Annotated in this window: 45 protein-coding genes, 3 pseudogenes and 1 riboswitch (1 of these 49 running past the window's edge); of the genes and pseudogenes, 45 read left to right on the top strand and 3 right to left on the bottom strand. The window is 37.0% G+C overall.

From position 1 onward, the window contains the following. The 3 genes from AB3M96_RS19910 to AB3M96_RS19900 form a co-directional block, all read left to right on the top strand. Window positions 1-138: the 3' portion of a glycosyltransferase family protein gene (locus AB3M96_RS19910; RefSeq protein ID WP_412969352.1), read on the top strand. 1,140 nt of this gene lie to the left of the window's left edge; the window shows 138 of its 1,278 coding nt (coding positions 1,141-1,278); the start codon falls outside the window, past its left edge; its stop codon occupies window positions 136-138. A gap of 26 nt (window positions 139-164) precedes the next feature. Beyond that, on the top strand, window positions 165-1,265 hold the full coding sequence (locus AB3M96_RS19905) for a glycosyltransferase family 4 protein (RefSeq protein ID WP_412969351.1): 1,101 nt from the start codon (window positions 165-167) through the stop codon (window positions 1,263-1,265). A gap of 362 nt (window positions 1,266-1,627) precedes the next feature. Then, window positions 1,628-2,686 (top strand): glycosyltransferase family 4 protein, encoded by a 1,059-nt coding sequence (locus tag AB3M96_RS19900; protein WP_412969350.1) that lies wholly within the window; start codon window positions 1,628-1,630, stop codon window positions 2,684-2,686. A gap of 400 nt (window positions 2,687-3,086) precedes the next feature. Here the strand turns inward: AB3M96_RS19900 and AB3M96_RS19895 are convergent, their stop codons facing one another. Together AB3M96_RS19895 and AB3M96_RS19890 are read right to left on the bottom strand one after the other, a co-directional pair. Next, window positions 3,087-4,133, bottom strand: coding sequence for an LCP family protein (locus tag AB3M96_RS19895; protein ID WP_412969349.1), 1,047 nt, complete (start codon window positions 4,131-4,133; stop codon window positions 3,087-3,089). 29 nt (window positions 4,134-4,162) lie between these two features. After that, complete coding sequence (locus tag AB3M96_RS19890) at window positions 4,163-4,795, bottom strand: YigZ family protein (protein ID WP_412969348.1); 633 nt, start codon at window positions 4,793-4,795, stop codon at window positions 4,163-4,165. 258 nt (window positions 4,796-5,053) lie between these two features. Here AB3M96_RS19890 and AB3M96_RS19885 point away from each other — a divergent pair, with 258 nt between their 5' ends. The 4 genes from AB3M96_RS19885 (at window position 5,054) to AB3M96_RS19870 (ending at window position 10,028) form a co-directional block, all read left to right on the top strand. Beyond that, on the top strand, window positions 5,054-6,193 hold the full coding sequence (locus AB3M96_RS19885) for a sensor histidine kinase (RefSeq protein ID WP_412969347.1): 1,140 nt from the start codon (window positions 5,054-5,056) through the stop codon (window positions 6,191-6,193). A gap of 287 nt (window positions 6,194-6,480) precedes the next feature. After that, a complete protein-coding gene (locus AB3M96_RS19880) occupies window positions 6,481-7,170 on the top strand; it encodes a response regulator (RefSeq protein ID WP_412969346.1) in 690 nt (229 codons plus the stop codon). Window positions 7,171-7,323: 153 nt separating this feature from the next. Next, window positions 7,324-9,051 (top strand): methyl-accepting chemotaxis protein, encoded by a 1,728-nt coding sequence (locus tag AB3M96_RS19875; protein WP_412969345.1) that lies wholly within the window; start codon window positions 7,324-7,326, stop codon window positions 9,049-9,051. Window positions 9,052-9,185: 134 nt separating this feature from the next. Continuing rightward, window positions 9,186-10,028 (top strand): DegV family protein, encoded by an 843-nt coding sequence (locus AB3M96_RS19870; protein WP_412969344.1) that lies wholly within the window; start codon window positions 9,186-9,188, stop codon window positions 10,026-10,028. A gap of 96 nt (window positions 10,029-10,124) precedes the next feature. Here the strand turns inward: AB3M96_RS19870 and AB3M96_RS19865 are convergent, their stop codons facing one another. Next, window positions 10,125-10,352: a hypothetical protein gene (locus AB3M96_RS19865; protein WP_412969343.1), complete on the bottom strand. Its 228-nt coding sequence runs from the start codon at window positions 10,350-10,352 to the stop codon at window positions 10,125-10,127. Between the two features lie 91 nt (window positions 10,353-10,443). On the opposite strand from AB3M96_RS19865, the gene AB3M96_RS19860 reads away from it, so the two are divergent. The 38 genes and pseudogenes from AB3M96_RS19860 to ganR all read left to right on the top strand — a co-directional run bounded on the left by AB3M96_RS19860 (window position 10,444) and on the right by ganR (window position 57,555). Then, complete coding sequence (locus AB3M96_RS19860; RefSeq protein WP_412969342.1) at window positions 10,444-11,943, top strand: ATP-dependent helicase ComFA; 1,500 nt, start codon at window positions 10,444-10,446, stop codon at window positions 11,941-11,943. An 81-nt stretch (window positions 11,944-12,024) separates the two neighbouring features. Continuing rightward, the gene (locus tag AB3M96_RS19855) at window positions 12,025-12,600 is read left to right on the top strand and encodes a class D sortase (RefSeq protein WP_412969364.1); all 576 of its coding nucleotides are present in this window, start codon (window positions 12,025-12,027) and stop codon (window positions 12,598-12,600) included. A 115-nt stretch (window positions 12,601-12,715) separates the two neighbouring features. Continuing rightward, on the top strand, window positions 12,716-13,015 hold the full coding sequence (locus AB3M96_RS19850) for a late competence development ComFB family protein (RefSeq protein ID WP_412969341.1): 300 nt from the start codon (window positions 12,716-12,718) through the stop codon (window positions 13,013-13,015). Next, on the top strand, window positions 13,008-13,718 hold the full coding sequence (locus AB3M96_RS19845) for a ComFC family protein (protein WP_412969340.1): 711 nt from the start codon (window positions 13,008-13,010) through the stop codon (window positions 13,716-13,718). Before AB3M96_RS19850 ends, AB3M96_RS19845 begins: the two co-directional genes overlap by 8 nt. 57 nt (window positions 13,719-13,775) lie before the next feature. Then, window positions 13,776-14,186 carry a TIGR03826 family flagellar region protein gene (locus AB3M96_RS19840; RefSeq protein WP_412969339.1) on the top strand — a complete coding sequence of 137 codons (411 nt, stop codon included), beginning with the start codon at window positions 13,776-13,778 and terminating at the stop codon, window positions 14,184-14,186. A gap of 75 nt (window positions 14,187-14,261) precedes the next feature. Then, window positions 14,262-14,522 (top strand): flagellar biosynthesis anti-sigma factor FlgM, encoded by a 261-nt coding sequence (gene flgM / locus AB3M96_RS19835; protein WP_412969338.1) that lies wholly within the window; start codon window positions 14,262-14,264, stop codon window positions 14,520-14,522. A gap of 21 nt (window positions 14,523-14,543) precedes the next feature. Continuing rightward, window positions 14,544-15,026 (top strand): flagellar protein FlgN, encoded by a 483-nt coding sequence (locus tag AB3M96_RS19830; protein ID WP_412969337.1) that lies wholly within the window; start codon window positions 14,544-14,546, stop codon window positions 15,024-15,026. 15 nt (window positions 15,027-15,041) lie between these two features. Beyond that, on the top strand, window positions 15,042-16,598 hold the full coding sequence (gene flgK / locus AB3M96_RS19825) for a flagellar hook-associated protein FlgK (protein WP_412969336.1): 1,557 nt from the start codon (window positions 15,042-15,044) through the stop codon (window positions 16,596-16,598). Window positions 16,599-16,608: 10 nt separating this feature from the next. Then, window positions 16,609-17,484 (top strand): flagellar hook-associated protein FlgL, encoded by an 876-nt coding sequence (gene flgL / locus AB3M96_RS19820; protein WP_412969335.1) that lies wholly within the window; start codon window positions 16,609-16,611, stop codon window positions 17,482-17,484. 41 nt (window positions 17,485-17,525) lie between these two features. Then, window positions 17,526-18,116, top strand: coding sequence for a DUF6470 family protein (locus tag AB3M96_RS19815; RefSeq protein WP_412969334.1), 591 nt, complete (start codon window positions 17,526-17,528; stop codon window positions 18,114-18,116). A gap of 18 nt (window positions 18,117-18,134) precedes the next feature. Further along, complete coding sequence (gene fliW, locus AB3M96_RS19810) at window positions 18,135-18,578, top strand: flagellar assembly protein FliW (protein WP_412969333.1); 444 nt, start codon at window positions 18,135-18,137, stop codon at window positions 18,576-18,578. Between the two features lie 11 nt (window positions 18,579-18,589). After that, window positions 18,590-18,823: a carbon storage regulator CsrA gene (gene csrA, locus AB3M96_RS19805; RefSeq protein ID WP_412969332.1), complete on the top strand. Its 234-nt coding sequence runs from the start codon at window positions 18,590-18,592 to the stop codon at window positions 18,821-18,823. Window positions 18,824-19,022: 199 nt separating this feature from the next. Further along, window positions 19,023-19,229 (top strand): annotated as a pseudogene (locus AB3M96_RS19800) (flagellin N-terminal helical domain-containing protein); the annotation flags it as partial. Window positions 19,230-19,507: 278 nt separating this feature from the next. Further along, window positions 19,508-20,044: pseudogene (locus AB3M96_RS19795) on the top strand (flagellin N-terminal helical domain-containing protein); the annotation flags it as partial. 345 nt (window positions 20,045-20,389) lie between these two features. Continuing rightward, window positions 20,390-20,503, top strand: a pseudogene (locus AB3M96_RS19790) (flagellin); the annotation flags it as partial. Between the two features lie 106 nt (window positions 20,504-20,609). After that, a complete protein-coding gene (locus AB3M96_RS19785) occupies window positions 20,610-23,801 on the top strand; it encodes a polysaccharide pyruvyl transferase family protein (RefSeq protein WP_412969331.1) in 3,192 nt (1,063 codons plus the stop codon). A 928-nt stretch (window positions 23,802-24,729) separates the two neighbouring features. After that, entirely contained in the window at window positions 24,730-25,086 is a 357-nt protein-coding gene (gene flaG, locus AB3M96_RS19780; protein WP_412969330.1) for a flagellar protein FlaG, read from the top strand. A gap of 15 nt (window positions 25,087-25,101) precedes the next feature. Continuing rightward, window positions 25,102-26,613, top strand: a complete 1,512-nt coding sequence (locus AB3M96_RS19775; protein ID WP_412969329.1) for a flagellar hook-associated protein 2 — start codon at window positions 25,102-25,104, stop codon at window positions 26,611-26,613. A gap of 18 nt (window positions 26,614-26,631) precedes the next feature. Next, window positions 26,632-27,039 carry a flagellar export chaperone FliS gene (fliS, locus tag AB3M96_RS19770; protein ID WP_412969328.1) on the top strand — a complete coding sequence of 136 codons (408 nt, stop codon included), beginning with the start codon at window positions 26,632-26,634 and terminating at the stop codon, window positions 27,037-27,039. Next, entirely contained in the window at window positions 27,039-27,389 is a 351-nt protein-coding gene (fliT, locus tag AB3M96_RS19765; protein WP_412969327.1) for a flagellar protein FliT, read from the top strand. Before fliS ends, fliT begins: the two co-directional genes overlap by 1 nt. A gap of 133 nt (window positions 27,390-27,522) precedes the next feature. Beyond that, window positions 27,523-27,618, top strand: a riboswitch (cyclic di-GMP riboswitch). A gap of 81 nt (window positions 27,619-27,699) precedes the next feature. Next, window positions 27,700-33,042 carry an OmpL47-type beta-barrel domain-containing protein gene (locus AB3M96_RS19760; protein ID WP_412969326.1) on the top strand — a complete coding sequence of 1,781 codons (5,343 nt, stop codon included), beginning with the start codon at window positions 27,700-27,702 and terminating at the stop codon, window positions 33,040-33,042. Window positions 33,043-33,660: 618 nt separating this feature from the next. After that, window positions 33,661-34,221 (top strand): ribosome hibernation-promoting factor, HPF/YfiA family, encoded by a 561-nt coding sequence (gene hpf, locus AB3M96_RS19755; protein ID WP_412969325.1) that lies wholly within the window; start codon window positions 33,661-33,663, stop codon window positions 34,219-34,221. A gap of 285 nt (window positions 34,222-34,506) precedes the next feature. Then, window positions 34,507-35,073 carry a DoxX family protein gene (locus AB3M96_RS19750; protein ID WP_412969324.1) on the top strand — a complete coding sequence of 189 codons (567 nt, stop codon included), beginning with the start codon at window positions 34,507-34,509 and terminating at the stop codon, window positions 35,071-35,073. A 203-nt stretch (window positions 35,074-35,276) separates the two neighbouring features. Continuing rightward, window positions 35,277-37,787 (top strand): preprotein translocase subunit SecA, encoded by a 2,511-nt coding sequence (secA, locus tag AB3M96_RS19745; RefSeq protein ID WP_412969323.1) that lies wholly within the window; start codon window positions 35,277-35,279, stop codon window positions 37,785-37,787. Window positions 37,788-37,897: 110 nt separating this feature from the next. Further along, a protein-coding gene (gene prfB, locus AB3M96_RS19740; protein ID WP_412969322.1) for a peptide chain release factor 2 occupies window positions 37,898-38,999 on the top strand; the annotation gives its coding sequence in 2 pieces (ribosomal slippage) (window positions 37,898-37,969 and window positions 37,971-38,999; 1,101 coding nt in all). Window positions 39,000-39,426: 427 nt separating this feature from the next. Beyond that, on the top strand, window positions 39,427-40,923 hold the full coding sequence (locus AB3M96_RS19735) for a methyl-accepting chemotaxis protein (RefSeq protein WP_412969321.1): 1,497 nt from the start codon (window positions 39,427-39,429) through the stop codon (window positions 40,921-40,923). Window positions 40,924-41,130: 207 nt separating this feature from the next. Further along, window positions 41,131-42,627: a methyl-accepting chemotaxis protein gene (locus AB3M96_RS19730; RefSeq protein ID WP_412969320.1), complete on the top strand. Its 1,497-nt coding sequence runs from the start codon at window positions 41,131-41,133 to the stop codon at window positions 42,625-42,627. Between the two features lie 88 nt (window positions 42,628-42,715). Continuing rightward, the gene (gene mgrA, locus AB3M96_RS19725; protein ID WP_412969319.1) at window positions 42,716-43,708 is read left to right on the top strand and encodes an L-glyceraldehyde 3-phosphate reductase; all 993 of its coding nucleotides are present in this window, start codon (window positions 42,716-42,718) and stop codon (window positions 43,706-43,708) included. A 219-nt stretch (window positions 43,709-43,927) separates the two neighbouring features. Beyond that, a complete protein-coding gene (locus AB3M96_RS19720) occupies window positions 43,928-45,091 on the top strand; it encodes a galactokinase (RefSeq protein ID WP_412969318.1) in 1,164 nt (387 codons plus the stop codon). An 81-nt stretch (window positions 45,092-45,172) separates the two neighbouring features. Continuing rightward, window positions 45,173-46,162 (top strand): UDP-glucose 4-epimerase GalE, encoded by a 990-nt coding sequence (gene galE / locus AB3M96_RS19715; RefSeq protein WP_412969317.1) that lies wholly within the window; start codon window positions 45,173-45,175, stop codon window positions 46,160-46,162. A gap of 9 nt (window positions 46,163-46,171) precedes the next feature. Beyond that, a complete protein-coding gene (gene galT / locus AB3M96_RS19710) occupies window positions 46,172-47,662 on the top strand; it encodes a UDP-glucose--hexose-1-phosphate uridylyltransferase (protein ID WP_412969316.1) in 1,491 nt (496 codons plus the stop codon). 49 nt (window positions 47,663-47,711) lie between these two features. After that, window positions 47,712-48,758: an aldose epimerase family protein gene (locus AB3M96_RS19705; protein ID WP_412969315.1), complete on the top strand. Its 1,047-nt coding sequence runs from the start codon at window positions 47,712-47,714 to the stop codon at window positions 48,756-48,758. 17 nt (window positions 48,759-48,775) lie between these two features. After that, a complete protein-coding gene (locus tag AB3M96_RS19700) occupies window positions 48,776-49,762 on the top strand; it encodes a LacI family DNA-binding transcriptional regulator (protein WP_412969314.1) in 987 nt (328 codons plus the stop codon). A 710-nt stretch (window positions 49,763-50,472) separates the two neighbouring features. Then, window positions 50,473-51,750 carry a galactooligosaccharide ABC transporter substrate-binding protein GanS gene (ganS, locus tag AB3M96_RS19695; protein ID WP_412969313.1) on the top strand — a complete coding sequence of 426 codons (1,278 nt, stop codon included), beginning with the start codon at window positions 50,473-50,475 and terminating at the stop codon, window positions 51,748-51,750. 96 nt (window positions 51,751-51,846) lie between these two features. Next, window positions 51,847-53,103, top strand: coding sequence for a sugar ABC transporter permease (locus AB3M96_RS19690; RefSeq protein WP_412969312.1), 1,257 nt, complete (start codon window positions 51,847-51,849; stop codon window positions 53,101-53,103). 6 nt (window positions 53,104-53,109) lie between these two features. Then, window positions 53,110-53,955 carry a galactooligosaccharide ABC transporter permease GanQ gene (gene ganQ / locus AB3M96_RS19685; RefSeq protein ID WP_412969311.1) on the top strand — a complete coding sequence of 282 codons (846 nt, stop codon included), beginning with the start codon at window positions 53,110-53,112 and terminating at the stop codon, window positions 53,953-53,955. Window positions 53,956-54,180: 225 nt separating this feature from the next. Next, a complete protein-coding gene (ganA, locus tag AB3M96_RS19680) occupies window positions 54,181-56,244 on the top strand; it encodes a beta-galactosidase GanA (protein WP_412969310.1) in 2,064 nt (687 codons plus the stop codon). Window positions 56,245-56,562: 318 nt separating this feature from the next. After that, complete coding sequence (gene ganR / locus AB3M96_RS19675) at window positions 56,563-57,555, top strand: galactan degradation operon transcriptional regulator GanR (protein ID WP_412969309.1); 993 nt, start codon at window positions 56,563-56,565, stop codon at window positions 57,553-57,555. Window positions 57,556-57,671: the final 116 nt, after the last annotated feature.

Genomic DNA, 57,671 nt, shown 5'->3' with positions numbered 1-57,671 from the left:
GCGATATCTACATTGTATATCAGCATTTTAAATTCAGAGATTCGGTATGAGGAACTAAAGGATTTTCTTCATAATTCAACCTGGGAAAAGCGCTTTGAAAGAATGCACGAAATAATTAATAAAAATTCCAAGGAATAAATTCTACAGTTTTATAGGGGGATACAATGAAGGTACTTCACTTAAATGCCGGTGCGGAAACTGGTGGGGGAATGATTCACATTCTTTCATTACTAAATGCACTGAATCGGGAAGAATTTATCTTAGGTGTTTTTGAAGAGGGAGAGATGGCGAATAGAGCAAAGCAGCTCGGCATTAAAGTCGAACTCTTTACACAATCATCTCGCTATGATTTATCAATCCTAAAAAGAATAAGGGACTTTATTAATAAAAATGAAATAGATATTGTTCATACTCATGGACCAAGAGCTAATCTATATGCATTTCTTTTAAAAGGTTCCACGAATTGCAAATGGGTTACAACGATCCACAGCGATCCACGTGATGATTTTTTAGAAGGCGGACTAAAGGGCAAGGTATTTACGAAACTGCATTTTCTTTCGTTAAAAAAAATGGATCATTTCTTTGCAATCTCAAACAATTTCACAAATATGCTAGTTGATTTTGGTTTTAATCGGAACAAAATTACTACCATTTATAATGGAATTGACTTTGATATACCGGAATACACACCTATAACAAGAGATGAATTAGGTGTGAAGAATGATGATTTTGTTATTATGATGATTGCTAGATTACATCCCGTTAAGGGGCATGTAATTGCGTTTGAGGCAATTTCTGAGGTTAGTAAGGTGTACCCGCAGGTTCAACTGTTACTAGTTGGTGACGGACCAATTTCACAGGAACTCCAGGGGAGAGCTAAACAATTAGGAATTGAGGACCACGTTACTTTCTTAGGTCATCAGGAAAACATACATGGTTTATTATTAGTCGCAGATGCAAACATATTAACCTCTTATAGTGAGAGTTTTCCGCTTGTTATCCTGGAAGCGGCCAGGGCTGATGTCCCAGTTATCTCAACGGATGTAGGAGGAGTTAAAGAATTGATTTCTGACAATTCTCTAGGTAGAGTCATACCTTCCAAAAATGTACAGGCCTTGGTGCATGAAATTAAAGAGTATATCGCACTGAAGGACCAGGACCGATTAGGCGAAATAGGAAAAAATCTTCATGAGAAGGCAGAATCCATCTATTCACTCTCTAATTTTAGTAACAGTGTTTATACAGCATACCGAAGTATTTTATAGAGAGCCCTATTAAAATAGTGTAGTTGTTCAAACGACTACTCAACACTTAATGTAGAAATAATAGGGCTTTATCCTTTTATTAGGATGCTAAAATTAACTCCTGTTACAGAAATTTTACTGTATTGTGAAACTTTTTCGTTTTTATTACGTCAAATAACTCGGAATCTATGATTATACTTTGCTCAAAAATTTCCTGTTATACAAAATAAATAGACTATGGTATAATCCACTTTAGTGTTTGCCATAGGCATAGTTATAATTATAGGACAGTCTAAAAAAACGTAAATGAAACGAATCATACTAAGAGATATAGATATTAAAAATCGCTGAAATGGTTACAGTAAGGATGAGGGGGATTCTTCATGTTATATATTGTATCGTTGGTCTGCTTTATAGCAGCTATTCTTTTAACCCCATTGGTCATTAAATTGGCAATAAAAATTGGGGCAACTGACCAACCTAACCACCGAAAAGTACATCAAAAAATCATGCCTCGTTTAGGAGGATTAGCTATATTTGCAAGTTTTATCATTGGTTTTCTTATTCTACAACCAGAAAGCCCATATAAATGGCCAATTTTGATTGGTAGTATTATCATTGTTATAACTGGAATTCTTGATGATCTATTTGAACTTTCAGCAAAGTGGAAGTTAGTTGGCCAACTGGCAGCGGCATTTGTTGTAATATTTAATGGCGTTGACGTTGAGATGATAAACCTTCCATTTGGTATTGGTGAACTTCAATTGGGTTATTTAACAATCCCGTTAACAGTTATCTGGATTGTGGGGATTACAAATGCTATCAATTTAATTGATGGACTTGACGGACTTGCTGCTGGTGTTTCATCCATTGCTTTAATCACCATTTCGGGAATGGCAATTATTATGGGTGATGGATTCGTTCTTAGTATCGGATTATTAGTCTTATTTAGTACATTAGGATTTTTATTTTATAATTTCCACCCAGCAAAAATTTTCATGGGTGATACAGGGGCCTTATTCTTAGGATATATGATTGCGGTATTATCACTATTAGGATTTAAAAACGTAACATTAATTTCTTTCATTGTTCCTGTCATTATTCTCGGGGTTCCAATATCTGATACATTCTTTGCAATTATTAGACGTATTGTAAACAAGCAGCCACTTTCTGCACCGGACAAATCACATTTACACCACTGTCTACTTAAATTGGGATACAGTCACCGTAAGACAGTGCTTATGATTTACGGGATGAGTGCCATTTTTGGATTATCTGCCGTTGTGTTCTCACAAGCAACAGTTTGGGGATCACTAGTAGTAGTTGTAGTATTGTTAATTGCAATTGAATTAATCGTCGAGAAAATTGGCTTAGTTGGAAAAGAATATCGTCCGTTGTTAAATATGTTTAGTGTCATTAAAGTTCCACAAAAAATGAAATAATCTTATATAAACACACGAGCGCGTTTTACGTTCGTGTGTTTTTTTATGTTATGGGGGCAATTTAAGGACTCAATGACTACAACAGTGCTTGGTTGAACGTGAATTTCTACAATCAAGGGAGTTCCAGGTCCCAAACTTTGAGTATGATGTACCTATGGAGTTATATGACACGTGTATCACCTTGTTATACACCAGCTTTAAGGATCAAATGTTTTACAACCAATACCGGAATTTATTGTAGTGTTAACTCTTGAAATAACCACGCATAAATCCACTCCAATCCTTTCCCCAAAAATTTTGTTACAAATAATTAGTAAATGTAACTTCTATGAAACATGACTGAAGTCCCTTTTAGTAAATAAAAAAGCTATCAGCATAATGCCGATAGCTTTTGCTCGTATTAGTTTGTATCAACAGAAGTAAAGTCTTCAACACTCTCTTCAGAAGAACTATCGCGTTGTCCTGTTGAAGTAATACCAAGGTGATCCTTAAGTGTTTGAGAAAGGATTTCAAGCTTATCTTTACTTACCTGGTAATAATATCCTCGATCAGTCCAGTCATCAACACCCTCTAGCACATGGTTTTGAATTTGGAGTTTTTGTCCAGATGCTGCGTAATCGTAAAGCGAAAGCATCTCACCGAAAGCAAGGTTCGTCGTAATGTTATCTCCAAGTGCATCAATAACTCCACCATACTTAGTAATCGAACCTACCGAAATCGCTTTGTCGATAATTGCTTTTACAACCAGCTGCTGTCTTTTACCACGTTCAATATCACTGTCAATCTTTCTCGTTCTAACAAGGGCAAGGGCTTCTTCACCATCAAGTTCTTGAATTCCCTTTCTAAGACTAATTGCATCTGGTCGGTCTTTACTGTCTTGCTCTGTAAATGAAACTGGTACATCTACTGTGATACCATCAAGTGCTTCTACAACATCGATAAAAGCTTCAAAATTCATTTTTACATAATAATCCACTGGAATATCAAATAATTCCTCTACTGTTGCAATTGTTCCATCAACACCATTGTAGACATGGGCATGGTTAATTTTATCTTTCTTCTTACGGATTGGGTCATACACATAAGAATCACGTGGAATGCTGACCATTTCAATTGATTTCTTTGATTCGTTTAATGTAGCTAAAATTAGGGCGTCAGAACGAACTGCATCACCATATTCAGCTGATCTTGTTGCACTGTCATCTACTCCGACAAAAAGAATTGAAATATTATCATGCTTAGGATCAACAGGTTCAACACGCTTTACTGATTTTTCCCCACGATTAAGCTCGGTTTTTGAATCTGCAGCGACATTTGATGCTTTATTAAAAAGGTAGGCACCATATACACCAGCACCAATTAGTAATGTGAAAAGTGGGATTAGGAATAACCAAATTATTTTTTTTCTGCGCTTCTTCTTTTTCAGCAGATATCTATTATTATTCATTACTTATATTCTCCTCAGTTGCGAATTTTTTATATCTCATTTTCTAAATATGTCACAAGACCTTCAGAAATATTGGCTTTTCCATTAGTAAGTTCTGTCATCCAATCTGTAAACTGCTGCTTTTGCTCTTCTTCTACATACGCTTCAATTTCTACATCAGAAAGATAATGTATGTCTTTTAAAAGAAAAACCGATGACCGCAGTTCGTTTTCAACCTTTCCAAGCCAGGTATAATCAATACTTGAATGCATGACTCTCATTAGTTTTCGTTCAACTATTCCTGTTGACTGCAGGCCTTCTGAAGTAGCTTTTCCGTATGCACGGATAAGTCCACCCGCACCTAATTTTATGCCGCCGAAGTAGCGCGTAATTACTACAACAGTGTCTTTAAGCTTCTTTTTTTTAAGAACCTCAAGGATAGGAACACCTGCTGTACCACTAGGCTCACCATCATCGTTTGCTTTTTGAATCTGGTCATTTTCACCAATAAGATACGCCGAGCAGTTGTGGGTTGCGTCCCAATGCTTCTTTTTTATTTCCTGAATAAAGTGTTGAGCCTCTTCCTCTGTTGTGGCACGGTTTATATATGCAATGAATCGGGACTTTTGTATATTAATTTCATGTTCTCCGTAGCCTTTTGCTGTATAATAGTGACTGAGCATCTCCTTATAGACCTCCTTTGTGGTCATAAGAAAGTAATGATACCTTCTATATACTAGGCACGGTAGCCTAGTTTCATTAGGGTCATGGAGCAAATTGTAAATAAGGAATTTTGCCCATTCTTCTATTATAAAACGACATATTTCTTACATCAATGATAAGTTTATGGATAGGTAGGAAATGTAATATAAATGTAATGAATAAAGTAGTCTCATATAAACATATTTTGATACTTACATGTAGGAAAGCGGGGGCGAGATATGGCTACTAAGAAGCTTGATATGAAGGTATTAGATACAATCTTAGAAAAAATGGTAAAAACTGTTGATCACAGCAAAGATGAAATTTTCAGGATTGGTGAGCAGTCTCGTCATGAGTTCGAGTCTATAACTGACGAGTTAAGAGCAATAAAAGAGCAAGTACATCGTGTCATTGAAGAAGGGGATAGACTGGAGACGCATTCCCTCTTTGCAAGAAAAAGGCTCTCTGAGGTAAGCAGCCATTTTAAAAAATATTCAGAGGATGAAATTAGACAAGCGTATGAAAAAGCTCATGAATTGCAGATGCAATTAACAGTTATTCGTCAGAACGAAAAGCAATTACGAGATCGACGTGATGAGTTGGAAAGGCGTTTATTAGGTTTAAATGAGACAATTGAACGTGCCGATCATCTTGTGGGACAGATATCAGTTGTTCTTAATTATCTAAACAGTGATTTCCGCCAAGTAGGAGAAATACTTGAAGACGCAAAGCAAAAACAAGAATTTGGTTTAAAAATTATTGAAGCACAGGAGGAAGAACGTCGCAAGCTTTCCCGCGAGATACATGACGGGCCGGCACAAATGCTTGCGAATGTAATGCTTCGATCACAAATAATTGATAAGGTCTTTCGCCAGGATCCTGAGGAAGGGTATAATGAAATTAAAGATTTACGGAAAATGGTGCGCTCGGCGCTTTATGAGGTTCGAAGAATCATTTACGATTTGAGACCAATGGCACTGGATGATCTTGGATTAATTCCAACCCTCAAAAAATATCTATGCACAATCGAAGAATATAACAGTGACACTAAAATTAAATTTGTGTATATAGGATCAGAGAGAAGAATTACTTCGAAATTTGAAGTGGCGATCTTCCGAATGGTTCAGGAAGCTGTACAAAATGCGTTAAAGCATGCGGAAGCTAGTGAAATTACAGTAAAGCTGGAGTTAGCCAAGCATCATGTAACTGTGATTGTGAAGGACAATGGCAAAGGTTTTGATATTCGTGAGAAAAAACATGACTCCTTTGGTTTAATTGGTATGCGTGAGAGAGTCGATTTACTCGATGGGAATATTACGATTGATTCAAGTATTGGAGCGGGAACAATCATCATGATTCAGGTTCCAATTGAAGTATAGGTAAAATAGATAGGTCAATTCTGAGTGACCTATCTTTAAAAATGTTTGCACTGTCGAAAAAACAAGAATCAGGTTATATTTTTTGCCGAGAAAAGTTGAATGATATTCCAGCAAATATACTGTTGATACGTTACAAGAAATGGTTTATAACTAATAATTAGACATTCAATCACCAATAAATGGTATAACGTAATGAAAAATAATGGATATTTCGTTATGAATTACTGCAAAAGGTGTATTGACCGAAAATGCCTCAATTGTCAGAATGAAAGGGGGAGGCGTTGTACATGAAAACAAGCATAGTAATTATTGATGATCACCAATTATTTCGAGAAGGTGTAAAAAGGATATTAGATTATGAAGCAACCTTTCAAGTGGTAGCAGAAGGTGATGACGGAGTACAAGCAGTGGCGCTTGTAGAACAATACAAGCCTGATGTTGTTATTATGGACATTAATATGCCGAACTTGAACGGAGTTGAAGCAACCAAGCAGCTGATTGAAACATATCCTGAGACGAAAGTAATTATCCTATCGATCCATGATGATGAAAGCTATGTAACGCATGCCCTTAAGACTGGTGCGAATGGATATTTATTAAAGGAAATGGATGCTGATTCATTAGTCGAAGCTGTTAAAGTAGTTGCAGATGGTGGATCATATTTACATCCTAGGGTTACGCATAATCTTGTTAGAGAATACCGTCGACTTGCAGTTGCAAGCGGGCAAACTATGTCTTCACACCCTCATATTGAAATGGAGATTCGTCGTCCATTACATATATTAACCAGGAGGGAATGTGAGGTTCTTCAGTTACTTGCAGATGGAAAGAGTAATCGTGGAATTGGCGATGACCTGTTTATTAGTGAAAAAACAGTTAAAAACCATGTGAGTAATATACTACAAAAAATGAACGTTAATGACAGAACCCAAGCAGTTGTAGTGGCTATTAAAAATGGTTGGGTTGAAGTGAAATAATATAGTAAAACGTCAAGTATCTATGTGATGCTTGGCGTTTTTTGTTATTTTGAAATATTTATTTTCATTATTTCGAATAAGAAGTGTTTAAATTTTAAGTATATTGATATATAGTTTTTTAAGATGAAAAATACTTCTTGGGGGAATTACAGAATGAAAAAGAAACGGGGATTTACTTTTAAACGTAGTAATAAGGCCAACTTTATGCTGGGCACAAAAATTAACGTAATTGTTGTAAGTATTGTTGTACTTTTATCAGCTATTATTGGTGTAATTGGCCTGCAGCAAGTTAGTAAAGGAATTGAGAAGTTTGCTGTTGAAAAGGCAAGGGGAGACTTGGAATTTGCATATGATTATCTTGAGCGTAAATACCCTGGTAGCTGGTCAATTGAAGGAGAGAAACTATATAAAGGTGCATTATCATTAAATGAGAAATATGATTTTGTCGATTATATTGGAGAATTAACAGGAGATACAGTAACTATTTTCTTACTTGATACTAGAATATCAACAAATGTCATGATTGACGGAGAAAGAGCCATTGGAACAAAAGTATCAGAAAAAGTAGCAAACATCGTCTTAAAGGAAGGCAAAAATTATTATGGTGAAGCGGTGGTTGCTGGCGATACATATCAAGCAGCATATATGCCGCTTCGGGATGGCAATGATGAAATTGTCGGAATGTTTTATGTTGGTGCTTCTCAGGAAGTTATTAATGAAATTTATTCATCTTTTCTACTGATATTTATCCCAGTGTTAGTTGTGGTCTTACTTTTAGCTATCTTTGTGGTGTTTCTATTTACTAGAAGGTTACGTAAAAGATTAGTTACCCTTTCAATAGCTTTAGAGAAAGCGGGGGATGGAGACTTCACAGTTGAGGTTGTTGATAATAGTGGAGATGAATTAACGGCATTATCAAACAGTTATAATGCAATGAGGAGTAATCTAAGAGTAATGATAGATGAGGTTCTTCAAACTTCAGAACAAGTGGCCTCTTCCTCTGAACAGTTAACTGCCGGAGCTGATCAAACTAGTAAAGCTACGGAAGAAATTACTAATGCTATTCAACATGTAGCTAGTGGAGCTGAAACAACCACAGAAAATCTTGAGGATAGCTCAAAATCCTTAGAAGAGGTTACAATTGGGATACAAAATATCGCTGATCATTCGTCAAGTGTAGCTGAAGCAGGTGGTAGAGCAACTGAACATGCTAAAATTGGTGGGGAATTTGTGAGGAAAACCGTTTCGCAAATTCATTCGATTGATCGTTCGGTTAAGGTAAGTGGAGATGTTTTCAAGGTGTTAGAAAACCGTTCTGTTGAAATTGGAGAAATTACAAAAGTGATTACGGAGATTTCTAACCAAACAAATCTACTAGCGCTAAATGCGGCGATTGAGGCTGCTAGAGCTGGTGAACATGGAAAAGGATTTGCGGTAGTTGCTAATGAAGTCCGCAAGCTTGCAGAGCAATCACAGAAGTCTGCTACTCAAATTTCTGAGCTTATTCAGGATATTCAACTGGAAATGGGAAAATCAAATCATTCTATTTCACAAGTAAAAGAAGATGTCCAATTAGGTATTGAAATAGCAGGTAAAACAGAGCAAAGCTTTTCTGAAATTCTTTCGTCAATGGAGGATATGGGTGAACGAATTGTGGAGATGGCGGCAACCTCAGAGCAAATTGCAGCAGGTGCGCAGGAAGTTTCTGCAACGATTACTAACATCACAACTGTAATCAGGGACACCTCGATGCATTCGCAAAGTGTAGCTGCTTCTACTGAGGAGCAATTAGCTTCTATGGAAGAGGTTACTGCATCTGCAACTAACCTATCTCAATTAGCAATGAACCTTCAGTTGCTAGTGAGTAAGTTTAAAGTATAAGTAATTATTAATGGGAGGGGACACTTAAGGGGTGCCCCTTTTTTTATGCTTTACTTAAAGTAAGTGACATCCCTGTTAATTTCATATAAAATGGAAACTATATTATAGACGACAGGACGAGGATGGTAAAAATAATGAAAACTGCGATTGTAACTGATAGTACAGCTTACATACCAAAGGAGATTCGGGAGAAACTTAATATACATATGATCCCCCTCAGTGTTATTTTTGGTAAAGAAACATACCGTGAGGAAATCGATATTACAGCAGAAGCATTTTATGAAGAGTTAAAAGTTAAAGGAGAGCTTCCAACTACATCACAACCGCCAACTGGTGAATTTGTTGAACTTTTTGAAAAGCTTGGAAAAGAATACGACTCTGTTATTAGTATTCATTTATCCAGTGGAATTAGTGGAACCTACCAAGGTGCTGTAACTGCTGGTGAAATGGTAGAAGGAGTCAAGGTATTTCCTTTTGATTCTGAGATCAGCTGTATCGTACAAGGATTTTACGCGCTTGAAGCTGCTGAAATGGCTGAACAAGGAAGGTCTGCTGAAGAAATCCTTGAGAGACTGAATGAAATTAAAAAATCGATTCGTGCATACTTTATGGTTGATGATTTAACAAACCTTCAACGTGGTGGTCGTTTAAGTGGGGCAGCTGCCTTTGTTGGAAGCTTGCTTCAGGTAAAACCAATACTTTGCTTCGAAGACAAGGTGATTGTTCCGTTTGAGAAGATCCGTACTCGCAAAAAAGCTTTAAATAAGGTTTTTGAGTTGTTTGATGAGGATGCAAGTAAAGGAGTTCCATTACGAGCTGCTTTGATTCACGGTAATATCGAGGAAGAAGCGAAGGAACTGAAAGCGGAATTAGAGAAAAAGTACCCGCATGTTGAGTTTTTACTGAGCTATTTTGGACCTGTAATTGGAACTCATTTGGGTGAGGGTGCTATTGGTTTAGGTTGGTATAAAAAATAATGAGAATGCGCCTTGTTTCGGCAAGGTGCTTTTCTAAAAATGTGCAAAAAAAAATTAGGAGTCTTTATCCTAATTTAAAAACTAATCCATTTTCCACTAGTTATTTTTTTGAACTTCCTCCTGCGGTCTTTCTTCCCCATCAACAGGTATTCTTTTGTATTCATAACTGCTGTAAATGCTAAGGACAAGAAAGTAAATTAATAAAAGGGCAGTCCAAGTTGAAGAAGTAACCTGTAATTTATCTTGTAATACTACAAATAAAACCCCTATTAAAAGAATGCTCCCAATGCAAAGCAATAAACCATTCTTTATAATCCACTTCATATCCTATTCCCTACCTTTCATTACTTACTATCTCCAAATTCTGTATAGTTCATCCATAAACTTTTAAAATTGCAATTCCTAGGAGGTATTTATGAGATTTATATCAGATAAGAAGGTCTTGTTACTAGAACCATTGGTAGAAAATCCAGATGAAATAGAGTTATACCGAATATCAGATTTTGATGAAATTTCAACTCTCCCATTACACCCTACTTTTCCTTTTTTAAAGCAGTTTCAAAGCCTTCTCTCCGGTAGACAACTACTCCTTGAAGAACTCCCTTTTTCATTTGAAGACATCCATGCACATTATGTAAAAGGTCATATTAGGTATCGAAAAGGAATCGAGAACACTCGAAAGCATCCATATTGTGTACGTTGCGGAAATAATGACTCAACTCTATTTGCTACTTTACCATGTGCGCGTTGTAAACAATCATGTGTATATTGCCGGAAATGTATCAATATGGGAAGGGTGAGTGAATGTACGCCTCTTGTCAGTTGGAACGGTCCAGCCATTCAGTTTGCGATTCCAGAGAAGCCACTTGCCTGGAATGGCACACTTTCTGATGGACAAAGAAATGCATCAGAGGAACTGGTAAAAGCGGTACATACCAATCAGGAGTTACTAATCTGGGCAGTGTGTGGAGCGGGAAAAACAGAGATTTTATTTGCTGGTATTGAGGCGGCAATCAATGCTGGAAAAAAAGTATGTATTACGACTCCAAGGACCGACGTTGTTATTGAGTTAGCACCTCGTATTAAAGCTGCATTTCCAGAAAGTGAGGTCATTGCACTCTATGGAGGAAGTGAGGACCGTGGAAAATCAGCCCCAATCACAATTGCCACTACCCATCAAATGCTGCGTTTTTATAAGGCTTTCGACTTGGTAATCATTGATGAAGTAGATGCCTTCCCTTATTCTGTAGAACCCATGCTTCAGCACGCCGTACAACATGCTAAGAAAGAAATATCTTCAACAATCTATTTAACTGCAACACCAAATCAAAAATGGCAAAAAGAAATAGCAAGTGGGAAAAGAAAGGCTGTAACTATCCCTGCGAGGTATCATCGTTTTGCATTACCGGTCCCAACGTTTGTTTGGTGTGGGAACTGGGAGAAGAGAATCAAGAAAAAGAAGTTACCAGCAAATTTACTAGAGTGGGTTCGTAGTCACTTGGCTACGAAAAAACAAGGTTTTCTATTTGTACCGAGGATCAAATACTTAAATTCAATCGTTTCTATTTTGCGAATGCTAGATAGCAGAATTGAAGGTGTCCATTCGGAGGATAAGGAGCGAAAAGAAAAGGTAGCAGCATTTCGAAATGGTGATATACCGATTTTAGTCACCACAACGATTCTGGAAAGAGGGGTGACTGTACCCAATATTGATGTAGCAGTCTTAGGGGCAGAGGATTCCATTTTTACTGAAAGTGCCCTTGTACAAATATCAGGACGAGTTGGTAGAAGTGCTACATATCCGACTGGTGAGATTTTGTTTTTTCACTATGGTAAAACGCGAGAGATGGTAAAGGCTAAAAGGCATATCGAAGGAATGAATAAGGATGCGAAAAACAAAGGTTTAGTAGATTAGGTTTGCATTGATTTAATACACTGTTTTTATTATGATTAGAATAAGATTGTTCTCTATAAAGCGATTAGGCGGTGAAGTCCTATTAAAAAAGTTATTTATTCCGTAGCTATTCTTTTAATTACTGGAGGAGTTCTATTATCAGGATATTCTCTTTTTCAAATATGGGAAACAGATAAGTCTCAAAAAGAGGCGTTAGCAAAAGCGGAAGAACTTATTACTGAAGCGCCTGAAGAGACAGAGGTAAGCATACCAACGTTCGGAGAAGGAGACGCTGTTGGGATTTTAGAGGTGCCAAAGCTGGAGGAGAAACTGCCAATAGTAGAGGGTACCGACGATGATCAATTAGCAAAAGGTGTTGGTCACTATTTAGGAACTGCTTTGCCAACACAAAATGACCAAATCGTACTTTCCGGCCATAGAGATACAGTATTTAAACGTTTTGATGAATTAGAACTCGGTGATGAGTTTATCGTGAAATTACAATATGGTGAATTTAAATATAAAATTGTTGATACAAAAATTGTGGAAGCCGATGATCGAACTGTTATTAAATCAACCGCCCCAAGAGAAGAGTTGGTTGTTACAACCTGCTATCCATTCGGGTATATCGGTAATGCGCCACAGAGGTATATTTTTTATGCGGAGAAAGTTGAGTAAAGAGAGCACCCTGATTTGGGTGTTTTTTATTGTAATAAAATAAAAGCAAAATAATTACAAATATTTTACTTTTATGTAATAATGTAAGCACATACAGGAAATGGAGAGTTGTCCGATGAAAGTGTACAATGCGATGGAGCCATTGGTAGCGGAAGCTTTAAATGAAAATTGGCCACAAATGAGTATGCCATGTAAATGTGTTCAATGTAAAAACGATGTCTTCGCGTTGACGTTGAACTTTATTGGGCCGAGGTATGTAACCAGGGAAAGTGGTATTGCATATGTGAAAGCTCAATACTTTGATAAGCAAATGAAAACAAATATCTATATAAAAATTGGAGAGGCAGCAAAAATAGTTGCTGAAAAACCTCAATGTGAAACCCGCAAAAAGGATCCGGAGGTGGAGAATGTCTAATTGTTTACTTTGTCATGCTTATTTTGAAGAGGTGCATTCCTGGGGGACGCTATTTACTTTGAAAGAGCCTGATCCGATATGTAGTACCTGTTCTGAGAAGTTTGAAAAGATTGTTGGTGAACTTTGCACCATATGTGGTCGTCCTTTCTCGGCGTTGTCCAATGAATATCGAGAAGGTGAAATGTGCTATGACTGTATCAGATGGGAAAATGCCTCAGAGTGGCAAGGTGTACTCACGAAAAACCGATCTCTTTATCTCTATAATGACTATGCAAAAGAGGTTATATCCCTCTATAAATTCCGCGGTGACTATGTTTTATCTACTGTTTTTAAAACTCCTCTACATCAAACCTTCAAAACCTACTTTAACTCATCTTATCTTATTGTTCCCATACCTTTAAGTGAAGAGCGTTTATACGAACGTGGCTTTAATCAGGCAACGGCATTAGCGCTATTATTGGATCTCCCGGTACATGAAGTTCTCTCCCGTACCCATCTAGAAAAACAATCAAAGAAAAATAGGAATGAGCGAATGGAGTCAGAGAATGTGTTTCGTTTGTTTGATGATACAATAGTAGAAGAAAAAGACATTCTTTTAATTGATGATATTTATACAACTGGTACTACCTTACGACATGCCGGTAAGATGCTATTAGAGAATGGCGCAAAGACAGTATCTTCTCTTACACTAATGAGAGGATAAATCTTTATCAATAAATGCCGATATAAAAAATAGATATTGTTTTTAGGAGAGAGAAAAATGGCAGAACTAATGAATTGTCCAAACTGTGGCGCAGTTTTTGTTAAAACAAATCTACGAGATGTGTGCGATAAATGCTATAAAGAAGAAGAAGTGAAGTATGAAACGGTATATAAATTTATCCGTATTAGGGAGAATCGTACCGCAACCCTTGATGAAGTTGTTGAGGGGACAGGTGTCGAGGAAGAACTAATAATAAAATTTATTCGAACTGGCAGGTTACAGCTGGCGCAATTTCCGAACCTTGGATATCCTTGTCAAAAATGTCGCACGATAATACGAGAAGGAAAATTATGCGGGGATTGTTCAAAGGATATTCGTCAGCAACTTACCACTTTAGAAAAGGAACAAGAACGTTTAAAGGAACTCAGTGAGCGTGATAAAAGAAGAACGTTTTTTGTTGATAAATAAAGCTAAACTTTTAGTGAAAGACACCGATAATAAAGATAGAAGTATGAAGATCGGAACAGAAAGTGAGGGTTTATTATGAAAATAAACCAGTTCGGCTCAGTCGGAATGAATCCGTACAAAAAACAAATGAGCAAAATTGCTGAAACAGAAAAGACAACGAAAACAGATAAAGTTGAAATTTCTTCAGCTGCAAAGCAGTTACAAGAAACGTCACCAATTGTAGTCGCACGTCAACAAAAAGTAGAAGCACTTAAGCAACAAGTTCAAAGTGGTACCTATAAGGTAGACTCAGAATCAGTTGCGAAAAGCGTCTATGACTTTTATTTCAAAAAGTAAGTTCAGATAAGGAGGGATACAATGTCAGCTGAAAATTTAACATCTTTGCTTAGCAAAATACTTGTTTTGCACCAGAACTTATATAAATTGTCTGAACATAAAACGGACATTTTAAAAAAAGGCGACATTGATGCCCTGAATGAACATATGAAAGAAGAGCAAAAGTACTTACTTGCGATACGTCAGTTGGAAAATGAGCGAATAGGAATGGTTGAAAAATTACTCGGACCTAGAGTAGCTGAAAAGACGTTAACGAAATGCATTGAGGTTGTTCAGGAGTCTCATAAAACTCAGTTAACAAAGTTGTCTGAAGAACTTGTTGAGATAGTGAACAAGTTAAAAGATGTTAATAGCTTAAATCAGCAGCTTACACATCAATCTTTACAATTCGTAAATATGACATTGGACATGCTAGTTCCACAAGAACAAACTGTTAACTACGGAAAACCAACAGAAGCGAAAGAGCAAAAACAAAGTCGACCAATGTTTGATTCAAAGGCTTAAACGGAGGATGGAAAAATGGTATCAACCTTTCATGGATTAGAGACAGCGCGCCGCGGAATGCTTACTCAGCAAGGTGCGTTATATACAACAGGACATAATATTGCAAATGCAAATACACCTGGCTACACAAGACAGCGTGTTAATTTTACGCAAACAACTCCATATCCATCTCCTGGTCTTAATGCCGAAAGAATTCCAGGTCAAATTGGATCAGGTGTTGAAGCAGGAACAGTTCAACGTGTACGTGAAAGCTTCCTAGATGTACAATTTCGTGGAGAACAGACAAAAACAAGCTATTGGGATACTCGTGCAAGTGCATTAGGGAAAATGGAAGAAATCATGAATGAGCCTTCTGATACAGGACTAGCAAACACTATGAACCAGTTTTGGCAGTCGCTTCAGGACTTATCTGCAAACCCAGAGGACCATGGTGCAAGATCAGTTGTACGTCAGCGTGGACAAGCTGTTGCAGATACATTTAGTTATCTTTCAAATTCTCTGAAAGAAATTCAAGACGACTTCGGTAGTCAAATTAGTGTAGATATCAAAGCGGTCAATTCGATATCAGAGCAAATTAGTAAAATCAACAAGCAAATCTCTGAAATTGAACCCGTTGGTTATCTACCAAATGATTTATATGATGAGCGTGATAGATTAATAGACCAGCTTGCTAGTTACGTAGATATTAAGGTTCATCCTCCGAAGAGTAGTGGTGGGGATTCACTGCAAATTGCAGAGGGGATCTTAGATATTTCGATAATTGGTGCAAATGGTGCGGAAATGAAGCTAATTTCTGGAAGTGCTTATAATCGACTTTCTGTAACACCTGCTGTAGATACTGATGATGATAAAATTAACGATATGCCAACTGGACCGATAACAGGGTTGGTTTTTGTTGATGAGGATGGTTCCACAACTAGTACCGTACCATTTATTCCTAGTGGTGAATTAAAAGGATTAATAGATTCGTACGGTTATGTGGATACGGATGGATCTGTAAAAGGCATTTATCCAGAAATGCTGGATAGCCTTGATCGAATGGCTTTTGAGTTCGTAACAAAGTTTAACGAAGTTCACAGTCAAGGATTTACACTAAAAGGTCCTACACAAGATAGTCGACAGGCTGGGGAATTCTTTAATGCGCTAGGTGATTATAAAGGTGCGGCTGGGAAGATTAGTTTGTCTGATAATATAACTGATAAAGTAAATGGCTTAAATAATATTGCTGCTTCTACTAATCAAGATGAGGCTGGTAATGGTTTACACGCTAAGAAATTAGGAGATGTAAAAAACCAAGATATTATGCCAGGAAGTATTCAATCATTCTATGAATCTCTTATTGGTTCGATGGGTGTGGATTCGCAGGAAGCACAAAGGATGGCAAGTAATTCAGCTGTTTTGAAGGACTCTGTAGACAATCGCCGTCAGTCAGTAAGTGCAGTTTCACTTGATGAAGAAATGACAAATATGGTTAAATTCCAGCATGCATACAATGCATCAGCAAGAATGATCACAGTTATGGATGAAGTCCTTGATAAAATAATAAACGGTATCGGTACCGGTGGAAGGTAGGTGATAGGCAATGCGCGTAACACAATCAATGCTAACAAATAATATGCTACGAAACTTGAGTTCTAGTTACGAAAGACTAGGGAAATATCAGGACCAATTGAATACCCAAAAGAAGATAACAAAGCCTTCTGATGATCCGGTTGTAGCGATTAAAGGAATGCGTTATCGAACTGACTTAACTGAGATTGAACAATACCAGCGTAACCTATCGGAGGCCTATACTTGGATGGAATCTTCGGATGATGCGTTGGATAAAGTGACTCAGGCACTTCATAGAGTGAAGGAGTTAACGGTTCAGGCTAGTAACGGTACATTAGATGGTACGGATAAAGAGAGTATAGCAATTGAAATTGGTCAGCTAAAAGAGCATATTGCAACGATAGCTAATACGAAGGTTGGGAATAAGTATTTGTTTAATGGAACGAATACAACTAATCCCCCAGTTGCTAACGGTACATTTAACCCACAAACACAATATACAGCAGTATCATTTGATGTATCTAAAAATGTGAATTTAGATGTTGGAGTGGATCCGACCGGGTTTTTAGGAAAAAGTCCAACCGATATCTTTACTGAGTTAGGAAATTTAGTTGCAGACTTAGAATCAAATGCTGACATAAGCAAATACCTAGATTCCATTGATTCATTTTCAAATAATGTAACAGCAGTTAGAGCTGATTTAGGGGCAAGATACAACCGTGTTGAACTTATCGATGATCGACTAAGTTCCCAGGAAGTAATCGCAAATAAAATTATCTCTGAGAACGAAGATGCTGACATGGAAAAGGTTATTATTAATTTAACAACTGCTGAAGCAGTACATCGTGCAGCTCTAAGTGCAGGGTCGCGAATTATACAACCAACTCTGTTAGACTTTTTACGTTAAGCTATCTTTTTAAGATAGCTTTTTTCATAGGGAGGATTAGTATGCAAGTACCTCAAATACGTCTAGAATCTCAATATGCTAAAATTGCATTACGAACAATACCGGCAGTTCAGGAGATACAACAACCAAAAGCAGATTTGTCAATTGAACAACCAAAAGCAGATTTAACAATTACAACAACCCCTGGAAAATTAACAATTGACCAAACAAAGGCCCGAGAAGATGTGGATCTCAAAAGTATTTCGAGGCGGATTGAAGAAGCTGCGAATAAGGGGCAGCAAGACTGGTTAGAAGGCTTAGCTAGAAGGGCGGCAGAAGGTAACTCTATAATGAAGATTGAAAATGGCGGTAATCCAATTGCTAACATATCTAAGGAAAATAGTAAGGGACTTGAGCTTCAACTTAATATAGGATGGATACCGTCACACTTTAGTGTCAAAACTAATTATGTTCCTGCAGAAGTTGATATACAAGTTCAGGTGAATGAGCCAATTATTAATGCCCAAACAAATAAACCTATACATAATTATACTCCAGGTAAGGTAGAGGTAAGCTTGGAACAAAGGCAGTCATTAAAGATTGACTTTGTGAACCTAAAACATGTTGGGGTTAAATTTGAAGTGGATATATAAATATAAGGTTGTGAAAAGATGAAACTACATACAAAATATCATGGTGAAATATCTATCGAAGAGACTGAAATAATTACATTTGAAAATGGTATACCTGGGTTTTTAGAAGAAAAGAAGTTTGTTTTTTTACCATTTGGTGATGATTCTGTATTTTTTATTATGCAATCTGTCGGTACTTCTGAACTAGCCTTTGTAGTTGCTAGCCCGTTCGCATTTTTTAACGAATATGATTTTACGTTAGAAGAACAGGTAGTGGAGCAGCTACAATTAGATTCGGAGAAGGATGTAACAGTTTACGTGATACTAACTGTTCAAGAGCCATTTGATAGATCAACTGCAAATCTTCAAGGACCAGTTGTAGTAAATAATAAAATGAAGCTTGGTAAACAAGTTATTTTAACGAATACTTCATATCAAACTAAACACTTAATTTTTAAGAAAGATAAAGCTACTGTAAAATAGGAGGTGGGAGAATGCTTGTATTAACCAGAAAACCAAATGAGTCAGTTAAAATTGGTGATGATATTGAAATAACGATTTTGGCTGTAAGTGGCGAACAGATTAGGATTGGTATAGATGCACCAAAACATATAGAAATACATCGGAAAGAAGTGTATTTGGATATTCAAAATGAGAACAGTCAGGCCTCCCAGACTCCGATTGATTTATTGAAACAACTGAATGTATCGTTGAAAAATACTCCTTAAATCATTACTGAGGAGTATTTTTGTTTATTTGAAAAAAATGTAGAAAAAAATCTAAAAAACTATTAAACAATAATAAAACCTGTCGATATAAAGTATGTAAAACAAACAAGTGCAAAAGGCGGCCGACTTTTGTACCGGTTTGTAAGTATTAAATTCCACAAGGATGTGGAATTACAAACATTCAAGGAGGATATAGGAAATGAGAATTAATCATAATATTGCGGCTCTTAACACACACCGCCAACTAAACAGTGCATCAAATGCTCAGTCTAAATCAATGGAGAAGTTATCTTCAGGTCTTCGTATTAATCGTGCAGGTGATGATGCTGCAGGTCTTTCAATTTCTGAGAAAATGCGCGGACAAATCCGTGGGTTAGATCAAGCTTCTAGCAATGCTCAAGACGGTAAAATAGAGATGCCGCTCTAGACAGTAATGTTTAGATGATAACTTCGTGAATTCGGTGGAACCCCAAACCAATCAAGTAGATGGATGGTGGGCAATACCGAGCCAAGCCTAGTGAAACGGTAATAAGTAACTAGGAAGGTGTGACGGTCAGGTGGTGAGGAACCGTACCAATAATCCACCCACGAGCGCGGGGCATCCTATTAGGATGAAGATATGACCTGAACTTTATGGAAACATAAAGAAACAGAGGATAAAAAGCCACTGTGATAACATACTTGATTTCTTTAATTCAAACTGCTGAAGGGGCACTTAATGAAACGCATTCTATTCTTCAACGTATGCGTGAACTTACAGTTCAAGCAGGTAATGAAGGTACTCTTGCTGATGAAGATAGAACAGCGATCAAAGATGAAATTACTCAATTACAAAGTGAGTTAGACGGAATTGCTGATCGTACAGAGTTTAATGGAAAGAAATTATTAGATGGTGATTTTGACTATGATTTACAGATAGGTGCTAACAGCGGTCAGCAGCATAATATTGCTATTTCGGCATCTACTACTTCAACAGCATTTAATGCAGAAGGTTTAGGCGTTGATTCAGGTTCGTTAGTATGGGATGGTGCTTCAGCTAGTACTGATGATAATTTAGTAGCTATTGATGCTGCAATTAAGACTGTTTCTTCCGCACGTTCCAATCTTGGTGCTAATCAAAACCGGTTAGATCATACAATTAATAACCTTGATAATGCATCTGAAAACCTAACTGCTGCAGAATCTCGTATTCGTGACGTTGATTATGCTTTTGCTGCTTAATTGCAGGAACAAGCACAGTCGTCCTAGCTGGTAACGGCTAGTGATTATGATCGGGTGAATTGCTGGAAAACCCTTAGAGCTTTTCTTACCACAACGTAGTTGGAAACGACAAGCGTGATGGTTTGAAAAAAGAAAAGATATGGGCAATCAGCAGCCAAGCTCCTGTCTCGAAAGAGTGGAGAAGGTTCAACGACTAGGAAACCGTCTAAGGCGAAAGCTATGGCGATGATTCCATAGGTGAAGCAATGCATCATCAACATTGTGAATCCGAAGTGCCCGACCCTTCCGAGATAATTAGAAGGTGAAGATATAGTCTAGTCATTTGTGAAAGCAAATGTTCGCACGATGGCGAAAGAAATGATGGAACAAACTAAGAACTCAATCTTATCTCAAGCTTCTCAAGCTATGCTTGCACAAGCAAATCAACAACCACAAGGTGTATTACAATTATTACGTTAATAAGTTTAATGGCCTATCTCGCTTTAGAGATAGGCTTAACTACACAAGAATTGAAGAATACTTCAATTCTTGTGTAGTTAAAAAAAAGTAAATTGGATGTGTTGGTATGGGTAAGTTTTTATCCTTATGCTTAATTGTTAAAAATGAGGAAAAAGTATTACGAAGATGTTTAGATTCTGCAAACGAAATTGTGGATGAAATTATAATTGTGGATACAGGTTCGGAAGATAAAACAAAAAGTATTGCACTAGAATATACAAATTTAGTTTATGATTTTGAGTGGAGTGATGATTTTTCAAAAGCTCGTAATTATGCAGCTTCAAAAGCAACAGGAGAATGGATTATTGTACTTGATGCTGATGAATATGTAGATAGACAAAGCTTTGAGAAATTTAAGTCGGATCTCAAAAAGGAAACATCAAATAATATATTAGGTGTACAAATTGTTAGTTTTATAGGGGAGAATGGTCAAAGTACTTCTTTAAATTACCATGATAGAGTTTATAAGAATAATGGATCAATCATCTATTATCGAAGTATCCATGAGATGCTAATGCATAAAGAGTCTTTGGAAAAAAGAGGAATCGCTGAATTGAAAATTTTCCATACTGGTTATTTGGAGAATATAGTGAGAGAGAAAAAAAAATCAGAAAGAAACTTAAGACTTTTAAAGAGAAAGAAACAAAAGGAATCTGTTGATTTCTTTTTTTTAGGGAATGAGTATCTCGCAAAAGGGAATTTTAATGAGGCAATAAATAATTATAAAACGGCATATCAATTAAAAGAAAGTATATATTATGAATGGGTTCCTAGATTAATAGTACGATTAGTAAATTGTTTGATTTCGACAAAGCGTTTTGATGAAGCTTTGAACGTCACAAAAGATGCTGAAATGGTCTTTCCTAAAATAGTAGACTTTAAATATCTTAAAGGGAAGATTTATAAAATTTTCAAAGATGATTATAAAGCAATCAAGATTTTAGAAGAAATTATTGAGCGAAAAGATGAGTTGAAGCCTTTCAGTAGTTTGGACTATTTAGAATACTATCCACATAAAACTCTAGGAGAGCTTTATGAAAGTACAAGCCAAGTTCAATTGGCAGTTCACCATTATTCAAAAGCTTTATCAGTAAATAATTTAGATGATTATATTTGGATTAGGTTAATCAGTTTATTAGCTAAGTATTCAACTTTAGAAGAATTAACAGAATTTATTAAACTAAATTGTTTAAAACATAAAGCAATGTATCCTCAAAGATTAATAAATATTTTACTCAAAGTGCCAAATTTAAATGTTCAAAAACAATCTTTATTATTATTAAATAAAAATCAACTTTCTTCATTCGAATATGAAGCTGTGCTAATTAAAAATTTATTCCTAGATAAAAAAACAGATGAGGTTTTAGAGAGGATTTATGGGAAAAACCCTAATGAATTCTATAAAATCCTATCAAGTAATATATTTAGTATAACTGATTTAATATTATTAACATTAGATACTAAAGATCAAGAGTTTAAAAAAATTCTTTTCAAGATTAAATTCGATAATAATATGAACAATTTACTTAACTTGCTATTTTCTAAGAAAAGAAAAAAGTTATCCCAGTTTGAAGAAAGTTTGTTTATAAGAATTATAGAACAAGCTTATATTATGAACAATAAAATGCTAATTGAAATTCTAAACAATAAAAAGGAATTTCTTAGTTTGGAAAGTAAAACTAAAATAAGAGAAGAAATTGAGAATCAACTAGGTGATGTTTTTCGGGATAATTCTGAAATGATTAACAATGATGGGGATATAAAAGAACAGATAATAAGCTTGCTCACTTATAATCATTATAATGATGCTTTATTATTAGTTAACCAATCCTTGGGAAGAATAAATAATAATGCAGATTTATACTCAATTAAAGCAGTTATTCTTATGAAACAAAAAAACTATGATGATGCAATTGAAGTATTAAAACAAGCGTTAATAATTGATCCGAGGCATGTTGATTGTCTTTATAATATGGCCTTTATCTATGAACAAACTAATCAATTGAATTTGGCTGTTGATTTATATAAAAGAGTTTCACACTTAACAAGTGAAGATGAATTATTAGAAGAGGTTAATGAAAAGATAATACAACTTGAAAGACCTTCTGAAAAGATAAATCATATCGGAAATAATGTAAATAGTAGTTTTTCATTTATGAATGAAAATGCAATGTCTGTAAAGAACGTTCTTTATTTAGGTTGGTTAGGTAAAGGAAACGTTGGGGATGATGTTTTATTTGAATTATTCAAAACAATGTTTTATAAATATGGTCACTATACAAATCATAATACTGTAGCAAATATTGACGCTTACCCAACGGTTCAAAATTATAAAATTGATATATCTAATTATGACTTAATAGTATTAGGTGGTGGCTCTTTAATACATTTACCATACTGGTTGAAGATTTGTGTGCAAGGCATTGAGAGTGGAATACCTGTAGTTTCATGGGGAACGGGATTAGACGGAGCTTATAAAAAAGAGCACCTTAACTCAGTGAGCTTAGGAGACCAAGACGAAAGTCATTTCAGAGCTATATACGAACATTTTGATTATATTAGTGTTCGAGGTCCTTTTACTAAAAATATGTTGACTAATATCGGAGTGAACAGAAAGGTTTATGAGATAGGAGATCCAGCACTAGCATATGCGAGTGAAATATTTGGTGACCAATTAGAAATTGACGAGAATAGTCGAAATGTACTTGTTAATTGGGGTACCTCTTACAATAATGTCTTTGGAAGAAATGAGTTAGCTGTTGAAGACGAATTAGTGGTAGTTATACATTCTTTAATTTCAAAGGGGTATACGGTTACAGTTTATCCAATCTGGACTGAAGATATAGCGCATGTTAGACGATTAGCGCAAAAAGTTAATGATAACCGGTGTGAAGTTATTACTGAAGTTTATGAAGCTAAAATTCTGCAAAAACTTATTAGTAAAAGTTACCTATCTATCAATTTCAAACTACATGCGAATATTCTATCAGCATCTGCAAATCGTCCATTTATCTCGCTTGCATACCGTGGGAAGTGCTTTGATTTTGCACAAACGGTTAATTGTTCTGAATATGCAATTGCAACTGATGAAGTGACTTCTACAAAAGTTATGGATCTTGTAGATGAAATTAATATGAATTATGAAGATATTGTGGGACGGTTTAAGGATGCGAAAGAAAAATATTATCCTAAATTGGTAGATTCGATTTATAAAATTTCCAATCTTCTTAACAACAGTGAAGGGTCAAACATGCTATGAAGAAGAAATAATTAAAGAGATATTGCAAAGAATTGGATGGTGGATATAGAGAAAAGTGTTAAATAAACAGCTAAGTTCATTGTGAAATTTTGAAAAAGCCATGTGTATATGGTGAAAGCTAAGAAATGATATTTAATAGAAATGTTTAAAAACATAGCAATGATATACACATGTTAGTAAGAATAAAGAAGAATCACCGACAAGACAAAATACCTAGCTACCAGAAACTAATGTACAAGTATTAAAAGTCTATACACAACTAGTAATAACTGTATGCTCAGAAATATTAAAAATTATGAAAATATTTCTTTTCTATGAGCGTTTTTTTACGAACAAACGACCTCAGCCACTACTCTTATCGGCAAAGTAGTGGCTATTTCAAATTATGTTGAATTTGGTATGAACTTATAAAAACTTTAAAACTAAAGTATCTAGAGCTAATAACCCTTCACAACATCGGTTACCAAGCGGAGAAGAATATGAGGTGACAAAGCTATTTGCTTAGGAGGTAAGATGGTTGGTATAAAGCACTGAAAATCTTGTGGTTTGAGAGGAAAAGTTCCTCATAGGAAAAAGGCTATTTATGAAAGAAACTTGAGATGGCAAATGAAATCTCCTTGAAGGGGTGCCTAGAGAAATTATAGTGAATCGAATTCTATTAACTATAGATCCAATGAACTATTAATGCATCAAAAGATTTAAGAGTCTCGAATGCTATAAAGTGTTCCTTTCGTGACATTTCACCTTAGTGAGTTAACTAAGTGTTTAAACCATGGCTTTTGGTTTTTTTATAAGAGAGAGCACAAAAATATACGAGTCTTATTCAATTTATTGCTTTTATGGAAGTTTAGTGCGAATTATAGCATTAAGATTCTTTAATTCTTACCGATATAACTAGTAAAGATAGAGCGTGTAGGAGGAAATAGAAATGTCGATTGAAAAATTATCTTCTAGCACAACTATGAATCTCAGCTATGAAAACATAAATAATAGAAAAATGGAGAACTCGGAACCAGTTAATCAATCAGTTGACCAAATAATTTATCCAGAAAAGGTAGAATCAAAAGAAAACATCCAACAGGTGATTACTAGTTTAAATAAGTTTCTAGAACCGAATAATACACATTTGAAATTTGAATTACATGGTGAACTTAATGAGTATTACGTTACCATTGTTGACAATCATACAAATGAAGTGGTAAGAGAAATACCTTCGAAAAGATTACTGGATATATATGCGGCAATGACCGAATTTCTAGGCTTCATAGTAGATAAAAAGATATAAAGGTGGTGAACACCAATGAATATGAGAATTGGTGGTTTAGCAAGTGGAATGGATATTGATCAAATAGTTACCGATCTTATGAAGGCGGAGCGAATTCCTTTAAACAAGCTAAATCAAAAGAAACAAATTTTTGAGTGGCAACGGGATCAGTATCGTGAGATGAATAAATTACTGGCTGAACTCGATACGATGTCTTTCAATATGACGTTATCAAAAGCGTATCAATCTAAGACTGTTACAAGCTCTAACTCATCAGTCATCACAGCAACTGCAACAAACACAGCAGCAAATGGGTCTTATAAAATTAAGGTTGATAAATTAGCAACCGCAGCATCACGTGCAAGTGAAACTACGATATCAGCAGGGACTAAAATTGACCCTACAAAACCTTTAAATACACAGTTTACTGCCAATAGTTATTCTGATTTTACAATTGAAACATTTAATGAAGATGGTTCAAAAAATACTGTCACACTAACCTTCGATCCAGCAACTGACTCATTAAATACTGTTATTAAGAAGATTACTGAGTCCAACTTGGGGGTTCGTGCATTTTACGACAATACATCTGATCGAGTTGTTATGGAGAGAACCAAAACCGGAGATTTCAATAAAACAGCTGAATACGGTGGAGCGGAAATTGGATTTACTGCCGGCTTTTTAACAGAGGTATTAAAATTTAATCCTGATAAAGCTGTAGAGAATGGCGGTACAAATGCAGAATTTACTTACAACGGTGTCCTACCGATAGAAACTACAAAGAATGAATATACAATTAACAATTTAACCTTGAAATTTAACGCTGCCACAGGACAGGAAGAGACGATTAATGTCTCACATAATACGGAGGATGCCTTCAATAATATTGTTCAATATATAAATAAATACAATGAACTTATCGAAAAGGTTAACGGGAAGATAACCGAAACTAGATACCGAGACTATCAACCTTTATCAGATGAAGAAAAAGAAGGTATGACGGAAGACCAGGTAAAGAAGTGGGAAGAAAGGGCTCAAAGTGGCTTACTGCGTAATGACTCTATTCTTTCTGGTGCCCTGAATCAAATGAGAATGGACTTTTATACTCCACTCTCAGGAGCAATAAAAGGTTTTAAACAGTTATCTGATATTGGTATAACTACAACAAAGAATTATTTGGATCGGGGAAAGTTAACTATAAATGAAGAAAAGCTACGTCAGAAACTTCAAGAAAATCCAGATGCTGTTTTTAGACTTTTTTCAACTAGTGGTACAACTGAAGATACACAAGGAATTGCTCAACGAGTTAGAAAGACTATTAAAGGTACCATAGCAAATATTGAAGCAAAAGCTGGTAAGTCTACATGGACGAACCAACAATTTACTATTGGCCGTAATTTATCAACAATTGACAGTCAAATCGATCGTTTCGAAGATAGACTCTCGACAATTGAAAAACGTTATTGGCGACAGTTCACTGAGATGGAAAAGGCGATTCAAAAAGCAAATTCACAATCAGCATACCTCATGCAGCAATTCATTCAGTAAAAAAGGAGCATAGTAACTATGGCAATTAGCAATCCATACCAAGCTTATCAGTCAAACTCTGTTACAACCGCAACACCAGGAGAATTAACATTAATGCTCTATAATGGTTGTTTGAAGTTTATTAAGATAGCACGTAAGGCTATCGAAGAAAATAATATTCAAGAAAAAAATGTGAATCTCCAAAAGGCGCAAAACATCATTAGCGAATTTATGGTTACCCTAAATCCTGATGTAGAAGTTTCCAAAACAATGATGACTATGTACGAATATATTAATCGTCGCTTAATCGAGGTTAATATAAAGAATGATTTGGAAATTCTATCCGAGGTTGAAGGATATGTAACAGACTTCCGTGATACTTGGAAGGAAGTTATCCGGCTTAACCGTCAACGTCAACATAAACATGGACAAGGTGGACAGGTGTAGTGAATCCAGTTGTAGCTCTGTACCGTGTTTCAAAAGAACTTCAAAGTATACTTGATCAGCCTATCGAAAAAGATAGTAGAGACGAAGCAATCGAAAAAATAGCTCTTCTACTAGGCGATAGAGAACAACTTTTACCAGAAGTGAAACCACCATTCTCGGTTGAGGAAAAGAAACTGGGTGCTGAAATCATCCAGATGAATACACTTATCGAGTCCCACCTAGAGAAGATTAAAAAAGATATTCAATTTGATCTGGCCCATGTTAAAAAGAGTAAGGAAACATCAAATAAATATGCGAATCCTTATCAAACTCCACCAGCTGATGGGATGTTTTTTGATAAGCGAAAATAACAAATATATCGAGTAAGTATACAATTCCCTTCGTATTCTTACTCGTTTTTATTAATTTAGAAACTAGTAATATAGTACTGGTAAAATAACTAGTAAAATGGTAATATGATAGACATATATTAACAAAAAACCAAAGTGAAAAAGGCAAACTATGGGAAACTATAGGACGCAAAGCCAAGGGCCTGACCTACATGAACCTAATTTGTGTGGATGGCAGCCGGTTGCCACAAGGACTCATAGTCTTATTACCTATGAACCTTGTTTGAGGTTCTTTTTCTTTTGGATTTTTTAGGGAAGGTAGGACTATAGAATGAGAAAATATTTAAGAAAGAGTATCACAGTTTTTGCATTACTTCTCATGGTTACACAGTTATTGTTTCCATTTGGTAATGCACTAGCAAATGGTAGTATGCTACCGCCAACTACAATTACCCATCAAGAGATAACACCTGATGATATCAAACTCTCTTGGAATGCTGTTTATGGAGCAACAGGTTATCAAATCTATGAGATTACAGATGGACAGCTTTTACAAAAAGGAACGGTTACATCTAGTAGCTATCTGTTTAATAACCTAGAAGAAGGAACGTACACGTTTGCAATCTCGACTTTAACTTCTGAAGGGGAGTCTGGCCCGAGTGCTCCGATCACCTTTACAGTTACTTATCCGGACATGCAGGCACCTACAAATCTAACTCAATCGATTAGAAATGGAAACGATATTTATCTTTCCTGGGGTTCCTCAAAGTATACAGAGAAATATAACGTTTACGAGGTGTCAAAAGAAGGAAACCAGCAGCTAGTAACTTCTGTTACAGGCACTAACCATACAATTAGCAATACTCCAGAAGGAAGCTACACCTATGTTGTAACAGCAGAAAACTCATTATATGGTGAATCATCTCAATCGGATGCTGTACAAGCTGAAGTTGTTTATCCAGTCATGCAAACACCAGCTAATTTTACGTATTCAATATCGAATGGAAATGATATTACTTTTAGATGGAATACAGTCTCCTACGTGACAAATTATAAATTATACAAGGTTACTGAGGATGGCAAGGAACTTATTGAAACAACAAAGAATTCGTCGTATAAGCTAAGTAATGTAGCACCTGGAACATATACATACGAGATTCAATCCTATAGTGATCGTTTCGGCGAATCAGTGGATGAATCTGGACAACTCCAGATAACTGTAGATGAAATTAAAATGGTTGCCCCAAGTAATTTTACATATCAGCTAGTAAATGTAAATGATATTAAGTTAACTTGGGATAGCGTAAACAATGCTACAAATTATAAAATCTATCAGATTATCAATGGTGAGAAAGTCCTGAAGAGTACTGAAACAAGGACGTCTGTCACATATTCAAAACAGGAAGCGGGCGAATATGATTTTGAAATTCATTCATACAGTGACCGTTTTGGAGAATCTGTAGATGGAAGTAAGGTTTCAGTAGTTGTTGATCAAGTAGAGATGGAAGCCCCAAGTACAATTTCATATAACGTAAAAAATGGAAATGATCTTGTATTAGAATGGGAAGCTACATCTAATACTACAGACTATAAAATCTATCAAGTAAATAATGATGGCACAAAAGTATTAAAAAGGACTGCAACTAGTACTTCAACTACTTTTACGAATATGGCTGAAGGAAGTTACACTTTTATGATTCATTCAAATTCTACTAGATTTGGAGAATCAGCTGAAGGAAAAGAACTTTTATTCTCGATTGTATACCCAAAGATGAGTTCACCAAGTAATGTAACGGAAACGATTAAAAGTGAAACATCATTTAGCTTGCATTGGGATGCAGTAGATTATGCAACAAATTATAAAGTATACCAAATCGCAGATGACAAAAAGGTACTAAAAAGCACTGTTACCGGGACTAGCGTTTCTTATTCAAATATGCCTGCGGGAGATTACACGTATGAAATTTACGCTTACTCTTCAAGATTTGGCGAGTCTGAACAAGGTACAAAAGTAACAGTTACACTAGAAGGCCAAACAATGAAGGCACCAGCGGAACTAGCTTTCACAACTAAGAATGGAAATGATGTTGCGTTAAATTGGTCTTCAGTAGATTATGCAACAAACTATAATATTTACGAAGTTGTTAATGGTGAAAAAGTATTCAAAAGGAATACAACATCAAAGTCTTATACTTTTACAAATTTAGCTGAAGGTGAATATACATTTGTAATTCACTCGAATTCTACTTACTATGGAGAATCAAAGTATGGGGCTGAAGTAACGGTTTCAGTTGTACATCCATTAATGGAAAAGCCAACTAATTTAAGTTTTTCAATCCTAAACGGAAATGATGTTAAATTAAGTTGGGACGAGGTAGAATACGCAACAAGCTATAATGTATATGAGCTAATTGGTGATGATAAAGTATTCCGATACAACGCCAAATCTGAGTCATATACTTTCTCAAATGTATCGGAAGGTCAGCACACCTATGTTGTTCATTCTGTGAGTGAGCGTTTTGGAGAATCAAGCATAGGTAATTATACTTCGATGGATGTAGAGCATCCAATCATGCAGGCTCCAGAAAGTTTATCTTCAAGTATTTTAAAGGGCAATGATATCAAGTTAAGTTGGTCAACAGTAACCTATGCTACAAATTATAATATATATAGAGTGACTGGAGATGAAAAGGAACTAGAAAAATCAGTCACAGGAACATCGGTTACATTTACAAACTTACCTGAGGGTGTTTACAAATACGAGGTGTATTCAAATAGTAGCCGCTTTGGTGAATCACCGGAGAGTAGCGCAATTGAAATTACCGTCGTTCATCCTATCATGCAAAAACCAGAGAATATCACAGATAGGATTTCAAATGGAAATGACATCATTCTTAAATGGAATGAAACAGATTATGCAACTAAATATAATGTATATCAAATAATTGAGGGCGAGAAAGTCTATCAAAAATATACTACAGGTACGTCAATTAGTTTCACCAATATGCCTGAAGGTGATTATGAATTTATAGTGCACTCATATAGTGATCGATTTGGTGAATCACCAGATGGGAACAAAATCTCATTTAGACTTGTGCACCCGATAATGCAATCACCTGAAAATTTTAGAAACACTATTTCGAATGGAAATGATATTGTAATCAGATGGAATGAAACAGATTATGCAACTGGCTATAATCTTTACTCAGTTAAAGATGGGGAAAAGATATTGTTAAGGTCAACTAAAGGTACATCTTCTACCTTTACGAATATGGCTGAAGGTGATTATGAGTATCTAGTTCACTCATATAGCACTCGATTTGGAGAATCTCCAGATGGAAGTAAGTTAGACCTTACTCTAAACTGGCCGGTTGTTCAACCGCCTCAGGTAGATGCAGATGTAAATAATTTTAATAACATAACACTATCTTGGCCAGCTGTTACATGGGCAGATGAATATAGGGTTTACAAAGTTACAAATGAAAAAAGGGAATTAATAAACAAGGGCAGCGCCAGAAACTATAAAGTTTACAACCTAACTGAAGACAGCCATTCATTTGAAGTAACGTCTTATAGCAATCGTTTCGGTGAGTCTCAGCCTTCAAATCCAGTGACAGAAACTATTATCTATCCATTAATGGAGACACCGGCTGCAAATCTGAAGTTATTAAGCGATACAAGTGCAAGAATCAGCTGGAATTTTGTTGCGTATGCAAATGGCTACAACATCTATGAAATTATAAACGGTGAAAAGGTTTTAGTTGCTGAAAGAATAAATAATCTTTCTTACACATTAACTAATCTTACATACGCAAACCATGAATATGTTGTAACGTCAGTTAGTAATTCTTTTGGTGAATCTGAACCATCAGATGTAGTACTGGCTAAACTAATTATTGATGAAGAAGCGCCTGTAACAACATCAAATGCACCAACCGAATGGGTTAACAAGTCTGTAAATGTTAAACTAACTGCTACTGATAACGAGGTAGGGGTTGCAAAAACATACTATTCTCTAGGTGGAGAATGGATTGAAGGAACCTCCTTCTCTCTTGAGGAAGCTGGAGTTCACGAGATATCTTTCTATTCTGTAGATAAAGTGGGTAACACAGAAAAACCGCAAACAATGGAAGTCAAAATCGATAAAACAACACCAGAGACATCTTCGAACGTAGTTGATTCATGGAACAATAAAGGCGTTCAAGTGGAACTAGAGGCTTCAGATAACCTAAGTGGTGTAGCAAAAACATTCTATTCAATAAATGGTTCTGAATACTTAGAGAGTACAAGTTTTACTGTAGATACTGAAGGGATAAATGAGGTATCTTTCTACAGTGTAGATGCAGCAGGAAATGTTGAAGATACACAAACGATTGAAGTGAAAATCGATAAAACAACACCAGAAACAACTTCCAATGTGGTTGATTCTTGGAACAACAAAAATGTCCAAGTAGAACTGACAGCTACAGATAACTTAAGCGGGGGTGCAAAAACATTCTATTCAATAAATGGATCTGATTATGCAGAAGGTACAAGCTTTACTGTCGTTGCTGAAGGAGAAAACGAGGTATCTTTCTACAGTGTAGACGAAGCAGGAAACGTTGAAAATGCACAAACAATAGAAGTAAAGATTGATAAAACAGCACCAAGCACTACTTCAAACGTAGTGAATACTTGGAACAACAAAGATGTTCAAGTAGAACTAACAGCAACTGACAACCTAAGTGGAGTAGAAAAAACCTTCTACTCAGTAAACGGATCAGAATATGTAGAAGGAACAAGCTTTACCGTTAATAATGAACAAGTTAACGAAGTATCATTCTACAGTTTGGATCATGCAGGAAACCAAGAAGAAGTTCAAACACTACAAGTCAAAATCGACAAAACAAAACCAGTAACAACATCAAACGTTACTAACACATGGTTAAAAGATGACTTTACTATAGATTTAACAGCAACTGATAATCTAAGTGGAATCGCAGATACAATCTATTCAATTAATGGAAAAGGATCTGTCTCAGGATTAAATACTATTATCACTAAAGAAGGTATCTCAAACGTATCCTTCTACAGTATTGACAACGCTGGAAACATTGAAGACATTCAAACAGCTCAAGTGAAACTTGATAAAACAGCTCCAACTGTTAAGTTAGATGTTGCTGAAGAGTACACTTTAGGAACTAAATTACCATTAACATACGTTGCTACAGATAACCTGTCAGGTATCGCAACTGAAAAAATGACTGTTAATGGACAAGTTGTTCAAAATGGTGAGGTTGTTTCATTCAATCAACCAGGTGAATATGTAGTAGAAGTAGATGCAACTGACAATGCTGGCTGGACTACAACAATCAAGAAGACTGTATTAGTTTATATCCCAGCAACGATAGAAGTGCTACCAAAAGTAATGAACGGAAACAAGGGTGTATTTACTGTTAAAGTTGACTTACCTATGGGTTATAGTACAAAAAACCTTGATCTTGATGCTGCAACACTAAATGGAGTGTCTGCACAAACTTCAAACAAAGGTTATTATAAGCAAGCTGAACAAGGTCAGTTTAAATTTGAACGCCAAGATTTCTATTGGATTCCTGGTCAAACGACAATGAAATTCGTAGGGAAGATAGGGAACTTCATTGTAAAAGGGCAAACTGATGTAAAAGTAATAAAATAAGAATTTTAGAGAAACACGGGACCACATTCCCCGTGCTTCTCTCTTTTAATATGACATTTCCATGGCAATCCAAAAAAACTTTCTAACAAACATTTACCAATTCCCACAATAATCTCCACCAACTTGGATATACTAGTACTGAAGAATTCTTCATAACTTAATCACCCAAGATTACCACACGAATCATTCATAACTCACCTTAGATACGCATATATTTCAACACCTATACAAAACGTTTACAAATTCACAATTTCTTCATATTTCCTAGAAGTTTAAGCAGGAAACAAGGAGGGTAATGTAGAATTAGTAACTATAGCCTTTAATTTTATTCAGCATATATCTCCTACTTTAATGAGTATGGATGAATGCAAAAGGGTTTACAACTTAGTGGGTTGCAATACCCGGGCTGAATAAAATCAAGCCTCCGGCGGATGCCTCGATTTTTCAAAGGAAGTTTTTCGAGCAAGCTCGAAGAAAAATCTGGCGGCAAATACGCCAAGGCGCATTTGATTAAAAGGTTATAATGTTTCACACATTGGTAACCCTAAGTGGGTCCTCTGTGAAAGGGCAATACAATGACTAGTGAGAACTAGTCGAGTTCAAAGGAGGAGTTCATGTATGAATTACAACGTTCGTGGTGAAAACATTGAGGTAACTCCAGCATTACGGGAGTATGTTGAGAAGAAACTAGGCAAGCTTGAACGATATTTCGATGGTACTCCAGATGCAAATGTGAATGTCAACTTAAAAGTTAATAATGCAAAAGATTCTAAAATAGAGGTTACGATTCCAATGCCTCAGCTAGTACTTCGTGCAGAGGAGTCTCATGCAGATATGTATGCAGCGATTGACCTTGTCACTGACAAGCTAGAGCGTCAAATTCGCAAGCATAAAACAAAAGTAAACCGTAAGTTCCGTACTGAAGGTTCTACTCGTACACTGTTTGCAAACGGTGCAGGAACTACATCTGCTACAGCCGTTAAAGACCTTGAGGATGAAGATTACGAATTAGTTCGTACAAAGCGCTTCAACCTTAAACCAATGGACAGTGAAGAAGCGATTCTTCAAATGAATATGCTGGGCCATAACTTCTTCGTCTTCACAAATGCAGAGACAAACTCTACAAATGTGGTGTACAAGCGAAAAGATGGCAAGTATGGTATCATTGAACCCAACTAACTCTCATAACCAAACACAGTCTACCATGTAGGCTGTGTTTTTTATTGTCATTTTTTAAAAGTAACAATCCTGAAACCCTACCACAAAATAAGGACTTTCCACTATGAAAATAGGGGAAACACCTTATAGTTATCTCCTTTCATATAGTAGATAATAACTTTAGAGGAAAATATTACATATTCACTAACAACCACCATGTTAGAAAGGGAGGCACCTTCCTTAGTCTAATCAATCTTGAAAATACTTTCCGAAAAAATAAAATATAAAACGAATGGAGAATGCAGTATGAAAAACAATGCAGTTCAATTTAAGGAGAATCCTGTTTCAAACTTTCTTTTTAACGACAGTCGTTCTGCACTTATTTGGTTAGTAGTTCGCGTATATTTAGGCTACACATGGCTAACGGCTGGATGGCATAAGATTACAGAAGATGCTTGGACAGGTGAAAATGCTGGAGCCGCTATTCAAGGATTTGTGCAGGGGGCATTAGCTAAGTCTGCTGAAGGTAACGATGTTACTGGCTGGTATGCAACCTTTTTAGAAAATGTTGTTCTTCCAAATGCAAAAGTTTTTTCATACATGGTAGCTTATGGAGAAGTATTAGTTGGCATAGGTTTGATTGTTGGATTGCTAACAGGTGTGGCAGCTTTCTTTGGATCATTGATGAACGTAAGTTTCCTTTTTGCTGGAACATTAAGTACAAATCCACTACTGCTAATCCTAGCAACATGGTTAGTGTTAGCTTGGAAAGTTGCGGGCTGGTACGGCTTAGACAGATGGGCACTACCTTTCTTAGGAACTCCTTGGGATCGTAAAGGCAGCAAGACAAAAAATCAAACAAGAGACGTCTGAGTATAAACTCACAAAAGGTATCTAAGTGCCAATGCACTATGGTACCTTTTTCCCTTTTCAGCCCTAAACATTTTCCCCTTGTCGAATCCATGCATCCCTTGTCACAATCCAATTCCCTTAAATATTTTACCCTGATTCTATTTAGTGGTAAAATGGTAGTATTACTTTTTAAAATCTGTATTTACAATAGAGGAGCGTACGTAATGCTTGGTATATTAAACAAAGTATTTGATCCTAACAAACGCACATTAAAACGATTGGAAACACTTGCTGGTAAAATTGAAGCACTTCATCCTGAGATGGAGAAGCTTTCTGATGATGCACTTCGTGAAAAAACTGAAGAGTTTAAAGCACGCTACCAAAAAGGTGAATCATTGGATGATCTACTCGTTGAAGCTTTCGCAGTTGTTCGTGAAGGTGCAAAACGTGTTCTTGGCCTACATCCATATCCGGTTCAATTAATGGGTGGTATCTCCCTACATGAAGGTAATATTTCAGAGATGAAAACAGGGGAAGGTAAAACATTAACTTCCACTATGCCTGTTTATTTGAATGCATTAACAGGAAAAGGTGTTCACGTTGTTACTGTCAACGAATACTTAGCAAGTCGTGATGCGCATGAAATGGGACAACTTTTTGAGTTCCTTGGTTTAAGTGTTGGTTTGAACTTAAACTCTATGTCACGTGAGGAAAAAATTGAAGCATACCGTGCTGATATTACGTACGGTACAAACAATGAGTTTGGTTTCGACTACCTGCGTGATAACATGGTACTTTACAAGGAACAAATGGTTCAGCGTCCGCTTTATTTTGCGGTAATTGACGAGGTTGACTCGATCTTAATCGATGAAGCGCGTACTCCGCTAATCATTTCTGGTTCAGCACAAAAGTCAACGTCACTCTATGTTCAAGCAAATGGCTTTGTTCAAACGCTTAAAAAAGAAGAAGATTACACGTACGATGAAAAAACAAAGGGTGTTCAACTAACTGAAGAAGGGATTAGCAAAGCTGAACGAGTATTCGGTGTTGAGAACTTATTTGATATTTCAAACGTTGCGTTAATTCATCATATCAATCAAGCGTTAAAAGCAAATGCAAGTATGCACTGTGATATTGATTATGTGGTAGAGGAAGATCAAATCGTAATTGTTGACCAATTCACTGGTCGTCTTATGAAGGGACGTCGTTATAGTGAAGGTCTACACCAGGCAATTGAAGCAAAAGAAGGCGTAGAAATTCAAAACGAAAGTATGACGCTTGCGACAATCACGTTCCAAAACTACTTCCGTATGTATGAAAAGCTTTCAGGTATGACAGGTACTGCGAAAACAGAGGAAGAGGAATTCCGTAACATTTACAATATGAATGTTGTAGTTATTCCTACGAATCGTCCGATTGCCCGTGATGACCGAGCAGATTTAATTTATAAATCAATTGAAGGTAAATTCCGTGCTGTTGCCGAGGATATTGCGGAACGCAATGCAAAAGGACAACCTGTCCTTGTTGGTACGGTTGCCATTGAGACTTCTGAAATTATTTCGAAGTTTTTATCGAAAAAAGGTATTAAACATAATGTCTTGAACGCGAAAAATCATGCTCGTGAAGCTGAAATCATTGAACATGCTGGTCAGCGTGGAGCAGTTACAATCGCAACTAACATGGCTGGTCGTGGTACAGACATCAAGCTTGGTGAAGGTGTGAAGGAACTAGGCGGATTAGCTGTTATCGGTACAGAGCGCCATGAGAGCCGTCGTATTGATAATCAGCTTCGTGGACGTTCTGGTCGTCAAGGAGACCCAGGGGTAACTCAGTTCTACCTTTCTATGGAAGATGAACTAATGCGCCGTTTCGGATCTGATAACATGAAATCGATGATGGAACGCCTTGGAATGGATGATTCACAACCAATTCAAAGTAAAATGGTTTCTAGAGCTGTTGAATCAGCTCAGAAACGTGTTGAAGGAAATAACTTTGACGCTCGTAAGCAGCTTTTACAATATGACGATGTTCTTCGTCAACAACGTGAAGTTATTTACAGTCAGCGTTTTGAAGTTCTTGATTCTGAAAATCTTCGTGAAGTGGTTGAGCGTATGATTCAATCAACAATTGATCGTACCGTTAACGCTCATACACCGAAGGATGAAGTGGAAGAAGAGTGGAACTACAAAGGTATCGTTGACTATGTGAATGCAAATCTTCTAAACGAAGGTGACATTTCAGTAGCTGACCTAAAAGGTAAAGAGCCTGAAGAAATGTCAGAGTTCATCTTTGAAAAGGTTAAGCAACGCTATGATGAAAAAGAGGCTCAAATGGATCCAGAACAAATGCGTGAATTTGAACGTGTTGTTGTTCTTCGTTCAGTTGATAGTAAATGGATTGACCACATTGATGCAATGGATCAATTGCGTCAGGGAATCCATTTACGTGCATATGGTCAAACTGATCCACTTCGCGAATACCAATTTGAAGGATTTGCGATGTTTGAAAATATGATTGCTTCCATCGAAGAGGATGCAGCGAAATTTGTAATGAAAGCACAAATTCGCAGCAACCTGCAACGTGAAGAAGTGGCAAAAGGGCAAGCTGTTCTTCCAAAAGAAGGCGGAGACGAAAAGCCGAAGAAACGCCCAGTTACAAAATCAGTTGACATTGGTCGTAATGACCCTTGTTACTGTGGTAGCGGTAAGAAATACAAGAACTGTCACGGTCAATAAAGTTAGAAGGGTGAGAGGTAACTCTCACCTTTTGCACGGATTTTTATGAGTAAAATGGATTGAAAAAACTCATTCTAAACGGTAGATAATAAATCTGGAGGAAACAATATATGGAATTAGTAGAAATAAAGCAAGAGTTAGAAAAAATGGCTAAGAAATTAGCAGGTTTTAGGGGGTCTCTTTGACTTAGAGGCTAAGCAAGCACGTATTACAGAGCTTGATGAAGTGATGTCTATGCCAGACTTCTGGAATGACCAATCAGCGGCTCAAAACGTAATCAATGAGGCAAATGCGTTAAAGGAACAAGTGGTAGAGTACACAAACCTTAACGACTCATATGAGAACCTTGAACTTACCTATCAGCTTTTAAAAGAAGAACCAGACGCGGACTTACAGACTGAGCTTGAAGAAGAGCTTAAAGATTTATCCAAGAACTTAAATGAATTTGAACTTCAGTTACTTTTAAGTGAGCCTTATGATAAAAATAATGCCATTTTAGAACTTCACCCAGGTGCTGGTGGAACTGAGTCTCAGGACTGGGGCTCGATGCTTCTTCGTATGTATACACGTTGGGCTGAGAAAAAGGGCTTCAAGGTTGAAACGTTGGATTATCTTCCTGGCGATGAAGCGGGTATTAAGAGTGTTACTCTTTTAATAAAAGGGCACAATGCATACGGCTATCTAAAGGCTGAAAAGGGAGTACACCGTCTGGTACGTATATCTCCGTTCGATTCTTCAGGCCGCCGTCATACTTCTTTCGTTTCATGTGAAATAATGCCTGAATTCAATGATGAGATTGAAATTGATATCCGTACTGAGGACTTAAAAATTGATACGTATCGCGCGAGTGGAGCGGGTGGACAGCATATTAACACAACCGACTCTGCAGTTCGTATTACACATACGCCAACAAATACAGTCGTAACTTGTCAAACGGAGCGTTCACAGATCAAAAACCGTGAGCAAGCGATGAAGATGTTAAAATCAAAGCTCTATCAACTCGAAATCGAAAAACAACAAGCTGAATTAGATGAAATCCGTGGCGAACAAAAGGACATCGGCTGGGGAAGCCAAATCCGTTCCTACGTATTCCACCCATACTCAATGGTAAAAGATCACCGCACAAACACAGAAGTTGGTAACACAAACAGTGTCATGGACGGCGATATCGATCTATTCATTGATGCTTATTTACGATCGAAATTAAATTAAACTGAGTAAGGCTGACCTTTTAACGAGGTCAGCCTTTTTTGGGGGACAGGACAGGACTCCTGTCCCATTTTAAAACAAGGAAAACAACAAAACCTAGTAGAATGTCGAATAATTCCGAAACCCCATACAACAAAACCACACGAACATACCCCTCAAACAAACATTTGATTGAACCGCAAATCTCAATTCAAACAAACGCTTGATTGAATTTTAAAAGCCAGATAATAAAAGGGTCTTATTCACTAAACAAACGTTTGTTTGAACACATTATATCTTGAAAAAATGACACCCCCACTATCCACAACGATCACAATATGCCCATCGACGTAATAATACACTTTCCGACAATTACCAATACATTTTCCCTCTAAACATCATTGCACTTAACCGATATATACATTATGAAAAACTATTGGAGGATAATTTTATGACAGATAAAAAGGTAAATATTCAAGAACTGAAAAAACAGGATATTATCCGTAAGAACAAGCTAGTTACAAGTGTAACGCTGATTTCTGTTTTATTAGCAGTACTTGTTGATATCGCAATAAAACTACCAATGCAAACTATCTTAACAACTGCAATAGGTGGAGGTATATTTGTTACTCTCCTAGCATTTTTGAATTATAGAAGACTATTTTTAATGCAAGTTCCATATATTGCGATAGTGGGGTTGACTGGTGTCATCTATTTGATAATGAATGCTTCTGTATCGGCACCAGTTATCTTATTACCACTTTTCCTACTAACAACTATAGCTATTTACAATACGAGAATTACGTTACTTGCTGGTGTAGCTGGAGCATTAGTTTTACTAACATCTTTCATGTTCATGTATGGGGACACGTTAGAGTTCACTTCCCAAACCATAATCACTTACTATATGATTTTTGGAATCACAATCTTAACGTTATTTTTCCAAAACCAGGTTACGAGAAAGATGTCGGCTGATACAGAAGCATTACAAGTAGAAACTGAACAGCTTTTAGAAACTAGTAAAAATCAAGCAACCCAGCTTGAGAATAGCTCACAAGTGATCAGCGAAAACATTACAAATATTCGTCGTCAAGGTGAAGAGCAAATGCATGCATTTAGCGAGATGACGATTGCTGTATCTGAAATTTCATCTGGTATGAACACGCAAAATGAGGCAGCGACAATAATAACTGAGTCAATCGAGAATCTAAATAAAGTTGTACAGCAGCTTGTTCAAGGCTCAAACCATCTTAGTGTTCAAACTGAAAATGGAAACAATGCTTCGCACAATGGAAACAAAACAATCGAGAGTTTACTAGCTAAAATTACCGATTTTCAAGATTCTGTGATGTCAATGTCTTCTACGATGGATAATCTAGTAACAAAAATCAATGAAACAAATGGGTTTACAGATAAAATACAAGAAATCGCTTCTCAAACAAATTTACTAGCTTTAAACGCATCAATTGAAGCCGCTCGTGCTGGCGAAAGTGGAAAAGGATTTGCGGTGGTAGCTGCTGAAATTAGAAAGCTATCAGAGGTAACATCCAATACAGCTAATCAAATCTCTGAAAATCTTAAAGAGGTTAACGAAAGTACAACACTAACCCAAAAACAAATGGCAGAGAACGCAGAAAAGATGGATGAAAGTGTTCAACTGACTAAGGATACAAAAGGTGTATTTTTAGTAATTGATGAGACTGTTTCTGAACTAAATGAAGCTGTTAAGCATTTTGAAAAAATCTCACAAGAAATTGGTGGTTCATCATTATCAATTGAGACCTCTGTAAGTGAATTTGCAGCAATTATTGAAGAAACAACAGCATCACTTGAAGAAATCACTGCCTCAATCGAAAATCAAAACGCACAAATGCAACAGCTTGTAGCATATGTACAAAACACAGATAACGCAACAGAAGAATTAATGCAGATTTTTAAAGTGAAATAGAGTATAGAGAAAGCCTTAATGAAGCAAACATTAAGGCTTTTTTCTAAATGTAGAAACGTCAAATTCTATTAAATGTGCTTAATCCTCAAAAATCTGAGTTTTCCGACACATATTTTAAATATTCGACTCTCAGACGAAAAATATCTATATTCATGTCGATATAAAGATTGTAAAATAGAGTTATAACACCTAATGGGGGACAAACTTATGACAGATAAAATGGTAAGTATTGAGGCACTTAAAACGCAAGATATTATACGTAAGAATAAGTTGGTTACAATTGTTTCTCTTATCTCTGTAATTCTCGCGGTAATAGTAGATTTTGCGATTCAACAGCCATTACAAATGATACTGACAATTGCAATAGGAGGAGGCATTTTTGTTGGAGTACTAGCAATCATGAATTATAGAAAGCTATTTTTAATGCAAATCCCATATGTTGCAATAGTGGGGTTGACAGTTGTCTTATATTTAATAATGTCAGCATCCCAATCGGCACCAATCATATTATTACCTCTCTATCTACTTACGACCATTGCCATTTATAATATGAGAAGTACTCTTATAGTAGGGGTAGTGGGTGCGATTGTTTTAAGCACGATATTTTTTGTGATAAATGGACAAGATTTAGGGTATACATCCCAGAATATTACAACATTTTATTTGATATTTGGAATAATTATCTTAACGTTATTTTTCCAAAACCTAGTTACAAGACGAATGACTACTGATATTGAAGCGTTACAAGCAGAAACTGAACAGCTTTTAGAAACTAGAAAAAACCAGGCAGTAAAGCTTGAAAACAGCTCCCAGGTAATCAGCGAAAATATTTCAAACATCCGCAGTCAAGGTGAAGAACAGATGCATGCATTTAATGAAATGACAATTGCGGTATCTGAAATCTCATCTGGTATGAATACACAAAACGAAGCTGCAACAACAATAACTGAGTCGATTGAGAATCTAAATAAGGTTGTGCAACAGCTTGTTCAAGGTTCTAATCATCTTAGTGTTCAAACAGAAAATGCAAACAACGCATCGGATAATGGAAACACAACAATTGAAAGCTTATTAACTAAAATTACTGATTTCCAAATTTCTGTTACGTCTATGTCTACAACAATGGATCGATTAGTAACAAAAATACAAGAAACAAATGGTTTTACAGATAAAATTCAAGAAATCGCATCTCAAACCAATCTATTAGCGCTTAATGCATCAATTGAAGCTGCTCGTGCAGGTGAAAGCGGTAAGGGCTTTGCGGTAGTTGCGGCTGAAATTAGGAAACTATCAGAAGTAACATCAAATACAGCAAACTTAATCTCTGAAAATCTGAAACAGGTTAACGAAAGTACAACATTAACCCAAAAACAAATGGCAGAGAATGCAGAAAAAATGGACGAAAGTGTCCAGCTTACAAAAGATACAAAAGGCGTATTTACAGTTATTGATGAAACTGTCTCTGAATTGAATGAAGCAGTGAAGCATTTCGAAAAAATCTCAAATGAAATTGGCGGCTCTTCACATTCAATCGAAACATCTGTAAGTGAATTCGCTGCAATCATTGAAGAAACAACAGCATCACTCGAGGAAATCACTGCCTCTATCGAAAACCAAAACGCCCAAATGCAACAGCTCGTAGCATACGTACAAAACACAGACGATGCCACAGAAGAATTAATGGAGATTTTTAAAACAAAATAATAGAAAGCGGAAGGCCTTAATGATGTATACATTAAGGCTTTTTGTTATGATGAAAAGAGGCTCAGGCCTAAACCGAAAGGAGATACATATGAGATACCTTGCAAGTGAGAGTAGATATAGTGATATGAAATATAATCGTGTTGGTAAATCTGGGTTACAGCTGCCAGCCATTTCTTTAGGATTATGGCATAACTTTGGTGGAGTGGATTCTTTTGAAAATGGACGGGCAATGCTTCGCAGAGCATTTGATTTAGGGATTACCCATTTTGACTTAGCGAATAATTACGGCCCACCACCGGGAAGTGCAGAAGAAATGTTTGGGAGAATGTTAAAGTCAGATTTTGCTCCTTACCGTGACGAAATGATTATTTCATCTAAGGCAGGATACCATATGTGGGAAGGTCCGTATGGAGATTGGGGTTCGAAGAAGTACCTAATTTCAAGTCTTGACCAAAGCTTAAAACGTATGGGATTAGAGTATGTAGATATTTTTTATCACCATCGTCCAGACCCGAATACACCATTAGAGGAAACTATGGGGGCTCTAGATCAGATTGTCAGACAGGGTAAAGCGTTATATGTTGGTGTTTCTAACTATGATGCAACTCAAACTGCAGAAGCTGTAAAAATCTTAAAAGAGCTGGGAACACCTTTACTTATCCATCAACCAAGCTATTCGATGTTTAACCGATGGATAGAAGATGGATTGCAGGATGTTTTAGCTGAAAATGGTGTAGGCTCCATTGCATTTACTCCTTTAGCACAAGGGCTATTAACAAATAAATACCTGAACGGAATCCCAAGTGATTCTAGAGCAGCCAGGGAAGGTACCTTTTTACAGAAAGAAAGAGTAACAGAAGAAGTTTTACAGCAAGTTACTCAATTAAACGAACTTGCTGCTGAAAGAGGACAAAACCTTGCTCAAATGGCATTAGCCTGGGTACTTCGTGAAGGAAGAGTAACATCCGCACTAATAGGTGCAAGTAAGGTAAGTCAAATTGAAGAAAACGTAGCAGCACTTAAAAATCTTACTTTTACCTCAGAGGAACTAACAAGAATCGAAGATATACTAAAGGGCTAAGATTACTACATGTAACTTAACATTAGTAATCCTAAAAACTAAGCACATACTAGGAGTAGTCTACGTAGGGCTACTCCTTTTGTTATGGCCAAAAGTTGGTCGTGGAGCTAAAAATAAACTGAATTTTAGTTAATGTTTTACTAAAATTATTGACGTGTTTTACTAAGAGGTCTACAATAGGGGTAAGCAATAAATCCTTAACTACTGGAGGTACACATCATGGAATTAAACCAGCTAGCTACTACATTTAAAGAAGTGTTTAACGAAACAGATTATAGATCATTTTTTGCACCAGGACGCATCAATTTAATCGGAGAACATACGGACTACAATGGTGGCCATGTATTTCCAGGTGCGATTACAAAGGGAACTTATGCACTTGCTAGAAAGCGTGACGATAACAAAGTAAGATTGTATTCCGTTAACTTTGAACAACTTGGGATTATCGAATTTGATCTCGATAACCTAGATTACGATAAAGCACATGATTGGGCGAATTATCCGAAAGGAATGCTGCGTTATTTACGTGAAAAAGGGTATTCCATTTCGACTGGAGTGGACGTTCTTTTCTACGGTAACATTCCAAACGGAGCAGGTTTATCTTCTTCTGCATCAATTGAATTAGTTTCAGGTGTAATGTTTGAGAAGTTATTCGATTTAACAATCGACCGCGTTGAGCTCGTGAAAATTGGTCAGCAGGTTGAAAATCAGTTCATCGGTGTTAACAGCGGAATCATGGACCAATTTGCAATTGGAATGGGTAAAAAGAACTCAGGAATTTTACTGGATTGTGACACGTTAAAATACGAATATGCTCCTTTAGAGCTTGAGAAGCATCTAATTGTAATCATGAACACAAACAAGCGTCGTGAGCTTGCAGACTCTAAGTATAATGAGCGTCGGAGTGAGTGTGAACAAGCACTTGAAATGCTTCAAAAAGAATTAAATGTGTCGGCACTTGGTAATATCTCATCAGAGCAATTTGAGGCGCACAAGCATCTGATAACTAGTGAGGTTTTACAAAAACGTGCAAAGCATGCAGTCTATGAAAATGAAAGAACTCTTCAAGCTTTAAAAGCGTTAAAAGCAGGAGAATTAGCTGAATTTGGACGCTTAATGGATGCGTCACACCGTTCATTGCGAGATGATTATGAAGTAACAGGAATTGAGCTTGATACATTAGCTGAAGCAGCCTGGGCACAGGATGGTGTTGTTGGAGCTCGTATGACAGGTGCGGGCTTTGGCGGATGTGCAATCGCAATTGTTGAAAAAGACAAAGTCGATGCAGTGACTGACGCAATCGGAAAGATCTACGAAGAAAAAATTGGCTACCAAGCTTCCTTCTATGAAGTAAGCATTGGTGACGGAGCAAAAGAACTATAAGGGACAAGGTATCGTGTCCAAAAAAATAAAAACTGGTACGAGGGACCTGTCTCTCTGTCCAAAAGAAGAGGAGCGAAACAGATGAGTGTTTTAGTATTAGGTGGAGCAGGTTATATTGGTTCGCATGCGGTTTATCAGTTGATCGATTCTGGTAAAGAGGTAGTTGTTATCGACAATTTACAGTCTGGACATAAAGAGGCGGTTCATCCAAAGGCTACTTTTTATCAGGGTGACATTCGCGACCGCGAGTTTATGCAATCAGTTTTTGAAAAGGAATCGATTGATGCTGTAATTCATTTTGCAGCGAACTCACTGGTTGGCGAGTCTATGGAAGATCCTTTAAAATACTACGACAACAATGTGTTTGGAACTCAGGTTGTGCTTGAGACAATGAGAAATAACAACGTGAAATACATTGTATTCTCTTCAACTGCTGCAACGTATGGTGAGCCAAAGCAAGTGCCTATTACTGAGGATATGCCAACTGTTCCTGCAAATACGTATGGCGAAACAAAGCTAGCAATGGAAAAAATGATGAAATGGTCTGAAGTGGCTCATGATATTAAGTTTGTGTCATTACGCTACTTCAACGTAGCAGGTGCGAGATCCACTGGTGAAATCGGAGAGGACCACGATCCAGAAACACATTTAATCCCGGTTATTTTACAGGCAGCGTTAGGAAAGCGCGATTTCATAAAAATCTTTGGCGAAGATTATGATACTCCAGATGGAACATGTATCCGTGACTATATTCATGTTGAGGACCTAATTGATGCTCACATTTTAGCATTAAGATATCTGCAAAATGGTGGAGAAAGCAACTATTTTAACCTAGGAAGCAATACAGGCTTCTCTGTAAAAGAAATGGTTGAAACAGCGAAAAAGGTTACACAACGTGATATTCCGGTACAAATTGGTGATCGTAGAGCAGGAGACCCTAGTATTTTAATCGCATCTTCTGAAAAGGCGAAAAAGGTATTAGGCTGGGCACCAAAACGCACGTCAATTGAAGAAATCATGAAGGATGCGTGGAACTGGCATGTAAACCACCCAAATGGGTACGAAAGCTGAGGGGATAATATGTACATCTTTGGAATCATACAACAGCTTACTCGTAAAGCGGTAGAAGCTAATCTAATCGAAAAAGGCGACGAGATTTATGTGCGTAACCAGATTCTCTCTTTATTGAATCTGGAGACATTTGAATCTGTAAAAGAAGATAACCTAGAAAGAGATATTCCAACATTAGTGGAAAATCTTGTGGATTATGCGGCAGAGAACGGAATTATTGATGATTATTTTGATGCGAAAGAAATTTTTGCTAGTAAAATCATGAACACGATGATTCCACTGCCATCGATTATGACGCATCGTTTTTATGATCTTCACAAGCAAAATCCAACCGAAGCAACGAACTATTTTTATGAGTTAAGTAAAAACAGTAACTATATACAAATGAAACGCATCGAAAAAAACATCGAATACAAGGCACAAACAGAATATGGTGAGCTTGATATTACAATCAATCTGTCAAAGCCTGAAAAAGATCCTAAGCAAATTGCACTTGAAAAAGAAGCGAAACCTACTGGTACTAAGTATCCGAAATGCCTACTTTGTGTTGAAAACGAAGGATATGCTGGACGAATAGGGCATCCGGCTCGCTCAAATCATAGAATCATTCCAGTGGAACTTGAAGGTGAAAATTGGTTCCTGCAATATTCTCCATATGTGTACTACAACGAGCACTGCATTTTGCTTTGTGAAGAACACCGTGATATGAAGATTAGCAAAGATACATTTACACGACTTCTAGGCTTTGTAGAACAGTTCCCGCATTATTTTATCGGTTCGAATGCAGATATTCCAATCGTGGGTGGATCGATTTTAACGCATGATCACTATCAAGGTGGGAACTATGAATTCGCGATGGCAAAAGCAGCGGACGAATACACATTTGATTGGAGCAGCTTCCCGAATGTTGAATTCTCAACTGTAAAATGGCCAATGTCTGTACTTCGCTTAAAGAGTGAGGATCGTAATGCGCTTATCGAAGCGGGAGACCACATTTTACAAGCTTGGAGAAGTTATAGTGACCCAGAGGTAGAGATTGTAGCGTTCACTGGTGAAACACCTCACAATACGATTACACCAATTGCGAGACAACGTAATGGCAAGTACGAACTTGATTTAGTATTACGTAATAACCGTACAAGCGACGAGCATCCACTAGGAATATTCCACCCACATGCAGATGTTCATCATATTAAAAAAGAAAACATCGGTCTTATTGAAGTAATGGGGCTTGCAGTGTTGCCTGCTAGACTTGAAACAGAGCTAAAAGAAGTGGAAAAATACTTAATAAATCAACCAAATGAAATCAACCCAATACATGAGCAATGGGCAGATGAAATGAAGCAATCACAAGAAATTACACATGAGAATGTGGAAGAGATTGTGAAGCTAGAGGTTGGTAAAAAGTTTATGAGAGTTTTACAGGATGCTGGTGTATTCAAGCGTGATGAAGCAGGACAAGCAGCTTTTAAGAAGTTTATTGACCAATTAAAATCCTAATTTGTAACGGGAGTAGCTGTACTCCCGTTTGCTATATGGAGGCAGAAAAATGAAGGTTACAACAAAGAAATTCGGCGAACTAGATAATCAAGTGATTCATTCTTATACACTCACCAACATCAATGGAATGAGTGTGTCGTGTATTGATTATGGCTGTATAATAACCGACATCTACACACCAGACCGGAGCGGTAACTTGGAAAATGTGGTTCTGGGCTTTGATACAATTGATGAATATATAAACCACTCCCCATATTTCGGTGCGATTGTTGGACGAATTGCAGGGCGTATCAAGGGTGGCCAATTTAAGTTGGATGGCCAAACATATCAGCTGGAGCGAAACGAAAACAATAATCATATTCATGGTGGCACGAAAGGTTTCAGCGATGTTGTGTGGGATGCAACTACTATTGAAAAATATGACGCTGTTGGCGTCGAGTTCCGTTACCAAAGTAAAGATGGTGATGGCGGTTATCCGGGCAATGTTGACATGAAAGTTACGTACCTATTAACAAATAATAACGAGGTTGTACTTACCGCACACGGAGTGTCCGACCAAGATACCATTTTGAACCTAACAAATCACACATACTTTAACCTTTCAGGAAACAGTAAACGTGATATTTTAGACCATGAATTAACGTTAAAAAGTGATCGTTTCGTACCCTTGAATAATGAATCACTTCCTACAGGAGAAATTTTAGCCGTAACAGGAACCCCATTTGATTTTAAAAACGGACGGAAAATCGTTGATGGAACAACAACTGACTATCCGCAAAATGTGCTAGTTGGACACGGGTATGACCATCCATTTTTACTATCGAATAATAAAGATAGAGAAATTCAACTGAAAGACCAAGAATCTGGAAGAACACTGACTGTGGAAACAAACCAGCCAGCAGTCGTTATTTATACGAGTAATCACTTAAAAGGTGATTATGAAATTCGAGGCGTAAAGGCTAGACCTCATCTTGCGATTTGTCTTGAAACGCAAGGAGTACCAGATTCGATTCACCATCCAGAGTTCCCGTCGATTGTCCTTGAAAAGGGAAAAGAATATTACTGGGAAACAAAGTACGCCTTTGGTGTGAACTAGCCCGAGAGGAGAGAACGATGGCTACCATTAAAGATATTGCTGAAAAAGCCGGTGTATCAATTGCAACCGTATCACGCGTTCTCAACTATGATGCAAGCTTGTCAGTTAGTGATGATACAAAGAAAAAGATTTTTGAAATAGCAGAAGAACTTTCTTATAAAAAGAAGACAACAAAGAAAACAGCGTCAGCGAAGATCGGTATCATCCATTGGTATACCGAAAAAGAAGAGCTAAACGATCTCTATTATATGTCGATTCGTTTAGGAATTGAGCAACGCTGTGAACAGCAGGATATTCAAGTAGTAAACTTTTATAACAATATCAAAAGCATGAAATCCGAGGACTTACAGGGAATTATCGCTGTCGGTAAGTTTAGTAAAAGACAGATAGAGGAATTAACGTCAATTGCTAAGCATGTTGTATTTGTTGATTCCAATCCGGATGATGACCGTTTTGATTCAATCGTCATTGACTTTGAAAAGGTGACTAGAAACATCCTCGACCATCTGGTTGATAAGGGACATACAAAAATTGGCTACCTCGGTGGACGTGAAATGTTCAAGGACCAGACTGAAGTCATAGAAGATATGCGTGAAAAAACATTCCGAACCTATATGGATGCAGCTGGTTTGTTAGAGGAAGATCATCTGTATATAGGTGCATTTTCGGTAGATGACGGATACAAGCTTATGAAACAAGCAATACAAGAAAAAGGTGACCATCTACCGACTGCCTTTTTTGCAGGAAACGACTTGCTCGCGATTGGAGCATTACGTGCCCTCCATGAAGAAAAAATACCTGTACCGGAGCGAGTTAGTATCATCGGAATCGATGATCTCAGCGTCTCTAAATATGTATTCCCTGCGTTAACAACTGTAAAAGTGTATACAGAGGTTATGGGAGAAACCGCAGTAGATACCTTGCTGGAACGACTAAACGGTCGAAAGATTGCTAAGAAGATTTTTATCGCGACAAAGTTAGTTATTCGCAAAAGTAGTTTGTAGGTCTGTTCTAATGAGAGCAGGCTTTTTTTATTTGCGTTGTTTTGTTGTGTCAGCAATTCCAGTAATAAAGGCTTTATTTTGAAAACTTGGTTTAATCTCTACTGAAAGGATATTGTGAGTTGATTATTGCTTATACAAGGGTGATTGGAGCGCATGGCACGAGACTCCTCGAAAATGCTTTGCATTTTCTTCGTGCGTGGGTGAAGTCAAAGGAGCCTCTCAAAGTCCTGCGGGAGTAGCGTGACCAAGTGAGACACCGCAGGAGTGTAACGACTTGTCTAGCTTCAGCGGCTAGAAACTCGAGAAATTTCAACTCCTCCGTCAGAGGCAAAAGGCGCCTCTTATGTCGGAGTCTCCAATTTCCTCGTTTCTGACCAAGCCGCTTCAGCATTTCATTGAGGAGGCTCACGGTCCGCCCGCGGAAAGCGAGTGCCAGGAGCGGAAATCACAAACCATTTACATTTCACTATCAATGTAAAAACGCCAATGGGTAACAAACCCTGCGAAAAGAATCTTTATTAATCATAATGCTACCATTTTCCTTTTTAATTATACTCGATTTAATTCCCCCTAGATTTATATCCACTTTCCAAACTTTAAGAGTAGAAACAAACAGTTTGGTCAAACTATTCTTTGTAGAACGGAAAAAACTCTTTTCCTAGTTGTCCATTTCGTAACTATATCAAAACAAAAGTGAAAGGATGTCAGCTATGAAGTTTAAGAAGATTTTAGGTATTATTTCTACTCTTGCATTAAGTTTTTCGTTAGTTGCCTGTGGGCCACAGGACAATGCGGACGATGGTGGAGATGAAGGCGGCAAGGATAATAACGAAGCAAAAGAATTACTTGTTTGGGAAGATATTGCAAAGGCTGATGGAATCAAGGATGCAGTTGCAAAATTTGAAAAAGAACATAATGTAACCGTTAAGGTTGTTGAAAAACCATATACAAAACAAATTGAAGATTTACGCTTAGATGGACCAGCAGGAACAGGACCTGACGTTCTTACAATGCCGGGTGACCAAATCGGTACTGCAGCACTAGAGGGATTAATTAAGGAATTAGACGTTTCTGAAGATGTGCAAAAGATCTATACAGAAACAGCTATGCAATCTCAAATGGTAGACGGAAAGATTTACGGATTACCTAAGGCAGTTGAAACGACTACTCTTTATTACAACAAAGACCTGATTTCGGAAGACGAACTACCAGAAACTCTTGAAGGTTGGTATGAGTATTCAAAGGGCGTTGCGAATGGTGAAAAGTTTGGATTCCTAGCGTTGTTTGACAAAATTTATTATGCACAAGGGTTAATGAGTGGATATGGCGGGTACATATTCAAAAATGATAATGGAACTTTTAATCCTGGAGATATCGGGTTAAATAATGAAGGCGCCATTGAAGGTGCTCAGTTCATCAAAAAATTCTATGATGAGAAATTATTCCCTTCAGGAATTATCGGTGAGCAAGGAATTAACGTAATCGAAACATTATTCACAGAAGGTAAAGCGGCAGCGATTATCTCTGGACCGTGGAATATCGAACCGTTCACAAAGGCTGGAGTAAACTTCGGTGTAACCAAGTTACCAGCGTTAGAAAACGGACGTAATATGAGTGCGTTTATTAACGTGAAAAGCTATAACGTAAGTGCATATTCAAAAAATCAGGAACTAGCACAGCAGTTCGTAGAGTTTATTGCAAACGAAGAGAACTCTAAAACAAGATACGAAGTTACGAAAGAGGTTCCAGCTGTAGCTGCACTTGCAGAAGATCCAGCAGTAACTGAAAGTGAAGCAGCAAAAGCAGTTGCTGATCAATCACAATACTCTGAGTTAATGCCAAGTATCCCAGAGATGAATGAAGTATGGGCACCTGCTGATGCAGCGCTTCAAACAATTGCGACAGGTAAGGCTGAACCGAAGGAAGCATTAGACCAAGCAGTTGAAACCATTAAAGGTCAAATTGAAGCGAGTCACGGCGGTCAATAATTAGTTGGAAAATGGTGTCAGACACTACTTATGTTTGGCACCATTTTTAAGGAATATGGCGATTAAGTCAGGCGCCAATCTAAAGAGGTGAATTTTATGCAACATCGTAAAATAGCTCTTTTGCTATCTCTTATACCTGGGTTCGGGCAATTTTATAACCGGCAATGGGTAAAAGGTATTTTATTTTTCTTAATAAGTGTAGCTTTTCTAATTGTATTTAGAGATCTATTTAATATGGGGTATTGGGGTCTGATAACCCTGGGAACTGAAGTGCCACGTGATAATTCTATGTTCCTTTTAGCAGAAGGAATTATTGCAATTATTGTTACTTTATTTGGATTAGGAATTTACTACTTAAATTTACGTGATGCATATGTGAACGGGAGAAAACGTGACGAGGGAATTCAACCAACTCCGCTAAAAGAAGATTACAAAAACCTAGTTGAACAGGGTTACCCTTATGTCATCAGCGGACCGTCACTTTTCATATTAATCTTTGCGGTCATTTTTCCAATTCTTTTTAGCTTTGCGTTAGCATTTACTAACTATGATTTATACCATTCACCACCTGCGAATTTAGCAGACTGGGTAGGATTAAAGACATTTGCAAAAATATTTACAGTCGATATTTGGCGCTCAACTTTCTTTGATGTATTAGCTTGGACAGTTATTTGGACAATTGTAGCGTCGACTTTACAGGTTGCACTCGGGGTTTTCCTGGCAGTCGTAGTAAATCAAAAAGAAGTACGTTTTAAAAAGTTCTTCCGAACAATCTTAGTTTTACCTTGGGCTGTTCCTGGATTTGTTACAATCCTAGTATTTGCAGGATTGTTTAATGATTCATTTGGAGCAATCAACCTTGATGTACTTGCGTTCTTTGGAATTGATCCGATTCCTTGGCTAACTAGTGCAAATTGGACAAGAGTCGCGCTCATCTTAATGCAAGGCTGGTTAGGTTTTCCGTATATATTCATTGTAACAACAGGGGTACTTCAATCAATTCCCGAAGACCTATATGAAGCCGCAACAATTGATGGAGCTTCGATTTTTGAAAAGTTTAGAAACATCACAATGCCAATGATTTTAATTGCAATGGCACCAATTATTATTACACAGTACACCTTTAACTTTAATAACTTTAATATTATTTATCTATTCAACGGTGGTGGTCCTGCTGTACCAGGATCAACTGCAGGTGGAACGGATATATTAGTTTCGTGGATTTATAAATTAACCATGCAATCAAGCCAATATTCCCTCGCTGCAGCACTAACGATACTACTTTCAGTATTTGTTATTGCAATCGCATTATGGCAATTTAGACGAACAAATTCCTTCAAAGAGGGGGCGTGAGTTTAAATGAATATGAAGCAAAACAAGGTCGTCCGACTCTTTTTTACGTACTTGCTGTTGCTGTTTATGACAGTAATTATTGTGTACCCTCTGCTCTGGACAGTAGGAGCTAGCTTTAATCCAGGAAACAGCTTAGTAAGTACAAACTTAATTCCAGAGAATCCAACACTGGAACATTATCGTGAACTATTTGCGGGAAAAGCCAGCCTGCAATATGGACAGTGGTATTTGAATTCGTTAAAAATAAGTATTTTTACAATGCTTGGAGCAATGATTACCGTTTCGTTCACGGCTTACGCATTTTCAAGGTTTCGATTTAAGGGCCGGAAAAATGCATTAACTCTATTTTTGCTATTGCAAATGATTCCGCAGTTTTCGGCGTTAATCGCCCTGTTTGTTTTGGCACAGATTTTAGGAATGATGAACAGCCACTGGTTGCTAATCCTCCTTTATATTGGCGGGCAAATTCCAATGAACACGTATTTGATGAAGGGGTATATGGATTCCATTCCAATGGACCTTGACGAAAGTGCAAGAATTGATGGCGCAAGTAACACAAGAATCTTTTTACAAATCATCCTGCCATTATCAAGACCAATGCTAGCGGTTGTAGCGATGAATGGGTTCACAGGGCCACTTGGGGATTTCGTACTGTCTTCAACAATCCTGAGAACACCTGAATCCTACACTCTGCCAATTGGATTATACAACCTGGTAAACGAAGTAATGGGAGCGAGTTACACAACATTTGCAGCGGGAGCCATTTTAATCAGTATTCCAATTGCAATTGTGTTCTTATTGCTACAAAGAAACTTCGTTGCGGGCTTAACAGCGGGTGGAACGAAGGGGTAAGAGTGAGTTTGAAGTATTTTTAGTATAAAAAATCTGGTTTTGCACATTGAAAAATGAGTTTACGGTTTTTAATTCTGATTTATGGTTTTTAAATTGGAAATACGGTTTTTAATCGAAAAATACGATTTTTAATTTGGATTTACGGTTTTTAATCGAAAAATACGATTTTTAGCAAAAAAACAGCCTACACCAAGGCGCAACAATCGAAAACAGAGGAAGAAGACTATGTCAAAACAGTTTGAAAGTAAACCTGTTACGAAAGCAAACTTCATGCTGCACGGTGGGGACTACAACCCTGACCAATGGCTGGACAGACCAGATATATTAGCGGATGACATCAAGTTAATGCAACTCTCACACACAAATACATTTTCAGTTGGAATTTTCGCTTGGAGCGCACTAGAGCCCGAGGAAGGAAATTACCAATTTGAGTGGCTTGATGACATCTTCAACAACATACACAGCATTGGCGGTAAAGTAATTTTAGCAACACCAAGCGGGGCTCGTCCTGCTTGGATGTCGCAAAAATATCCGGAAGTACTCCGGGTAAATGCAGAAAGAGTAAAGCAATTACACGGCGCACGCCATAATCATTGTTTTACGTCACCTGTATATCGTGAAAAAACACAAAAAATAAATCGCCTTTTAGCCGAAAGATATGGTGAGCATCCAGCTCTCTTAATGTGGCATATCTCAAATGAATTTGGTGGAGAATGTCATTGCGATTTATGTCAGGAAGCTTTCCGTAACTGGTTAAAAGAAAAATACAACAATGATTTAAAGGCTGTGAATGATGCGTGGTGGGGGGCGTTTTGGAGTCATACGGTAAATGACTGGTCACAAATTGAGTCTCCATCACCAATCGGTGAAAGTATGGTACACGGACTAAATTTGGACTGGCGCAGATTTGTCACAGACCAAACGATTTCATTTTACAATAATGAAATTGTTCCACTCCGAGAGATCACACCAGACATTCCGATTACAACCAATTTCATGGGAGATACTGCTGACTTAATTCCATTCCAAGGTCTTGATTACAGTAAATTTGCAAAGCACTTGGATGTGATTAGCTGGGATGCGTATCCACCTTGGCATAATGACTGGGACAGTACAGCCGATTTGGCTATGAAGGTAGCGTTTATTAATGATTTGTATCGTTGTCTCAAAATGCAGCCATTTTTATTAATGGAGTCGACACCAAGCCTTGTAAACTGGCATGATGTGAATAAAGGCAAGCGTCCAGGAATGCATCTGCTTTCATCGATGCAGTTTATCGCGCATGGGTCTGATAGTGTACTCTATTTTCAATGGAGAAAATCGAGAGGCTCCTCTGAAAAATTCCATGGTGCAGTTGTCGACCATGATAATAGCTCTGAGAATCGAGTGTTTCAAGAGGTGGCCGAGGTTGGTAAGACCTTAGAGAAGCTATCAGGTGTTGTGGGCACAAATCGCACATCAGAGGTAGCGTTCTTTTATGATTGGGATAATCATTGGGCACTAGGTGATGCGCAAGGATTTGGCTTGAAGACGAAGCGATACCCGCAAACGATGCACCAGCATTATCGAACCTTCTGGGAACAGGATATCCCAGTTGACGTTATTACAAATGAACATGACTTTACTCCGTACAAACTATTAGTAGTTCCTATGCTGTACTTAGTAAGTGAAGATACGATCGCTCGATTTAAAAAGTTTGTAGCAGACGGCGGGACACTGGTATTCACCTATATTAGCGGGCTCGTAAATGAGCATGACTTAACCTATATGGGCGGATGGCCAAAGGATCTACAAGATATCTTTGGTATCAATCCAAAAGAAACGGATACATACTATCCTGCTGATCGAAATGCTGTTACGTACCAGGGAATAACATACGTACTAAAAGATTACGCAACAGTCATTGATGTTCAATCAGCAAATGTAGAAGGTGTGTATGAGCACGATTATTATGCTGGTACACCTGCCGTCACAAGTCACCAATATGAAAAAGGTAAAACGTATTACATTGGTGGCCGTTTAAATAATGACTTCCATCGCGATTTTTATGGGCGTCTGATCAATGAATTAAATCTTGAACCTGCTGCCAACGTGAAGCATGAAAGGGGTGTTTCTGTCCAAGTCAGACAAGCACCTGATAAAGACTATATCTTTGTCATGAATTTTACAGAAGAAGAGCAAGTGGTTGGTTTTGATTCACCTGTTATAGACCTCGTTACCGGTGAAAAACTTTCAGGTGACATTACTCTAGAAAAGTATGGAGTTCGAATCGTGGAAAAGGGCAAGTAGTCATTAATGGCTGCTTGTTTTTTGTTACATATTCCAAAATAAACAACTTACTTAACAAATCTTTAAAAAGCGAAAAAGAGCCTGTCCTCTCTCTACTAAATGTGCTACTGTACAAGGGATAGGACATTTATAGTGAAAGGTAGTAAACTACCGAGCAACTGGTAAAATAATAGTTCTTTTAATTCCTCATTGACTTTAAGGGAAAATAAAGTAAAATATAAGTAAAAAGTTTTACTTAGCGCAAGCGGTTGCGTAAACTACTAATAAATTTTATAGATATGATAGATCGTAATGGGATATTAATTGGAGGCGGAATGCATGGCGACGATTAAGGATATAGCGAATAAGGCTGGTTATTCGATATCTACTGTGTCACGAGTATTAAATAATGATGAGAGTTTGTCTGTTCCTGATGAAACACGTGAAAAGATATTTGAAGTGGCAGATGAGTTGAATTACCGTAAGAAAACAGTAAGGCCAATCGTTAAAAACATTGCTTTTTTATACTGGGTTACTGATAAAGAAGAGCTTGAAGACGTATACTTTAAGACGATGAGGATCGAGGTTGAAAAGCTTGCGAAAAAATATAATATTGAGCTGACAACTTATAAAATTTCTGACGGAATTGAAAAAATACCTGATACTATCGAAGGGTTTATTGGTGTAGGGACGTTTTCTGAAAAGGAACTGGATTATCTTCGAAAGAGAACTCCAAATGGAGTGTTCCTGGACTTTTCAACAGACCCGAAACACTATGATTCGGTTAGACCTGATCTTATCCAAGTTACAACTCAAGCGATCGATATTCATGTTGAAAAAGGACACAATACGATTGGTTTTATAGGTGGCACTTATCATAATCCAAACACAGATAACGAGGATATGGATATTCGTGAAACAACGTTTCGAGCTTATCTCAACGAAAAAGGTTTACTGAATGAAACCTATATCTTCACACATAGAGGGTTTTCTGTTGAAAATGGCTATAACTTAATGTCACGTGCGATTAAAGAACTAGGAGATAATCTGCCGACTGCCTTTTTTATCGCTGCTGACCCTATTGCTGTTGGTTGCTTACAAGCTTTAAATGAGCACCAAATTTCGATCCCAGCCAGAGTAAGTGTGATCAGTGTGAATGATATTAGTATTGCAAAATATGTTTCACCGCCTTTGACTACATTCCATATCGATTTAAAAGAACAATGTAAAAACGGTATTGAACTTCTTCTTGAACGAGTCATTAATAAGCGAAAAATAGTAAAAACAATTTACCTCGGTTCTGAGGTAGTTATGAGAAAAAGCACAAATTAAATGGGTTTACTAGAAAAAGACGACGTCATGTCGTCTTTTTTTTGTTCGCCCAGCATGGGCGAACTCTAACGGGTGAAAGTCCCTAGTACGACCTGGTAGCGGTAAGTACATAGCTG

The sequence above is a fragment of the Ferdinandcohnia jepli genome, from assembly GCF_047246645.1.
Classification (GTDB): domain Bacteria; phylum Bacillota; class Bacilli; order Bacillales; family Bacillaceae_L; genus Ferdinandcohnia.
This window is presented reverse-complemented; position numbering and strand designations above follow the sequence as displayed.

Bases quoted from the DNA above. Each gene is read 5' to 3' on its own strand.
- AB3M96_RS19905 (WP_412969351.1), top strand. From the start codon at position 165: ATGAAGGTACTTCACTTAAATGCCGGTGCGGAAACTGGTGGGGGAATG.
- AB3M96_RS19900 (WP_412969350.1), top strand. From the start codon at position 1,628: ATGTTATATATTGTATCGTTGGTCTGCTTTATAGCAGCTATTCTTTTA.
- AB3M96_RS19895 (WP_412969349.1), bottom strand. From the start codon at position 4,133: ATGAATAATAATAGATATCTGCTGAAAAAGAAGAAGCGCAGAAAAAAA.
- AB3M96_RS19890 (WP_412969348.1), bottom strand. From the start codon at position 4,795: ATGCTCAGTCACTATTATACAGCAAAAGGCTACGGAGAACATGAAATT.
- AB3M96_RS19885 (WP_412969347.1), top strand. From the start codon at position 5,054: ATGGCTACTAAGAAGCTTGATATGAAGGTATTAGATACAATCTTAGAA.
- AB3M96_RS19880 (WP_412969346.1), top strand. From the start codon at position 6,481: ATGAAAACAAGCATAGTAATTATTGATGATCACCAATTATTTCGAGAA.
- AB3M96_RS19875 (WP_412969345.1), top strand. From the start codon at position 7,324: ATGAAAAAGAAACGGGGATTTACTTTTAAACGTAGTAATAAGGCCAAC.
- AB3M96_RS19870 (WP_412969344.1), top strand. From the start codon at position 9,186: ATGAAAACTGCGATTGTAACTGATAGTACAGCTTACATACCAAAGGAG.
- AB3M96_RS19865 (WP_412969343.1), bottom strand. From the start codon at position 10,352: ATGAAGTGGATTATAAAGAATGGTTTATTGCTTTGCATTGGGAGCATT.
- AB3M96_RS19860 (WP_412969342.1), top strand. From the start codon at position 10,444: ATGAGATTTATATCAGATAAGAAGGTCTTGTTACTAGAACCATTGGTA.
- AB3M96_RS19850 (WP_412969341.1), top strand. From the start codon at position 12,716: ATGAAAGTGTACAATGCGATGGAGCCATTGGTAGCGGAAGCTTTAAAT.
- AB3M96_RS19845 (WP_412969340.1), top strand. From the start codon at position 13,008: ATGTCTAATTGTTTACTTTGTCATGCTTATTTTGAAGAGGTGCATTCC.
- AB3M96_RS19840 (WP_412969339.1), top strand. From the start codon at position 13,776: ATGGCAGAACTAATGAATTGTCCAAACTGTGGCGCAGTTTTTGTTAAA.
- flgM (WP_412969338.1), top strand. From the start codon at position 14,262: ATGAAAATAAACCAGTTCGGCTCAGTCGGAATGAATCCGTACAAAAAA.
- AB3M96_RS19830 (WP_412969337.1), top strand. From the start codon at position 14,544: ATGTCAGCTGAAAATTTAACATCTTTGCTTAGCAAAATACTTGTTTTG.
- flgK (WP_412969336.1), top strand. From the start codon at position 15,042: ATGGTATCAACCTTTCATGGATTAGAGACAGCGCGCCGCGGAATGCTT.
- flgL (WP_412969335.1), top strand. From the start codon at position 16,609: ATGCGCGTAACACAATCAATGCTAACAAATAATATGCTACGAAACTTG.
- AB3M96_RS19815 (WP_412969334.1), top strand. From the start codon at position 17,526: ATGCAAGTACCTCAAATACGTCTAGAATCTCAATATGCTAAAATTGCA.
- fliW (WP_412969333.1), top strand. From the start codon at position 18,135: ATGAAACTACATACAAAATATCATGGTGAAATATCTATCGAAGAGACT.
- csrA (WP_412969332.1), top strand. From the start codon at position 18,590: ATGCTTGTATTAACCAGAAAACCAAATGAGTCAGTTAAAATTGGTGAT.
- AB3M96_RS19785 (WP_412969331.1), top strand. From the start codon at position 20,610: ATGGGTAAGTTTTTATCCTTATGCTTAATTGTTAAAAATGAGGAAAAA.
- flaG (WP_412969330.1), top strand. From the start codon at position 24,730: ATGTCGATTGAAAAATTATCTTCTAGCACAACTATGAATCTCAGCTAT.
- AB3M96_RS19775 (WP_412969329.1), top strand. From the start codon at position 25,102: ATGAATATGAGAATTGGTGGTTTAGCAAGTGGAATGGATATTGATCAA.
- fliS (WP_412969328.1), top strand. From the start codon at position 26,632: ATGGCAATTAGCAATCCATACCAAGCTTATCAGTCAAACTCTGTTACA.
- AB3M96_RS19760 (WP_412969326.1), top strand. From the start codon at position 27,700: ATGAGAAAATATTTAAGAAAGAGTATCACAGTTTTTGCATTACTTCTC.
- hpf (WP_412969325.1), top strand. From the start codon at position 33,661: ATGAATTACAACGTTCGTGGTGAAAACATTGAGGTAACTCCAGCATTA.
- AB3M96_RS19750 (WP_412969324.1), top strand. From the start codon at position 34,507: ATGAAAAACAATGCAGTTCAATTTAAGGAGAATCCTGTTTCAAACTTT.
- secA (WP_412969323.1), top strand. From the start codon at position 35,277: ATGCTTGGTATATTAAACAAAGTATTTGATCCTAACAAACGCACATTA.
- AB3M96_RS19735 (WP_412969321.1), top strand. From the start codon at position 39,427: ATGACAGATAAAAAGGTAAATATTCAAGAACTGAAAAAACAGGATATT.
- AB3M96_RS19730 (WP_412969320.1), top strand. From the start codon at position 41,131: ATGACAGATAAAATGGTAAGTATTGAGGCACTTAAAACGCAAGATATT.
- mgrA (WP_412969319.1), top strand. From the start codon at position 42,716: ATGAGATACCTTGCAAGTGAGAGTAGATATAGTGATATGAAATATAAT.
- AB3M96_RS19720 (WP_412969318.1), top strand. From the start codon at position 43,928: ATGGAATTAAACCAGCTAGCTACTACATTTAAAGAAGTGTTTAACGAA.
- galE (WP_412969317.1), top strand. From the start codon at position 45,173: ATGAGTGTTTTAGTATTAGGTGGAGCAGGTTATATTGGTTCGCATGCG.
- galT (WP_412969316.1), top strand. From the start codon at position 46,172: ATGTACATCTTTGGAATCATACAACAGCTTACTCGTAAAGCGGTAGAA.
- AB3M96_RS19705 (WP_412969315.1), top strand. From the start codon at position 47,712: ATGAAGGTTACAACAAAGAAATTCGGCGAACTAGATAATCAAGTGATT.
- AB3M96_RS19700 (WP_412969314.1), top strand. From the start codon at position 48,776: ATGGCTACCATTAAAGATATTGCTGAAAAAGCCGGTGTATCAATTGCA.
- ganS (WP_412969313.1), top strand. From the start codon at position 50,473: ATGAAGTTTAAGAAGATTTTAGGTATTATTTCTACTCTTGCATTAAGT.
- AB3M96_RS19690 (WP_412969312.1), top strand. From the start codon at position 51,847: ATGCAACATCGTAAAATAGCTCTTTTGCTATCTCTTATACCTGGGTTC.
- ganQ (WP_412969311.1), top strand. From the start codon at position 53,110: ATGAATATGAAGCAAAACAAGGTCGTCCGACTCTTTTTTACGTACTTG.
- ganA (WP_412969310.1), top strand. From the start codon at position 54,181: ATGTCAAAACAGTTTGAAAGTAAACCTGTTACGAAAGCAAACTTCATG.
- ganR (WP_412969309.1), top strand. From the start codon at position 56,563: ATGGCGACGATTAAGGATATAGCGAATAAGGCTGGTTATTCGATATCT.